This window comes from Paractinoplanes deccanensis (genome assembly GCF_016862115.1).
Taxonomy (GTDB): domain Bacteria; phylum Actinomycetota; class Actinomycetes; order Mycobacteriales; family Micromonosporaceae; genus Actinoplanes; species Actinoplanes deccanensis.
This window is the reverse complement of sequence record NZ_BOMI01000156.1, coordinates 56,285-107,272: the sequence shown is the minus strand read 5'-3', so window position 1 is coordinate 107,272 and position 50,988 is coordinate 56,285. Positions and strand designations below refer to the sequence as shown.

The 50,988-nt window shown below is 70.7% G+C and carries 53 protein-coding genes and 1 tRNA gene (1 of these 54 running past the window's edge); 34 read left to right on the top strand and 20 right to left on the bottom strand.

All coding sequences use genetic code 11. The features are described 5' to 3' along the window. Positions 1-644: ABC transporter permease (locus Ade02nite_RS38655; protein WP_203774759.1), on the top strand; the 644-nt coding region annotated here is incomplete at its 5' end. A 162-nt stretch (positions 645-806) separates the two neighbouring features. Continuing rightward, a complete protein-coding gene (locus tag Ade02nite_RS38650; protein WP_203774757.1) occupies positions 807-1,463 on the top strand; it encodes an Ltp family lipoprotein in 657 nt (218 codons plus the stop codon). A 22-nt stretch (positions 1,464-1,485) separates the two neighbouring features. Here Ade02nite_RS38650 and Ade02nite_RS38645 read toward each other — a convergent pair whose 3' ends face one another. Next, the gene (locus Ade02nite_RS38645; RefSeq protein ID WP_203774755.1) at positions 1,486-2,184 is read right to left on the bottom strand and encodes a hypothetical protein; all 699 of its coding nucleotides are present in this window, start codon (positions 2,182-2,184) and stop codon (positions 1,486-1,488) included. Positions 2,185-2,252: 68 nt separating this feature from the next. Continuing rightward, a tRNA-Ser gene (locus Ade02nite_RS38640) sits at positions 2,253-2,337 on the bottom strand. A 217-nt stretch (positions 2,338-2,554) separates the two neighbouring features. On the opposite strand from Ade02nite_RS38640, the gene Ade02nite_RS38635 reads away from it, so the two are divergent. The 5 genes from Ade02nite_RS38635 to Ade02nite_RS38615 all read left to right on the top strand — a co-directional run bounded on the left by Ade02nite_RS38635 (position 2,555) and on the right by Ade02nite_RS38615 (position 8,232). Then, positions 2,555-4,387 (top strand): RICIN domain-containing protein, encoded by a 1,833-nt coding sequence (locus Ade02nite_RS38635; RefSeq protein WP_203774754.1) that lies wholly within the window; start codon positions 2,555-2,557, stop codon positions 4,385-4,387. 46 nt (positions 4,388-4,433) lie between these two features. After that, on the top strand, positions 4,434-5,396 hold the full coding sequence (locus Ade02nite_RS38630) for an NAD(P)H-quinone oxidoreductase (protein WP_203774752.1): 963 nt from the start codon (positions 4,434-4,436) through the stop codon (positions 5,394-5,396). 180 nt (positions 5,397-5,576) lie between these two features. Continuing rightward, entirely contained in the window at positions 5,577-6,128 is a 552-nt protein-coding gene (locus tag Ade02nite_RS38625; RefSeq protein ID WP_239169355.1) for a DUF4352 domain-containing protein, read from the top strand. Between the two features lie 312 nt (positions 6,129-6,440). Then, on the top strand, positions 6,441-7,556 hold the full coding sequence (locus Ade02nite_RS50465; RefSeq protein ID WP_275409980.1) for a C40 family peptidase: 1,116 nt from the start codon (positions 6,441-6,443) through the stop codon (positions 7,554-7,556). A 28-nt stretch (positions 7,557-7,584) separates the two neighbouring features. Then, positions 7,585-8,232: a GNAT family N-acetyltransferase gene (locus Ade02nite_RS38615; protein WP_203774747.1), complete on the top strand. Its 648-nt coding sequence runs from the start codon at positions 7,585-7,587 to the stop codon at positions 8,230-8,232. Here Ade02nite_RS38615 and Ade02nite_RS38610 read toward each other — a convergent pair. Beyond that, entirely contained in the window at positions 8,218-9,414 is a 1,197-nt protein-coding gene (locus tag Ade02nite_RS38610; RefSeq protein ID WP_203774745.1) for a GAF domain-containing sensor histidine kinase, read from the bottom strand. The two genes, Ade02nite_RS38615 and Ade02nite_RS38610, sit on opposite strands and share 15 nt — an antisense overlap. 268 nt (positions 9,415-9,682) lie before the next feature. Between Ade02nite_RS38610 and Ade02nite_RS38605 the strand changes: the two genes are divergently transcribed. Next, complete coding sequence (locus Ade02nite_RS38605) at positions 9,683-10,207, top strand: YbhB/YbcL family Raf kinase inhibitor-like protein (RefSeq protein WP_203774737.1); 525 nt, start codon at positions 9,683-9,685, stop codon at positions 10,205-10,207. 34 nt (positions 10,208-10,241) lie between these two features. Here Ade02nite_RS38605 and Ade02nite_RS38600 read toward each other — a convergent pair whose 3' ends face one another. Continuing rightward, positions 10,242-10,958: a class I SAM-dependent methyltransferase gene (locus Ade02nite_RS38600; protein ID WP_203774729.1), complete on the bottom strand. Its 717-nt coding sequence runs from the start codon at positions 10,956-10,958 to the stop codon at positions 10,242-10,244. Between the two features lie 245 nt (positions 10,959-11,203). Between Ade02nite_RS38600 and Ade02nite_RS38595 the strand changes: the two genes are divergently transcribed. After that, positions 11,204-13,153: a DUF6311 domain-containing protein gene (locus Ade02nite_RS38595; protein WP_203774784.1), complete on the top strand. Its 1,950-nt coding sequence runs from the start codon at positions 11,204-11,206 to the stop codon at positions 13,151-13,153. Positions 13,154-14,403: 1,250 nt separating this feature from the next. On the opposite strand, the gene Ade02nite_RS38590 is transcribed toward Ade02nite_RS38595, so the two are convergent. From Ade02nite_RS38590 to Ade02nite_RS38580, 3 genes are read right to left on the bottom strand one after another with little or no spacing between them, the layout of a single operon-like run. Further along, a complete protein-coding gene (locus Ade02nite_RS38590; RefSeq protein WP_203774727.1) occupies positions 14,404-15,138 on the bottom strand; it encodes a CDP-alcohol phosphatidyltransferase family protein in 735 nt (244 codons plus the stop codon). Continuing rightward, entirely contained in the window at positions 15,113-16,174 is a 1,062-nt protein-coding gene (locus Ade02nite_RS38585; RefSeq protein ID WP_203774725.1) for an iron-containing alcohol dehydrogenase family protein, read from the bottom strand. Before Ade02nite_RS38585 ends, Ade02nite_RS38590 begins: the two co-directional genes overlap by 26 nt. Further along, entirely contained in the window at positions 16,162-16,893 is a 732-nt protein-coding gene (locus Ade02nite_RS38580) for a phosphocholine cytidylyltransferase family protein (protein WP_203774723.1), read from the bottom strand. The genes Ade02nite_RS38585 and Ade02nite_RS38580 overlap by 13 nt, the downstream gene beginning before the upstream one ends. Before the next feature lie 107 nt (positions 16,894-17,000). Between Ade02nite_RS38580 and Ade02nite_RS38575 the strand changes: the two genes are divergently transcribed. Genes Ade02nite_RS38575 through eccB form a run of 3 tightly spaced genes read left to right on the top strand, consistent with a single transcriptional unit; the run spans position 17,001 to position 20,697 of the window. After that, positions 17,001-18,095, top strand: coding sequence for an aminotransferase-like domain-containing protein (locus Ade02nite_RS38575; RefSeq protein WP_203774721.1), 1,095 nt, complete (start codon positions 17,001-17,003; stop codon positions 18,093-18,095). A 60-nt stretch (positions 18,096-18,155) separates the two neighbouring features. Further along, positions 18,156-19,283, top strand: coding sequence for a magnesium and cobalt transport protein CorA (locus Ade02nite_RS38570; RefSeq protein WP_379036911.1), 1,128 nt, complete (start codon positions 18,156-18,158; stop codon positions 19,281-19,283). Positions 19,284-19,314: 31 nt separating this feature from the next. After that, a complete protein-coding gene (eccB, locus tag Ade02nite_RS38565; protein ID WP_203774717.1) occupies positions 19,315-20,697 on the top strand; it encodes a type VII secretion protein EccB in 1,383 nt (460 codons plus the stop codon). A 1-nt stretch (position 20,698) separates the two neighbouring features. On the opposite strand, the gene Ade02nite_RS38560 is transcribed toward eccB, so the two are convergent. Next, positions 20,699-21,286 (bottom strand): hypothetical protein, encoded by a 588-nt coding sequence (locus tag Ade02nite_RS38560; protein ID WP_239169353.1) that lies wholly within the window; start codon positions 21,284-21,286, stop codon positions 20,699-20,701. Positions 21,287-21,450: 164 nt separating this feature from the next. On the opposite strand from Ade02nite_RS38560, the gene Ade02nite_RS38555 reads away from it, so the two are divergent. Both Ade02nite_RS38555 and Ade02nite_RS38550 read left to right on the top strand, forming a co-directional pair. Then, positions 21,451-21,981 carry a peptidylprolyl isomerase gene (locus tag Ade02nite_RS38555; RefSeq protein ID WP_203774709.1) on the top strand — a complete coding sequence of 177 codons (531 nt, stop codon included), beginning with the start codon at positions 21,451-21,453 and terminating at the stop codon, positions 21,979-21,981. 14 nt (positions 21,982-21,995) lie between these two features. Beyond that, positions 21,996-22,907, top strand: coding sequence for a rhomboid family intramembrane serine protease (locus tag Ade02nite_RS38550; RefSeq protein WP_203774707.1), 912 nt, complete (start codon positions 21,996-21,998; stop codon positions 22,905-22,907). Here the strand turns inward: Ade02nite_RS38550 and Ade02nite_RS38545 are convergent. Beyond that, positions 22,863-23,315, bottom strand: coding sequence for a PH domain-containing protein (locus Ade02nite_RS38545; RefSeq protein WP_203774705.1), 453 nt, complete (start codon positions 23,313-23,315; stop codon positions 22,863-22,865). The genes Ade02nite_RS38550 and Ade02nite_RS38545 overlap by 45 nt on opposite strands. 48 nt (positions 23,316-23,363) lie before the next feature. Here Ade02nite_RS38545 and Ade02nite_RS38540 point away from each other — a divergent pair, with 48 nt between their 5' ends. Beyond that, on the top strand, positions 23,364-23,798 hold the full coding sequence (locus tag Ade02nite_RS38540) for a hypothetical protein (protein ID WP_203774703.1): 435 nt from the start codon (positions 23,364-23,366) through the stop codon (positions 23,796-23,798). Positions 23,799-23,805: 7 nt separating this feature from the next. Here the strand turns inward: Ade02nite_RS38540 and Ade02nite_RS38535 are convergent, their stop codons facing one another. Both Ade02nite_RS38535 and Ade02nite_RS38530 read right to left on the bottom strand, forming a co-directional pair. After that, complete coding sequence (locus Ade02nite_RS38535; protein ID WP_203774701.1) at positions 23,806-24,672, bottom strand: transketolase family protein; 867 nt, start codon at positions 24,670-24,672, stop codon at positions 23,806-23,808. A gap of 5 nt (positions 24,673-24,677) precedes the next feature. Then, positions 24,678-25,358 (bottom strand): thiamine pyrophosphate-binding protein, encoded by a 681-nt coding sequence (locus Ade02nite_RS38530; protein WP_203774698.1) that lies wholly within the window; start codon positions 25,356-25,358, stop codon positions 24,678-24,680. A 45-nt stretch (positions 25,359-25,403) separates the two neighbouring features. Between Ade02nite_RS38530 and soxR the strand changes: the two genes are divergently transcribed. Continuing rightward, positions 25,404-25,859, top strand: a complete 456-nt coding sequence (soxR, locus tag Ade02nite_RS38525; protein ID WP_203774696.1) for a redox-sensitive transcriptional activator SoxR — start codon at positions 25,404-25,406, stop codon at positions 25,857-25,859. A gap of 67 nt (positions 25,860-25,926) precedes the next feature. Here soxR and Ade02nite_RS38520 read toward each other — a convergent pair whose 3' ends face one another. The 3 genes from Ade02nite_RS38520 to Ade02nite_RS38510 form a co-directional block, all read right to left on the bottom strand. After that, positions 25,927-26,748, bottom strand: a complete 822-nt coding sequence (locus Ade02nite_RS38520; RefSeq protein ID WP_203774694.1) for an alpha/beta fold hydrolase — start codon at positions 26,746-26,748, stop codon at positions 25,927-25,929. Between the two features lie 69 nt (positions 26,749-26,817). After that, positions 26,818-28,317 (bottom strand): arylsulfotransferase family protein, encoded by a 1,500-nt coding sequence (locus Ade02nite_RS38515; RefSeq protein ID WP_203774692.1) that lies wholly within the window; start codon positions 28,315-28,317, stop codon positions 26,818-26,820. A gap of 30 nt (positions 28,318-28,347) precedes the next feature. After that, a complete protein-coding gene (locus Ade02nite_RS38510; protein ID WP_203774690.1) occupies positions 28,348-29,520 on the bottom strand; it encodes a glycosyltransferase family 4 protein in 1,173 nt (390 codons plus the stop codon). Between the two features lie 25 nt (positions 29,521-29,545). On the opposite strand from Ade02nite_RS38510, the gene Ade02nite_RS38505 reads away from it, so the two are divergent. Next, positions 29,546-30,406 (top strand): Fpg/Nei family DNA glycosylase, encoded by an 861-nt coding sequence (locus Ade02nite_RS38505; RefSeq protein ID WP_203774688.1) that lies wholly within the window; start codon positions 29,546-29,548, stop codon positions 30,404-30,406. Between the two features lie 171 nt (positions 30,407-30,577). Beyond that, positions 30,578-32,167 (top strand): sugar transferase, encoded by a 1,590-nt coding sequence (locus Ade02nite_RS38500; protein WP_203774686.1) that lies wholly within the window; start codon positions 30,578-30,580, stop codon positions 32,165-32,167. Positions 32,168-32,170: 3 nt separating this feature from the next. Here Ade02nite_RS38500 and Ade02nite_RS38495 read toward each other — a convergent pair whose 3' ends face one another. Then, entirely contained in the window at positions 32,171-33,022 is an 852-nt protein-coding gene (locus Ade02nite_RS38495) for a poly(ethylene terephthalate) hydrolase family protein (protein WP_203774684.1), read from the bottom strand. Positions 33,023-33,172: 150 nt separating this feature from the next. On the opposite strand from Ade02nite_RS38495, the gene Ade02nite_RS38490 reads away from it, so the two are divergent. After that, positions 33,173-34,363, top strand: coding sequence for a sensor histidine kinase (locus tag Ade02nite_RS38490; protein ID WP_203774682.1), 1,191 nt, complete (start codon positions 33,173-33,175; stop codon positions 34,361-34,363). Beyond that, entirely contained in the window at positions 34,360-35,106 is a 747-nt protein-coding gene (locus Ade02nite_RS38485) for a LytR/AlgR family response regulator transcription factor (protein WP_239169352.1), read from the top strand. The genes Ade02nite_RS38490 and Ade02nite_RS38485 overlap by 4 nt, the downstream gene beginning before the upstream one ends. Before the next feature lie 749 nt (positions 35,107-35,855). Here the strand turns inward: Ade02nite_RS38485 and Ade02nite_RS38480 are convergent. Genes Ade02nite_RS38480 through Ade02nite_RS50460 form a run of 3 tightly spaced genes read right to left on the bottom strand, consistent with a single transcriptional unit; the run spans position 35,856 to position 37,448 of the window. Next, a complete protein-coding gene (locus tag Ade02nite_RS38480) occupies positions 35,856-36,845 on the bottom strand; it encodes a hypothetical protein (RefSeq protein WP_203774680.1) in 990 nt (329 codons plus the stop codon). After that, positions 36,835-37,326, bottom strand: a complete 492-nt coding sequence (locus Ade02nite_RS38475) for an RNA polymerase sigma factor (RefSeq protein ID WP_203774678.1) — start codon at positions 37,324-37,326, stop codon at positions 36,835-36,837. Before Ade02nite_RS38475 ends, Ade02nite_RS38480 begins: the two co-directional genes overlap by 11 nt. Next, positions 37,323-37,448 carry a hypothetical protein gene (locus tag Ade02nite_RS50460; RefSeq protein WP_275409979.1) on the bottom strand — a complete coding sequence of 42 codons (126 nt, stop codon included), beginning with the start codon at positions 37,446-37,448 and terminating at the stop codon, positions 37,323-37,325. Before Ade02nite_RS50460 ends, Ade02nite_RS38475 begins: the two co-directional genes overlap by 4 nt. Positions 37,449-37,662: 214 nt before the next feature. Between Ade02nite_RS50460 and Ade02nite_RS38470 the strand changes: the two genes are divergently transcribed. The 6 genes from Ade02nite_RS38470 to Ade02nite_RS38445 all read left to right on the top strand — a co-directional run bounded on the left by Ade02nite_RS38470 (position 37,663) and on the right by Ade02nite_RS38445 (position 43,912). Then, the gene (locus Ade02nite_RS38470) at positions 37,663-38,355 is read left to right on the top strand and encodes a response regulator transcription factor (protein WP_203774676.1); all 693 of its coding nucleotides are present in this window, start codon (positions 37,663-37,665) and stop codon (positions 38,353-38,355) included. Then, positions 38,352-39,353 carry a HAMP domain-containing sensor histidine kinase gene (locus tag Ade02nite_RS38465; RefSeq protein WP_203774674.1) on the top strand — a complete coding sequence of 334 codons (1,002 nt, stop codon included), beginning with the start codon at positions 38,352-38,354 and terminating at the stop codon, positions 39,351-39,353. Before Ade02nite_RS38470 ends, Ade02nite_RS38465 begins: the two co-directional genes overlap by 4 nt. 65 nt (positions 39,354-39,418) lie before the next feature. Continuing rightward, complete coding sequence (locus Ade02nite_RS38460; RefSeq protein ID WP_203774664.1) at positions 39,419-39,802, top strand: DUF485 domain-containing protein; 384 nt, start codon at positions 39,419-39,421, stop codon at positions 39,800-39,802. Then, positions 39,799-41,415, top strand: coding sequence for a sodium/solute symporter (locus tag Ade02nite_RS38455; protein ID WP_203774662.1), 1,617 nt, complete (start codon positions 39,799-39,801; stop codon positions 41,413-41,415). Before Ade02nite_RS38460 ends, Ade02nite_RS38455 begins: the two co-directional genes overlap by 4 nt. Before the next feature lie 17 nt (positions 41,416-41,432). Beyond that, the gene (locus Ade02nite_RS38450) at positions 41,433-42,215 is read left to right on the top strand and encodes an ABC transporter ATP-binding protein (RefSeq protein WP_203774660.1); all 783 of its coding nucleotides are present in this window, start codon (positions 41,433-41,435) and stop codon (positions 42,213-42,215) included. 110 nt (positions 42,216-42,325) lie between these two features. After that, positions 42,326-43,912 (top strand): ABC transporter permease, encoded by a 1,587-nt coding sequence (locus tag Ade02nite_RS38445; RefSeq protein WP_203774778.1) that lies wholly within the window; start codon positions 42,326-42,328, stop codon positions 43,910-43,912. 10 nt (positions 43,913-43,922) lie between these two features. Here Ade02nite_RS38445 and Ade02nite_RS38440 read toward each other — a convergent pair whose 3' ends face one another. Continuing rightward, on the bottom strand, positions 43,923-44,150 hold the full coding sequence (locus Ade02nite_RS38440; RefSeq protein WP_203774658.1) for a hypothetical protein: 228 nt from the start codon (positions 44,148-44,150) through the stop codon (positions 43,923-43,925). A gap of 51 nt (positions 44,151-44,201) precedes the next feature. Then, a complete protein-coding gene (locus tag Ade02nite_RS38435; RefSeq protein WP_239169351.1) occupies positions 44,202-44,432 on the bottom strand; it encodes a hypothetical protein in 231 nt (76 codons plus the stop codon). Between the two features lie 82 nt (positions 44,433-44,514). Here Ade02nite_RS38435 and Ade02nite_RS38430 point away from each other — a divergent pair, with 82 nt between their 5' ends. The 8 genes from Ade02nite_RS38430 to Ade02nite_RS38395 form a co-directional block, all read left to right on the top strand. Beyond that, entirely contained in the window at positions 44,515-45,024 is a 510-nt protein-coding gene (locus Ade02nite_RS38430) for a flavin reductase family protein (protein ID WP_203774654.1), read from the top strand. Positions 45,025-45,140: 116 nt separating this feature from the next. Then, a complete protein-coding gene (locus tag Ade02nite_RS38425; protein WP_203774652.1) occupies positions 45,141-45,491 on the top strand; it encodes a DUF485 domain-containing protein in 351 nt (116 codons plus the stop codon). Next, complete coding sequence (locus Ade02nite_RS38420) at positions 45,491-47,164, top strand: monocarboxylic acid transporter (protein ID WP_203774649.1); 1,674 nt, start codon at positions 45,491-45,493, stop codon at positions 47,162-47,164. Before Ade02nite_RS38425 ends, Ade02nite_RS38420 begins: the two co-directional genes overlap by 1 nt. Before the next feature lie 102 nt (positions 47,165-47,266). Continuing rightward, complete coding sequence (locus Ade02nite_RS38415; RefSeq protein ID WP_203774647.1) at positions 47,267-48,466, top strand: LCP family protein; 1,200 nt, start codon at positions 47,267-47,269, stop codon at positions 48,464-48,466. A gap of 19 nt (positions 48,467-48,485) precedes the next feature. Beyond that, positions 48,486-48,821, top strand: coding sequence for a rhodanese-like domain-containing protein (locus Ade02nite_RS38410; RefSeq protein ID WP_203774645.1), 336 nt, complete (start codon positions 48,486-48,488; stop codon positions 48,819-48,821). After that, positions 48,818-49,618 carry a glycerophosphodiester phosphodiesterase gene (locus Ade02nite_RS38405; protein WP_203774643.1) on the top strand — a complete coding sequence of 267 codons (801 nt, stop codon included), beginning with the start codon at positions 48,818-48,820 and terminating at the stop codon, positions 49,616-49,618. The genes Ade02nite_RS38410 and Ade02nite_RS38405 overlap by 4 nt, the downstream gene beginning before the upstream one ends. 56 nt (positions 49,619-49,674) lie before the next feature. Further along, positions 49,675-50,862, top strand: coding sequence for a sensor histidine kinase (locus tag Ade02nite_RS38400; RefSeq protein ID WP_203774641.1), 1,188 nt, complete (start codon positions 49,675-49,677; stop codon positions 50,860-50,862). Between the two features lie 38 nt (positions 50,863-50,900). Then, positions 50,901-50,988, top strand: the 5' end (the start) of a protein-coding gene (locus Ade02nite_RS38395) for a DUF5926 family protein (protein WP_203774639.1). It continues 791 nt past the right edge of the window; only the first 88 of its 879 coding nucleotides appear in the window; the start codon lies at positions 50,901-50,903; the stop codon falls past the right edge of the window.

The following is a 50,988-nucleotide window of genomic DNA, read 5'->3' as shown; positions in this document are numbered from 1 at the left end:
CGCTCAGCGCCGGCATAAACGGCGGCGAACCCGACCGAGCCCGATATATCGCCTACCTCGTGCCCGGCCTGCTGCTGATGACCATCGGCAGCACCGTGATCGGCACCGCGGTATCAGTGGCCAACGACATGACCGAAGGCATCATCGCCCGCTTCCGCACCATGGCCATCCACCGCGGCTCCGTCCTGATCGGCCACGTCATCGGCAGCGTCCTGCAATCAGTCCTCAGCGTCATCCTGGTCGGCGCCGTCGCCGTCGCCATCGGCTTCCGCTCCACCGACGCCACCCCGATCGAATGGCTCGCCGCGTTCGGACTGCTCGCCCTGTTCGCCCTCGCCCTGACCTGGATCGCCGTCGGCATGGGCCTGGTCTCCCCGAACGCCGAAGCCGCCAGCAACAACGCCATGCCGCTGATCCTGCTCCCGCTGCTGTCCAGCGCCTTCGTCCCGGTCGACTCCATGCCCGGCTGGTTCCAGCCCATCGCCGAGTACCAGCCGTTCACCCCCGCGATCGAAACCCTGCGCGGCCTGCTCCTCGGCACCGGCATCGGCCACAACGGCTGGCTCACCATCGCCTGGTGCCTCGGCCTCACCCTGCTCGGCTACTTCTGGGCCACCGCGAAGTTCAACAGCAACGCCAAGTAAAAACCCTCTCGGTGAGGCCCGGGCCGCAACGGCTCGGGCCTCACCGTCGTCTCGGAACGCCCTCCACCGTCAGACGGTGCCTGCTCCCACTTTCGGCGCCGAAGGGCTGGAACCGGACCAGCCCCTTTGGCCAGATCGGCGCTCCCGCGCAATCTGTCCTGGGTGCCGGTCCTCGGGCTGCTCCTCGGCCTGGTCGCCGTCGTCCTCAGCGCCATCACGCTCGCCAAGGCGATGAGCAGGACGGCGGCCGCGATCGGGCTCACGCTCGGTGTCATCGCGCTCATCATCAACGTCATCGTGCTCGCGGCCTTAGGGTCAGCGGTGTCGAACGCCGCGGACACCGCGTCCGCGACCACAGCGGCGACCGCTGACCCGACCGTGGCAACCACCGAGCCCACGCCGGACGCGACGACCGAGCCTCCAACGGTCACGCCCACCACAGAGGCAGCTGCCACGGCGGTCGCACCCACGACCAAGGCGCCCACGACAAAGGCTCCCGCCACCAGGCCGGTGTCGGCGGAAGAAGAGAACGCCATTCGGTCGGCGCAGAGCTACCTCGAGTTCGCCGCGTTCTCCCGCAAGGGCCTGATCAGGCAGCTGTCCTCGGAGGCGGGTGAGGGCTACTCGGTGAAGGCGGCGACCTACGCGGTCGACTCCCTGCACATCAACTTCAACGAGCAGGCGTACAAGTCGGCCAAGAATTACCTCGCCATGACGAGCTTCTCGCGCAAGGGCCTGATCCGGCAGCTGGAGTCGGACGCCGGTGAGGGTTTCACCCACTCGCAGGCCGTCTACGGGGTCACCAAGGCCGGGCTTTGACGGCCCAGCACGTCCGCCCGAATCAGGGGCAGAGCCGCTGGAACTCCTGGCGCTGGGTCTCGCGGTCGACGTCGCTGTGGCCCTGGTTTCGGATGTCGATGACCACCTGGTCGGCCGGCACGACAACGGTCGTGGTGCCGCAGGCCACGAACACGGCGACGTCGTCGCCCCGGCCCAGATAGGTGAGGTGCGGGGAGCGGAGTCGCGCGGGCATCTTCTCCGGCTCGCCCAGCCAGGCCACCTCCGCCCGGTAGGCGTGCACGTCGATGAAAGGCACGAACAGGCCGACACCGTTCACGGTCTCGCCGCGCACGACCCGGTCGGCTTCGCGCTCCATCTTCAGGGTGAGCAGCCAGTAGCCGGCGAGGACGACCAGCAGCGCGACGGCGAACCAGGTGAAGACGGGATGCTCGGGCCCGGCGCCGACCGTCCTGCCCGGCAGCCGGCCCAGCAGCCGGCGGCCCAGCAGGAACAGCACGGTGCCGATGAGGACGCCGAGCACCACCCACGCGGCCCGGCTCAGCATGGTCAGGCGGTCCCAGCCGACCTCTTCGGGACGCACGCCGAAGTCGTCGTAGAACTCGACGTACAGCACGTTGAGCAGCGCATAGATGGCCGCACCGAGCACGGCCGCGGCCCCCAGGAGCCGTTCCAGCCTGCCGAAGTAACCCTGCCGCCCCTCGGCGCCGCCGGTCTTGGCCGGCTCCGCTTGGCCCGTCATGCGCGAGAAGCTACGCGCGAGCCCACCGACCGGCAGTCAGATCATGGCCGGATCGGCCGGAAATCGAGCGGAGGGCGTGGGATTCGAACCCACGATGAGTTTCCCCATACCGGTTTTCAAGACCGGCGCCATCGGCCACTAGGCGAGCCCTCCCGATGTTGCGGTCCCAGTTTGCCAGACGTCCGCACGGTGGTCGGCAGCCACTCGCGAAGGACCTTGTATCAAGTCGGCAAAAATAGCCCTGGCCTGCAAGAACCGGCTTCCCTGACGCGGGCGTGACGGTTGACACCACATCGACGTGGATGTTTATTGTTCACCGCCTTTACCTTTTCCGGCCTAGGCCCCCACCTATGGCAAGGGAGTCCCCACCATGTCCAGGAAGATCGGTTGGGCCGTCGCGGCGGCCGCTGTCGTCTCGGTGAGCGTGCTGAGCGCGCCGCAGGCGCTCGCGGCCGGCGAGACGGTCAACGTCTATCTGACCACCACGAGCGACAGCGGCGGGCGCGCCGTCACGCGCGGGCTTCAGCAGCAGGCGCCCGTGGCGTTCGGCAGCGGCTCGGGCAGCGCCGGGCAGACCATCACCGTCAACGAGAACACCACCTACCAGCCGTTCGAGGGGGCGGGCGCGTCGTTCACCGACACCGCCGCCTTCACCATCCGCGGCAGCGGCGCGCTCTCGGCGGCCACCCAGAACGACGTGATGACGAAGCTCTTCAGCCCCACCTCCGGCATCGGGGTGAGCGCGCTGCGCAACGTCATCGGCTCGTCCGACCTCGCGCAGAACAGCTACTCGTACGACACCACCTGCTGCGACCTCAACGACTTCTCGCTGAGCCGGGACGCCGACGTGATGGCGCTGACCAAGCAGGCGCTGGCGCTCAACCCGTCCGCGTTCGTGATGGCCTCGCCCTGGTCGGCGCCGCCGTGGATGAAGGACAACAACGCGTACAGCCAGGGATGGCTCCAGTCGCAGTACTACGGCACGTACGCGCAGTACTTCGTCCGCTACATCCAGGGCTACCAGGCGCAGGGCGTGCCGATCCGGTACGTGACCGCGCAGAACGAGCCGACCTGCTGCCCCGGCTACCCGTCGATGCAGTGGAACACCGCCGGGCTCCAGTACTTCTCCAAGACCAACCTGCTGCCGGCCCTGCAGAGCGCGGGACTGGGCACGAAGCTGCTGGTCGGGGACTGGAACTTCGACACGTACGACACGTGGGTGGCGCCTCTGCTCGCGGACACGGCGATCCGCAACCATCCCAACTTCGGCGGCGTGGCGTGGCACGACTACGGCGGCAGCCCGTCGACGGCGACCGCCGTGCACAACCAGTATCCGCAGGTCAACGCCTACATGACCGAGCACTCCGGCGGTACGTGGGTGAGCAATCAGCACGCCGAGGACATGGGCGACCTGATCGACTACTTCCGGAACTGGGGCCGCAGCTGGACGAAGTGGTCGCTGGCCGTGGACGAGAGCATGGGCCCGCACAACGGCGGCTGCGGCACCTGCACCGGGCTGGTGACCGTGCACCGCAACGACGGGCGGCGCGGCCAGGTCGACTACACCATCGAGTACTACACGATGGGCCACCTGACCAAGTTCGTGCGGCCGGGCGCGGTGCGGATCGACTCGACCGCCAACGGCACGGTCCCGAACGTCGCGTTCCGCAACCCGGACGGCTCCAAGGCGCTGATCGCGTACAACACCAACGGCGGCGCACAGAGCGTCAAGGTGAACTGGGGCAGCCAGTCCTTTGTGTACTCCCTGCCGCCCCGGACGTCGGCGACCTTCACCTGGTCCGGATCGCAGGGCTCGTCGACCGGCGGAACGATCCGAGGGCTCGGCGGGAAGTGCCTCGACGTGACCGACGGCTCCACGGCGAACGGCAACCAGCCGCAGATGTGGGACTGCACCGCCGGCAACACCAACCAGCAGTGGGCGCGCAACGCCGACGGCACGATCACCGGGCTCGGCAAGTGTCTCGACGTGGCGAACAACTCGACCGCCGACGGCGCCGCGGTGCACCTCTGGGACTGCATCGGCACGGTCGCCAGTCAGAAGTGGACGGTCACCGCGGCCGGGGACATCGTCAACACCGCCTCGGGCAAGTGCCTGGACGTCAAGGACAACAGCACGGCCAACGGGGCAAAACTACAGATCTGGGCCTGTACGGGCGCCGCGCACCAAAAGTGGTCACTGTGAGTTGACCGAGTGGTTTTCTGTCATACCCCTCGGGCACAGTGAAGCCATGCACGCGATCGTGATCGAGGACAAGAAGCTCGCCTTCCGCGAGGTGCCCGACCCGGTGCCCGCGGAGGGCGAGGTCGTCGTGGATGTCACCGCCGCCGGGGTCAACCGCGCCGACGTGTCCCAGCGCCAGGGCTTCTATCCCCCGCCGCCCGGCGCTCCGGACTATCCGGGCCTCGAGTGTGCCGGCGTGATCAGCGCGGTCGGTCCCGGCGTGTCCGGCCGTCACGTCGGCGAGCGGGTCAGCGCCCTGCTCGCCGGCGGCGGCTACGCACAGCGGGTCGCCGTGCCGGCCGGTCAGCTGCTGCCCGTGCCGACCGGCCTCTCGCTGCACGAGGCGGCCGCGCTGCCCGAGGTCAGCTGCACGGTCTGGTCCAACGTCGTCGACCGCGACCGGCTGCGCAAGGGCGAGACCCTGCTGGTGCACGGCGGCGGCAGCGGCATCGGCACGTTCGCGATCCAGCTCGGCCACGCGCTCGGCGCCACGGTCGTCGCCACCGCCCGCGCGAGCAAGCACGACAAGCTCCGCGAGCTCGGCGCCGACCTGGTCGTCGACTACACGACCGACGACTTCGTCGCCGCCACAAAGGACTTCACCGGCGGCCGGGGCGCCGACGTCGTGCTCGACATCGTCGGCGCCAAATATCTTTCCCGCAACATCGACGTCCTCGCGCCCGGCGGCCGCATCACGGTCATCGGCTTCCAGGGCGGCCGCAAGGCCGAGGTCGACCTGGTTGAGCTGATGGCCAAGCGCGCGTCGCTCTCGTCCACGTCGCTGCGCGCCCGCCCGATCCCCGACAAGGCCCGCATCGTCGCGGCGGTGACCCGCGACGTCTGGCCCCTGGTCGAGGCCGGTGCCATCAAGCCCATCATCCACACGACGATGCCCCTCTCCGAGGCCGCCGAGGCACACGCCCTCATGGAGTCGAGCGACCACCTGGGCAAGATCCTGCTGCTGCCCTGACCGCCGGCCGGCGAGCGCCGGGCAGAGGGATCCCTGAGCCGGGCTCACCTCGATCAACGAGGGTGCCGGGGCCGAAGTTACCACCCATGGGCGACCTTTACGGGCGCTTTACGACAGGTTGGTCCGGATTTGCGGCGTGGCGGCGCCTCAGGTGTCGCCACGGAGTCGAGCATGGGTCCGGTGACCAACACGCCACTGCGCCCCGCACGATCAGCGCTCACCGAAGTGGAGCCGCCGCCGCGACGCCGCCGCCGCTGGCCGTGGATCGTGGGGGCGGTCGTCGCCGTGGTCGCGGCCGGCGGGGCGGCGTTCGCGCTGTCGCGTGACGAGCCGCCGCCGCCCGAGGCTCCGCGGGCCTTCGAGGGCGTCTTCCAGCTCACCGTCGACGGCAGCCGATGCGGGTTCGACTCGGTCGGGCCCCAGGAGCTTCCGCAGCACGCCCAGGGCCAGTTCTGCCTGGTCGACGTGACCGTCCGCAACACGGGTGCCGAATCCCAGCTGCTCGATCCGGGCGCTCAGCGCGCGATCGACAACGGCGGCGGCGAGCATCGCGTGGCCGAGCAGGCGCTGGTCTTCCTCAACGAGCGGCAGCCCACGCTGCTCGACGAGATCCCGCCCGGCGCCGCGGTGAAGGGCGTCCTGCCCTTCGACGTGCCCGCCGGATCGGGGCTGTCCGAGCTCGTCCTGCACAGTTCGATGGACAGTCCGGGCGCCCGTGTTCCGGTGACCTGAGTTCCCGGAAGCAGATCACGGGCATATTTCGGAAATCCATAACGGCCGATCGACACCTCAAAAGTCCTTTCTTTCCTCGATTGGGCGAGGGTGATTGTGGGAATTCGGCCCCGAAACATTCCTGATGTGTGTTGGCATGGTCGTCGGAATTAGCGAGTTGTCCGGGTTCCCATTGCTGTGCGTCTCACGCGCGGTGCCGGCGCGGCGCACGGTAATGCCACGCTGGACTGGGATACGCGCGAGTGCCCCGGGCCGATTTCGGAGGCAACACTGCATCGTCCGTCCCCGAGCCGGGCCTTGACCGCCGGCGCCATGGCGCTGGCCGTCATCTCACCGGCCCTCGACCCTGCCGATCATGCCGCCGAGGCCACACCGCCCGCCGAGCACACCGACCCCGAGCACACCGCCGCCCATCTCGCGGAGACGGAGGCCGCCCGCGCCGCCCTGGCCGAGCGCGCCTCCCGGGCCGACCCGCGCCGCCCGGCCGGCGACCGCCCGGCCCTCCCGCGCCGGGTGGCCGCGGCCCAGCTCGCCCTCAGCACCGTCGCCGGCGATGTCCCCCTGCCGGAGATGAGCCCGGAAACCTACGAGGAACTGCGCCGGGCGGCCGTCGTCGCCGCGACCGCCCTCGCCGTGGCCGACGACCGCGTGGCACTGCGCGGCCCGGCGGCGGAGGCGGCCGCGGAGGCCCGCGAGATCCTCCGTGACGCCGTCGCGGAACCAAGCGACGCCCCCGCGAACGAGGCCCGCGACGCCCAAGGAGCCGGCGCCCGACGACCCGGGGTCTTCAGCGCCCAGATGGCGCAGGCCCACGCCGCCCGGCTGGCCGGAGCCCTGAGCGCCACCACCGCCGAGCAGATCCGCGACCTGCGCGGCGGCCCGCCGCCCGAGCAGCCGGCCGGCACGCGGGCGGCCCCGGCGCGCCGCGCCATCGCCCGCGCCGTGGTCCACAGGGTGACGCCCCGGGCCGTCAAACGGCTGCACAAGCGCGTCCACCGCACCGTCCAGAAGCGGATCCACAACCGGATCCACCGCAGCGTGAAGCGGTCGCACGTCGTCACGTCGCGGCGCACGCACCACGTCATGCCCCTCGGCAACGGCATGACCGCCGTCATCGCGTACGCCCGCTCTCAGGTCGGCAAGCGCTACGTCCGGGGCGGCACCGGCCCGTTCGGCTTCGACTGCTCCGGCTTCACCAAGCGGGCGTACGCCCTCGCCGGCATCGAGCTGCCGCACTCCTCCGGCGCCCAGGCGGCACAGGCCCGCAGCATCTCGCGGGCCGAGGCGCGCCCCGGCGACCTGGTCGTCGGCCCCGGCCACGTCGGCATCTACATGGGCCGCGGCATGATGATCGACGCGGGCAACTCGCGCACCGGAGTCGTCTACCGCAGGCTCTATTCGGGGTTGCATGTCGAGCGCTTGAAATAGGGTCGCGAAGGCCCGCAGAATCGGCGTCATGCTGAGCGACCATTGGCCGCTGTACGGGCTCGTTCTGCGCACTCCGCGGCTGGAATTGCGGTTGCCCGATGAGCGCCGGCTCGACGAGCTCGCCACCCGTGCCACCGAGGGCATTCACGATCCGGCGACGCAGCCTTTCGTCGCCGGATGGACCGACGCGCCGCCCGATCAGGTCGCCCGCAGCGTCCTCCAGTGGCACTGGGGCCTGCGGGCCGGGTGGAGCCCGCGCAAGTGGGAGCTGGGCCTGGTGACGATCGCCGGCGGGCGGGTGATCGGCACGCAGGGCATCGGCGCGGAGGACTTCGCCCGGCTCCGCGAGGTCGGCACGGGCTCGTGGCTGGCGCGCGCCCATCACGGCCAGGGGTACGGCACCGAGATGCGCGCCGCCGTGCTCGAGCTGGCCTTCGCCGGGCTGGGCGCCGAGTTCGCGACCTCCGAGGCGTTCGGCGACAACCACGCCTCGTACGCGGTGTCCCGCAAGCTCGGCTACGCCGACGACGGCATCGCCCGGCACGTCGTCCGCGACCGGGTGACCGTCGGCCGGCGGTTGCGCCTCGACCGGGCCGCGTGGCAGGCGGCGCGCTCCGTACCCGTACGGATCGAGGGTCTGGATCCTTGCCGCGAGATGTTCCTAGGAGCGGGGTAGCGTCAGGCGCACTGTCGTCCCGACGCCGGGCTCGCTCTCCAGGTGGACGCTGCCGTGATGGGCGTCGATGATCGACTTGACGATGGCCAGGCCGAGGCCCGGGCCCTGCGCCGCCATCACCTCCGCCGCCTGGCAGCGGTAGAAGCGGTCGAAGACGTGCGGCAGCTCGTCCGCCGCGATGCCCACGCCGTTGTCCGTGATGGTCAGCTCCGGCTCGCCGTCCGAGGTCGAGTCCACCGTGATCTCGCCGCCGGGGTGGGTGAACTTGATGGCGTTGACCATGAGGTGGTTGAGCGCCTGGGCGAGCCTCCTGGCGTCGCCGCGCGCCGGCACCGGGGTCTCGGTGCGGTCGCGCAGCTTGACCTGGCGGTGCTCGGCGAGCGGACGGCACGCCGCGGCGGCCTGGTGGCCGAGCTCGGCCAGGTCGATCTCGGCGAGGTCGAGCTGCATGCGCTCGTCGGTGAGCCGGGCGACCAGCAGCAGCTCGTCGATGAGCCGCAGCAGCCGGTCGGAGTTGCGCGACATCACCGACAGGAACCGGCGCGAGGTGTCCGGGTCGAAGTCGTCCTCGAGCAGCATCTCCAGGTAACCGCGGATGGTCGACAGCGGTGTGCGCAGCTCGTGGCTGACCGTGGCGAGGAACGAGTCCTTCATGCGGTCGAGCTGGCGCATCCGGTCGGCGATCTCGCCGGCGTGCCGGGCGTAGCGGCGCAGCTCGAGTTGGACCGCGGCGTGCCGGGCGAGGCTGCGCAGGGCGCGCCGCTGCGGCGAGGTGAGCACCCGGGGCACGCGGTCGACGACGCAGACCGTGCCCACCGAATAGGTGCCGTCGAGCACCACCGGCGCGCCGGCGTAGAACCGGATCTCGTCCGGCACCGCCGGGTTGTCGGCGAAGCGCGGGTCGGCCGTCGCGTCGGACACCTCGAGCAGATCGTGCCCGTTGATCGTGTGGGCGCAGAACGACGTGTCCCGGTCGGTCTCCTCGACGTCCAGGCCGACCTTGGCCTTGAACCACTGCCGCTCCCGGTCGACGAGGCTGACCAGGCCCATCGGCGTGCCGCAGATCTCCGACGCCAGCAGGGCGATGTCGTCGAAGTCCTCCTCGGGCGGGGTGTCGAGCACCTGCGCGTCGTGCAGAGCGGCCAGCCGGGCGGGTTCGTTGGCGGGCAGCGGCGCTCTCATGTCCCGATGGTCTCATCTGCCGATGCGCAAATGGGGCTAAAGCAGTCGGCACCCGCTCGAGGAAGCGGGTGCCGACTTGCTTATCGCCACCGGGCACGGGGATCTCCGCCGCACGCACCCGATCGGATGTCGGACAGAAGCATCACCCGGCACAGGGGACACGCCGCGCACCCCATGTGCGTCCGCCCGATCGGGTGACAGCCCGGCTTTTCGGGCTACTCTGCGTACGGAGAGAGCTTTCCACCGTCTGGCCGGAGGACAAATCACCATGAGTCTCGACCGCGCCGTAGCCCCGGACCCGTACGATCTGTTGCCCCAGGTTCCGTCGTTCACGGTGACCAGCACGGACATGCAGGACGGCCGGCCGCTCGACGATCTGTTCGCGCACCCCAGCGCGGGCGGCAAGAACGTGTCACCCCAGCTCGCCTGGTCGGGCTTCCCCGACGAGACCCGCGGCTTCGTGGTGACGTGCTTCGATCCGGACGCGCCGACCGGCAGCGGCTTCTGGCACTGGGTCCTGGTCAACCTGCCCGCGACCGTGACGGAGCTGCCGCGCGGCGCCGACCCGCTGCCCGGCGACGCGTTCTGCGTGCGCAACGACTACGGCGAGCGCACCTACGGCGGTTCCGCCCCGCCGCCCGGCGACCGCCCGCACCGCTACGTCTTCGCGGTGCACGCGATCGACGTGGACAAGCTCGACGTCGGCCCGGACGCCACGCCCGCCTACGTCGGCTTCAACCTGGCGTTCCACACGCTGGCGCGGGCGACGATGCGCCCGACGTACCAGAGCTAGGGGTGTGAGAGGGCTGCACGGGCAGCCCTCTTTCCTACTGCGAGGGCGTGCGCGCCACCACGAAGACCGACTGGCCGAACGGCGGCTTCACGACCTGCTCGACGGCCTTGGTCACCGGAAGCACGAGCGAGTCGTACACCTTGACCATCGGGCCCTCCTTGGGGGCCAGCTTGAAGATGCTGGTGGCGCCGTAGTAGCCGATCAGCCCGAGCGCGTTCGCGTAGTGCAGCTTCTCGATCTGAAGCCCGGCCTCGGTCATCGCCGCGCGCATCGTCTTCTTCGTGTACCGCCGGATGTGGCCGGTCGCGATGTCGACCTGGCTCATCGCGAACATGAACGCCGGCACGATCAGGATGATCCGGCCGCCGGGGCGGACGAGCTCGGCCATGCTGCGCAGCGCACCGACGTGGTCCTCGATGTGCTCGAGCACGTTGTACGAGACGGCGGCGCTGTATTCGCCGGAGGCGTCAGCCGCCGGCAGCAGCATCTGCCGCACGTCGATGTTGGGGTGCTCGGCCATCCGCTCCTTGAGGAGCACGAGCCGGTCGGGGTCGGCTTCAGTCGCCGTGAACCGCGGAAGGTGCTCTGCCCACTCGATCGCGTAGTCGCCGAGACCGCTGCCGATCTCGATCGGGTTGTCCCCGAGGTACGGAAGAGCGAGCTCGACGAACCACCGGCGGTGGTTCACGGCCGTGGCGAGGCCTTCGAGCACTTCGGACTGGATCCGCTGGTCTCCAGTGATGTCTGCCATATGTAAGGTTCCCTCGTCTTGCCGATCGAAGCTGACACCGGGACCGGAAGAGTTAACCATCTTCGGTTCACAACCGAAAGTTGAGCCCGGGAAGCCCGCCCATTATTTGCCTGATTGAGACATAGGCAAGCTGGGTACTCCGTGTGGTTGCTTCGCGTCCGGATAGCCCAGTTCATATCGGCTCGGTCACGCATCGCCCGCTTGTCACTGCAACGTTACCGACCTCGGATAGGCTCGCCGACGCTATGACGATTACGGGTATTGACTCGACAGGCCAGTCGGCCGGCGGGAACGTTCGGCCGCCCCGTCAAGTGACCGGGACCGAGGATCTAGACGCCGAGTTGGCGGCACTCGAAACCGCCGTCGCCGCTCCTCCCGCCCAAGCGCCTGAACAGCCGAAAGTCAGACGGCGACGCCTTCCCAACTGGCGAGATGTGCTGGCCGGCGCGACCTTCGTCGTCATCGCGCTCTACGTCACCGCGCCGTTGTGGCTCAATCTTGATCACCAGTTGCGTGATGATCCACAGGATCAGGCTTTCTTTGAGTGGATGATGGCGCATGGTGCGCGGGTGCTCACCGATGGCGCATATCCGTTCTTCTCCGATCGCATGAATTACCCCGATGGGGTGAACATGATGGCCAACACCTCGGTGCTGGCCGTTTCGTTGCCGATGACGCCGGTGACTTTGTTGTTCGGCCCGCATGTGGCCTTCAACGTATTCCTCACTCTCGCTTTGGCGATCACCGGCGTGTCGTGGTACTTCGCTCTCTCGCGCCACTTCGTCAGCTCGCGGCTCGCGGCATGGGTCGGCGCCCTCTTCTGCACCTTCGCGCCGAGCATGATCTCGCATGCGGGCGGCCACCCGAACATCGTCTCGCAATTCCTGGTGCCCTGGATCATCGTGCGCACATTGCGCCTGCGTGAGCCCGGCCGGGCGATGCGCAACGGCCTGATCCTGGCCGGCCTGCTGATCTGGCAGGCCTTCATCAACCTCGAGATCCTCTTCATGACCGCCGTAGGCCTGGGCGTGTTCTGCCTGGTCATGGCGATCGTCCGGCGCAAGAGGCACCGCGGCGAGACCCGGCAGTTCGTCACCGGGCTGTCCGTCGCCGGCGCGGTGACGCTTGCCGTCCTGGCATATCCGCTGACCGTGCAGTTCTTCGGCCCGCAGAGCTACCACGGCCTGCCGCAGTTCGTCCGTAACTTCGGCGCCGACCTCGCGTCGTTCACCGCCTATTCGAGCCGTTCCGTGGCCGGCAATTCCGCTGTTGCCGCCCAGCTCGCGCAGAACCCGGCCGAAGAAAATGCGTTCTTCGGGTGGGGACTCGTCATTCTCTTCTTCGGCCTGATCGTCTGGATGCGCCGCACGGCCACGATCGTGACCCTCGGCGGCCTGGCCCTGCTGTTCGCCGCAATGTCGCTCGGACCGCGAATTTTCCTCAACGGGATCAACACCGGCATCCCCGGCATCTGGGCCGTTCTGCACAGCGTCCCGGTCCTCAACTCGGCGGTGCCGACCCGCTGGGCCATGGCCATCGCCCCGGTCGTCGGCATCATCCTGGCCCTCGGCTGCCAGCGCGCCGCCGACCTCGTCAAGGCCCAGCCCTCGGCCCGCGGCCCGGTCCGCGTCGCCATGATCACGGCGGTGGCGATGGCCCTGGTGCCGCTCGCCCCCATCCAGCTCCAGACCACGCCGATGGCGCCGACCCCCGAGTTCGTCACCTCGGGCGCCTGGCGGCAGTACGTCGACGACAACCACACCGTCGTCACCCTGCCGCTGCCCGACTCGACCTACCCCGACCCGCTGCGCTGGTCCGCCATGACCGGCCAGGACATGCGCATCGCCGGCGCGTACGCCCTGCTCCCCAACCAAAATCCGCTCAACCCGGCCGACCGCACCGCGATCTTCTCGCCCCCGTGGCGCCCCACCAGCGGCCTGATGGCCTCGATCCGCCAGGGCAACCCGGTCCCCGAGATCACCGACACCCGGCGCGAGATGACCCTGGCCGACCTGCGCTACTGGAAGGCCGCCGTCATCGTCCTGACACCGCAGCTCCGCGACACCGAGATGCTGCGCGCCATGACCAACCTCCTCGGCTTCTCCCCCACGTGGACGGACGGCGCCTGGGTCTGGGACGTCCGCCACCTGGTCGACGACCCGAACGCGGTCCTGACCGGCCCCGACATCAGCTGATTTTTCCGGCATAGGCGGCTTCCTCCTGGTGAGGGGGTCGCCTTTTGCTTACGCCGCCTTTTGCTTACGCCGCCTTCAGAGATACGGGCACCGAAGGCTCCCGCCGTAACAGCCGGCGCCGTCGCTGCTCACGCCCTCACGCCGCCGCCGGGCTGTGCTGCCTACTTACGCTCCGAACCCCAGCCCAGCCTCCGGCCGGGCAAACCCACACCAGCGTCGCCGCCCGCGGTGCCCTCCCCCAGCCAGGCACACCCAACACCAGCGTCGCCACTCACGCGGTGCTCTCCCCAGCCGGGCACACCCAACACCAGCGCCGCGACCGGCGAAGACCAGGCGGACACGAGCACCCTCAGCCGAGCACCCCGACCACCCGCACAGCGCGGCAGGCGAAGAGCGGGAAACCGCAAGCAGCACGCCGCAAACCCCCAGCCCACCCCTCAACCGCACACCCAACACACCATCGTGGCCAGCGGACAGCGGACGGACAAAAGGCTCCAAAGTTCCAGCCAACACCGTGGCACACCCAACACCGTCCGTCGCGACCGGCGAAGAGCGGGCAAGCGCGACGAGCGCGTCTCGAACTCGGCCCACCACTCAGCCGGGCACACCCAACACCACCGTTACGGTCGGCGAGGAGTGGCTGGACAAAAGCCTCAGAACGCGCCGCGAGCCCTCAGCTCAGGCCCCGGCCGGGCATACGCAACACCACCATCGCAGCAGCGAGGAGCAGGCAGCACGAGCGGCGCGGCCCACTTCCAGCCCAACACTCAACCAGACACACGGGACACCCACGCCACGGCCAGCGAAGAGGAAGCAAGCAAGAGCAGCGCGCCCCGAACCCTCAGCCCAGCCCTCTCAACCGGGCACACCCAACACCACCATCGCGGCCGGCCAGGAGCAGGCAAGCACGAGCAGCACGCCCAACCCAGCCCTCAGCCGGGGGAGCACCGACACCCCCCAACGATGTCGCGGCCGGCGGCGGGTGGCCAAGCAGGAGCAGGCGGGCAAACAAGGCGAGGCGCGCTGACGAGGTCAGCCGCACGGAAAAGGGCATACGCGAGGCAGGTTATGCCGGCAGGAAGGGCCAGCCCGCACAAGAAGAGCCAGCCTCCGGGCGAGGTCATGGCACAGCACCGGAATCATGCCGCGCAGGGCGAAGTCCAGCCGCCCAGGGTGTGAGCGCCGCACGGCGAAGCGGTAAGCAAGGCGTGGGCGCGCCGGGCCAGAGGGCCCGGCGCGCCAGGCCAAGGTCAGCCGCGCAGGGCCTCGCGGGCGGAGAAGACCACGCTGGCGGCCAGGAAGGCGGCGTTCACCAGGGTGAACAGGCCGACGAACCAGATCGTCCACTGTGGGGCGATGGTGAGGACCAGGCCGGCCAGGGCGATCACCGCGCCGTAGTCGCGGACCAGCTTGACGATGCGGACCGGCAGGGAGCGGCTGGTGACCATGCTGGCCGCCTGGGCTCCGGACTGCATGACCGACGTGACCAGGTTGACCATCCACGTGCCGGCGAAGGCGGCGAGCAGCCAGGCCGGGGTGTCGGGCACCTGCGCCTCGGCGGTCGCGGCCAGGGCGGCTACCAGCGAGATCTGCACGGCCACGTCGCAGAGCACGTCGAGGCGGCCGCCGGCGGGGCTGGTCTGGCCGGTCACCCGGGCCAGCTGACCGTCGGCGCAGTCGAAGGCGTACGCGAACTGCCAGCCGGCCAGGGCGAGCAGGCCGATCGGCCAGGCCCAGACGCGGCCCTCCGCGACCGGGCCGGCGGCCGCGACCACGACGAACGAGACCAGGCAGCCGAGGCCCAGGTTGAGCACGGTCAGCACCGACGGGGCGATGCGATGCTTGTACGCCCGCACGGCTATGCGGGCGCCGATGTGCTGGCTGAGGGCCTCGCTGAAGAGGCCGCCACCACGGTTGACCGCGTAGTAGTCGGCGGCCGTGGGAGCGGGGGCCGGAGGATCAGTGGGCGGCGACTGCTTCGACATAGCTGGCCAGCTTTCGGCTGATCTCGTCGGGGGACATGGCGAGGTGCTCGAGGATCGTGTAGCGGTCGGGGCGGGTGCGCGGCGCGAACGCGACCGCCTCGACGAACTGCTCGTCGGTGAGTCCGACGTCGGACGGCAACCGGGGCAGGCCGTGCCGGCTGAGGCAGGCGGAGATCTGGGCGAATCGCCGCTCGTCGCCGCGCAGGAACGTGCAGAACAGCGCGCCCAGCCCGGCCAGCTCGCCGTGCGAGGCGGTGCCCGGGTAGAGCGAGTCGATCGCGTGCATGATCTCGTGGTCGCCGCCGCTGGCCGGGCGGCTGCTGCCGCAGACGGCCATGGCCAGGCCGCTGGAGATCAGCGCTTCGGCCAGCACCGTGGCGAAGGCGTCGTCGCTGAGGTCGCCGGGCATGGTGAGCACGGCCTCGGCGCCCATCCGGGCCAGCGAGACCGCGAGGCCGTCGACGGGCTCCCCGCGCACCTCGCGGGCCAGCTCCCAGTCGGCCAGGGCACTGATCTTGCTGATCGCGTCGCCGATGCCGCCGCGGTTGACCCGGTCGGGGCCGGTCTCCACGAAGTCGAGATCGATGATCACGCCGAACGGGATGTGCACGCCGTACGAGCCCTTCAGCCCGTCGTTGATCAGGCTGGCCACCGGGGAGGCGATGCCGTCGTTGGCGAGGCTCGTGGCGACCGAGACCATCGGCAGGCCCCACCGGCTGGCCGCGTATTTGGCCACGTCGACGGTGGTGCCGCCGCCGATGCCGACGACCGCGTCGTAGTGCCGGGAGCGGAGCTTGTCGGCCAGCTCGAGGGCGGCGTCGAGGGTGCCGCCGGCCGTGGTGAAGATGTCGGCCGAGCCCAGCGACGGGCGGATCAGCTCGACGATGCGCTCGCCCAGCCCGGGCCCGACCACCACGGCCACGTCGCCGCCGGCCGAGATGCGGCCGTCGGCGAGGATCCGGCCGAGGTCGGCGACGGCGCCACGGCGCACGATGATGTGCAGGGGCGCCTGGACGCTGCGGGCTAGTAGCGGCATGCGATGTCCCGCGCCTTGGCCAGGTCGTCGTGGTTGTCGACCTCGACCCAGTCGACCTCGCCGATCGTCGCGGCCCGGACCTCGCCGCCGCGGTTCGCGTATTCCTGGAAGCCGTCCTCGTAGTAGAGGTCGGGGTTGCGCTTCCAGGTGGCCTCGAGCGCGTCGGCCAGCGCGGCAGCCGCGGAGGCCTCGATGATGGTGGCACCGATGTACTCGCCGAAGGCCTCGGCCGGCTCCATCAGCTTCGTAATCTTGGTGAGCTGTCCATCCGCGCTGAAGACGGTCTTCATCTCCTCTTCAGCGAGCTTCTTCAGATTGTCGATGGCGAGCAGGATGCTCGGGCCGCGCTGATCGAGGAGGGTCTGTTCGACGCTGACCGGGTGCACGGTGTCTCCGTTGACCATCAACGCGCCCTGCGCGAAGTGGTCACGGGCGAGCCAGAGCGAGTACGCGTTGTTCCACTCCTCGGCCTTGTCGTTGTGCACGAGCGAGATCTTGACGCCGTACCTGCTCTCGAAGGCGGGCACGCGCTCCTCGACCGCGTTCGCGCGGTAGCCGACCACGATCGTCACGTCCGTCAGGCCCGCGGCCGCGAGGTTGCGCAGCGAGATGTCCATGATCGTGGTCTCGCCGTCCACCGGGACGAGGGCCTTGGGCAGCGTGTCCGTGTACGGGCGGAGTCTGCGTCCGGCGCCGGCGGCGAGGATCAGGCCGATCATGAGGTCTCCCAGGTCGTAAAGGCAGCACGATACCGCTCCGTGTCCCAGAGCCCGGACCGCGCGAGGCAGACGAAAATTCTATAGAGGCGGCTCGTAAGCTTGTCGGCATGACCGCTGAGCAGCTGATCTCCTTCGCCCGTGGCGCTCCGTCGCTGGACATCATCGACGTCGAGGGCCTCAAGGCCGCCGCCGCGCGCGCGTTCGACGCCGACCCCGCCGGGGTGACCGCTTACGGCACGTCCGTCGGTTACGTCCCGCTGCGCAAGTGGATCGCCGAGAAGCACAGCGTCTCGCCCGATCAGGTCATCGTCACCAACGGCTCGCTCCAGGCCGACGCCTTCCTCTTCAACCACCTGGTGCAGCCCGGCGACGACGTCGTGGTCGAGAAGCCGACCTACGACCGCACGCTGCTCAGCCTGCAGAACCTCGGCGCCAAGGTGCACCAGGTGACGCTGCGGTCCGACGGCATCGACGTCGACGAGCTGCGCACGCTGCTCGAGTCGGGGGTGCGCCCCAAGCTCGCGCACATCATCCCCAACTACCAGAACCCGGCCGGCATCACCCTCTCGGTCGAAAAGCGCCGCGCGCTGCTTTCGCTCGCCGTCGAGTACGGCTTCACCATCTTCGAGGACGACCCGTACGTGGACATCCGGTTCCGCGGCGATGCCCTGCCCTCGATGCTGTCGATGGACTCCGAGAACGCGGTCGTGCACGCGTCCAGTTTCACCAAGACGGTCTGCCCCGGCGTGCGCGTCGGCTACCTGGTCGGCCCGGCCGCGCTGATCGACGCGATCGCCAAGAAGGCCACCAGCCTGTACATCTCGCCCGGTATGGTCTCCGAGGCGATCGTGCACCAGTTCTGCGTCTCGGGCGACATCGAGCGCTCGATCGCCAAGGTGAGCTCGGCGCTCAGCGAGCGCGCCCAGGTGCTGGCCGAGTCGCTGCGCAAGCACATCCCGGGCGCCACGTTCACCGAGCCCGACGGCGGTTACTTCCTCTGGGTCGACCTGCCCGGCGACGTCGACGTGGACAAGCTGTTCCCGGCCGCGATGAAGAAGGGCGTGGCGGTCGTCAAGGGCAGCGACTTCCTGCTCGAGGGCGGCCGGAGCTCGCTGCGCCTGGCCTACTCGGCGGTCACCGTCGACCAGATCGACGAGGGCGTGCGCCGGCTGGCCGAGGCCATCGAAGAGGTACGTGCCTGACGCGACAGTCTTGATCGTCGGCCGGGCGGGTACGTTGCACCCTGCCCGGTCGACGTTTGTGTGGGGGAGGTTCGAGTGAGCGATCGCGAACGGAACAGGCCGCTTTCGCGAGCCTTCGCCGCACCGCTGCGGGCGATGAACCGCGTGCTGGGCGCCGCCGACGGCAGCCCGAACGGCAACCGCCCCGGCCACGGCGAGGGCAGCGCGGTGGTCGACTGCGCGGTGTACGTGGCCGGCCGGCGTCTTCCCGGCGACCACGCGCCCGACGAGGCGCTGAAGATCGCCTGCTCGCAGGAGAACGCCTTCGTCTGGCTCGGCCTGCACGAGCCCGGCGAACAGGAGATGGCCGCCGTCGCCCGCACGTACGGCCTGCACGAACTGGCCGTCGAGGACGCGGTCAAGGCCGAGCAGCGTCCCAAGCTGGAGAACTTCGGCTCGGTGCACTTCCTGGTCATGCGCACCGCCCGCTACGTGCCGCACAGCCAGATCACCGAGACCTCGCAGGTGGTCGAGACCGGCCAGATGATGATCTTCGTGGGCGAGCAGTTCGTCATCACCGTGCGCCACGGTGACGCCTCCGAGATGGGCTCGGTCCGCGCTGACCTCGAGGCCACCCGGGCCGACCTGCTCGAGCAGGGCCCGTGGGCGGTGGCGTACGCGGTGACCGACCGCGTCGTCGACCACTACGTCGCGGTCGCCGACAAGGTGGAGGTCGACCTCGACCAGATCGAGGAGGGCGTCTTCGCCCGCGACCAGGCCAGCCCGATCCCGGCGATCTATCAGATGAAGCGCGAGCTGGTGGAGTTCCGCCGCGCGGTGGTGCCGCTCCAGCGTCCGCTCGCGATGGTCGTCGCGCTCGTGCCCAAGCGCATCGGCAAGTACTTCCGCGACGTGCAGGACCACCTCACGCGTACGGTCGAGCAGGTCTCGTCCTTCGACGACCTGCTCAACTCGATCCTCCAGGCCCGGCTCGCGCAGGTCACCGTCGACCAGAACAACGACATGCGCAAGATCGCGGCGTGGGCGGCCATCGCGACCGTCTGGACCGCGGGCGCCGGCATCTACGGCATGAACTTCAAGTTCATGCCCGAGCTCGACTGGCAGTACGGCTATCCGGCCTGGTGGACGGTCATCCTGATCATTTCGGTGCTGCTCTACCGTGCGCTGCGGCGAAGCGGCTGGTTGTGACGACATCGACAGCGGACCCTAAAGTGAGGGCGTGCCGTCGCGTCAGGACCAGCTCCACTCCTACCAGTACTCGCTGCAGCGAGTGGTGGCCGCGCTGGTCACGCACGACCCCGACCCGCAGCGCTCGCCGCTGCGCCGGGCCGGCACGACCGCGCTGGTCAGCCTGCTGATCGCCGCGCTCGCGGTGCTCGCGGCCACGATCTACGGCATCTTCACCGGCAACAGCAACATCAGCCCCGAGAACCCGAGCGTCGTCTTCCAGGAGAAGGGCACCGGCGCCCGCTTCGTCTACTCCGAGGCCGACGGCAGGCTGCACCCGGTGCTCAACTACACCTCCGGGCTGCTGCTGGCCAACGCCGAGGCGCCCGAGATGAAGGGCATCTCGGCCGAGAAGCTCGCCAGTGTGCCGCTCGGCGCCCCGCTCGGCATCCCGGACGCGCCCGACTCCCTGCCCGGCAAGAAGGCGCTGCTCACCGAGCGCTGGTCGGTCTGCACCGACAAGTCGGCCGGCTCGCCGACGAGCACGCTGCTGGCCGGGGTGAAGCTCACCGACGGCACGGTGATCGCGCGGGACGGCAAGGCGCTGCTCGTCCGCGATCCCGCCAACCGCACCTACCTGGTCTCCGGCAACCGGCGCTTCGCCATCCCGGCGAGCCGGGTCGACGTCACGCTCAACGCGCTGCGGCTCGGCGCTCAGGAGCCGTGGCCGGTGTCGACCGCGTGGATCAACGCGGTGCCCGCCGGCCCCGATCTGGTCGCCCCGGCGATCCCCGGCACCGGCGGCCGCTCGGACGGCAGCGACTTCCGGGTGGGTCAGCTCGTCACCGACTCGCGGCAGGTCGCGGTGATCCTGGCGGACGGCAAGGCCGTGCTGACCGAGATGCAGGCCGCGCTGATGCGCACGGTGCCGGGCGCCCAGCAGCCGGTGGCGGTCGGCAACGACTTCCTGACCATCCCGACATCGCGTACGAGGGTGAGCGACGCCGGCGACCCGGACGGCCTGCCGCCCACGGTGCCGGCGCTCGCCGACGGCACCCCGTCGCGGGCGTGCATCACCCTGCCGGTCGACAAGAACGGCGACGGCATCCGGATCGACCCGACCGTGCCTCAGGGCGTGGCGGTCGCCGGCGTCGCCGGGGCGCCGAACAGCGTGCAGGCCGACCGCGTCTTCGTCGAGCGTGGCCGGGGCGCGATCACCGTCCTGGCCCCGTCGCCGACCGCGCCGGCCGGGTCGGGCACGGTCAGCGTCGTCACCGACACCGGCCGGCAATATCCGCTGGCCGACCGCGCCCTGCTCACCAAGCTGGGCTACGGCGGGGTGCGGCCCCAGCAGATCCCGTCCGAGCTGTTCGCGCTCATGCCGACGGGCCCGGCGCTCGATCCGGCGCGGGCCCGTCAGACAGATCCTCAATAAGTCACCGAGGGGTGTTCGGCGTGGTGTTCGTCGGCACCGTGCCGTTCGGCGAGATCGGCTCGAAGGCGGCGTCGTCCGCGCCCGTGCTGGTCGTGGTCAGCGGGGCGGCCGGCTCGTACTCGTCCCACTGAGCGGCCCGGCGGCGCTTCGACACATAGGCCGCGCCGACGCCGACGGCCGTGCCGAGCAGCGCGAAGCCGAGAAGCTTGGAACCGCGGCCCTTCTTCTCCTTGCGGGAGACGGCCTTGTTCGCGCGCTTCTGAAGCTTCTTCGCGTCCTTCTTGTTCTGCTTCGCCGACTTCTTGGCCGACTTCTTGCTCACCTTGCCGGCCTGCTTGACGTTGTCGGTAGCGGCGGCGACCAGTGGGGTGATGGTCGCCACGGCGCTGCCCCAACCGGTCGTGGCCGCGTCCTTGGCCTTGACCGCGGCCGGCTGCACCCGGTCGACGGCCGCGCTGAGCGTCGGGCCCACCGTCGCGCTCGTCTCCTGCGCGGCCAGCGACGCGGCGCGCTTGAAGTGATCCACGCTCTGCCCGAGCTCGTTCCTCATCCGCCGGTTGCGGTTCTTACGGCGCATCGTTGCGAACACCAGTGCCCACCTCCTGTGGCTCTCTCCCACGTCAATCGTGCCCTGCTTCGGTACCCCCGCGCTGCCGCTTTCAGACACATGGGGGAGGATCCGAACTGCAAAGAACTGTCCAATCGCCCCTGAGAGGTACCTGTGGGGCGACCGTGACGCAGACAGGAGTACCCGTGGCCGAGAAGCTTTACGCCACCCTGCACACCAACCACGGCCCGATCCGACTCCAGCTGTTCCCGGATCACGCCCCGGCGACCGTGCGCAACTTCGTGGAGCTCGCGGAGGGCACGAAGGACTACATCGACCCGCGCACCGGCCAGAAGAGCAGCGGCCCGTACTACGACGGCACCATCTCGCACCGGGTCATCGCCGGCTTCATGATCCAGATGGGCGACCCGACCGGCACCGGCCGCGGCGGCCCGGGCTTCCAGTTCGGCGACGAGTTCCACCCGGAGCTCCGGTTCGACCGCCCGTACCTGCTCGCGATGGCGAACGCCGGCCCGGGCACCAACGGCTCGCAGTTCTTCATCACGGTGGCGCCGACCCCGCACCTCAACCGTCGGCACACCATCTTCGGCCAGGTCGCGGACGAGGAGTCGGCCAAGGTCGTCGACTCGATCGCGAACACCCAGACCGGCCCCGGCGACCGTCCCCGCGAGGACGTCGTCATCGAGCGTGTGGAAATCGAGCGAGTGCAGGCCTGAAGTACCGTTGACGCATGAGTGAGGCTCCCTCGACGGTTCCGGTCTGTTATCGCCATCCGTCGCGGGAGACCTACATCCGGTGCACCCGCTGTGACCGGCCGATCTGCCCCGATTGCATGAACGAGGCGGCCGTCGGGCACCAGTGCCCGGAGTGCGTCGCGGAGGGCCGGCGCAGCCAGCGGCCGGCGCGTACAGCCTTCGGAGGCAGCCGCGCCGGCACCGCCGGCTACGTGACCCGCACGCTGATCGGCATCAACGTGGCCGTCATGGCCCTGTCGGCGATCCTGGGCGGGGCCACGGCCCTCGCCGGCGCCGGCGGCTGGTTCGGCCTGATGGGGTCCGAGACGCCGCTCACCCGGTGGGGTGAGGTTCTGGGCTACGCGCCCTACACCCTCGGCGGCGATCCGCACGGCGTCGCCGCGGGCGAGTGGTGGCGGCTCGTCACCGCCATGTTCCTGCACTACGGCATCCTGCATCTGGCGCTGAACATGTGGCTGCTCTGGCAGCTGGGCCGCTACCTCGAGATCCAGCTGGGCCCGCTGCGCTTCGCCGGGCTCTATCTGCTCGCCGGTCTCGGCGGCAACGTCGCGGCCTACCTGTTCACGCCGCAAAATCAGCCCGCCGCGGGCGCCTCCACGGCGATCTTCGGCCTCTTCCTCGCGATGATCGTGGTGAACAGACGGCTGAAACGGGACATCAGCCAGCTCATCCCGCTGCTGGTGGTCAACCTGCTGTTCACCTTCGCGGTGCCGAACGTGTCGATCGCCGGGCACCTCGGCGGCCTGATCGCCGGCGGCGCCGTCGCCTACGTCCTCGCCTACGCCCCGCGGGGCAACCGCAACCGGATCCAGATCGTCGGCTGCGCCGCGATCCTGCTGCTGCTATTGATCGGCGCGGTCGTGCGGACGCAGATGTTGCTCGCCTGAGGACGGCGTGAGCCGCAGGTCGGCCAGCGCGGTGGCGACCTCCTCGGGCTCGGTGCCCAGGTCGTGCATGCTGAACAGGTAGATCGCGTCGCCCGCGTCCAGCTCGAGCATCTCGCTGCGCAGGCCGCGGTGGGTGCGGCGGTCGACGCGCACCCTCTCGATCTGATCCCAGCGCAGGCGGCGACGGCGCGCGTAGCCCGCGACCACCGTGACCCCCTGCGGATCCGCCGCCAGGCGGACCGGCGCGATCAGGTCGCGCAACGCCCAGAGCGTCAGCGCGAGGCAGGCGACGGCGGCGAGCACCCATCGGACCGGGTCGTTGCCGGCGAAGGCCACCGCCAGGACCACGACCGCTACCGCACCCATCAGCTTCGAGACCGGCAGGACCGGCTTGACGCGCCATCGCATGCCCCAACTATGCAGTGACTTCCTCGCGCCGGCACCGTTGAACGCCGTATGGACGTGTTCTCCCGTACGTTCCTTCCCGCCGCGGCCGAGGCCGGCGTGGCCATCCCGACCGTGAGCCGGCACATGCCGATCTTCCGCCGCTGCATCGAGCCGGACGAGAAGACGGTGCTGGTCGGCCGATGCCTGCGACCGGACGCGCCGCTGGCCGGCGAGTTCATGCTGGTGCTGACGTACCGCCGGTTGGTGGTGACGCAGGAGACCAAGGTGCTGCACCGGCTGCGGCTGCACCTGAACGCCAATTTGCGCCATCTGAGCAACGTGTCGTGGCGGCCGGACCCCGCACGGTCCACCGTGGACGTCACGGCGACGGCGGTGGACGGCGTGCGGGAGCGGTTCCGGATGCGGCTGGCCACCCCCAAGGCGGTCGCGCACTCCGACAAGCTGCTTCAGAACGTCTTCGGGTCGCGCGCGCTCGCCGCCTAGGAGCCGGTCACAGGAAGGCGCTGATCGACGCGCGGAGGCCCGCGGCGTCCAGGCCGTGCTGCCGCGCGTGGTCGCGCCAGGTGCCGTACCGGCGCACCTCCGCCCGGCCGACGCCCAGATGCAGCGCGCGATGCGGCAGGCCCGCCAGGGCCGCGCTGACCGCTGCCGCCGACGTCCCGGCCAGGTACGGCTCGACCATGACCACCGCGTGCTCGGTCATGGCGCGCAGCCCCTCGGCGTCGAGCGGGCGTGGCGTGTGCGTGTACGCCACGGTGACGTCCAGGCCGCGGGTCGCCTCCAGCACCGGGTCGAGCATCGGGCCGACCGCGACCACCAGCGGGCCACCGGACCTGATGACGGTCAGCCGATCGCTGTCCGGATGCGCCCGGGCGTTCTCCTGCACGCCGAGCCGGACGTAGACGCGGTCGTCGTGCCGCGCCGCCGCACGCAGCAACGCGGGCACCTCGTCGCGGTGGCCGGGCACATGCACGGTCCAGCCGTCGAGCGTGTCCAGCAGCGCCACATCGCCGGGCGACTGGTGGGTGTAGCCCTCGGCCGCGGCGTCGTAGGAGCCGCCGATGCTGACCAGCACGGCGCCCACGTCCTGATGGCCGAGATCCAATTTCACCTGCTCGTACGCCCGATCGATCAGGAACGGGGCGTACGTGTGCACGTACGGCCGCATCCCGGTGAGCGCCAGCCCACCCGCGACGCCGGTCATGAGCTGCTCCCGGATGCCCACGTTGAGCACCCGGTCGGGGTGCCGCCGCCGCGCCGGCTCGAACGGCTCGGCGGAGATGTCGGCGAGGACCAGCGCGGTGCGCGGATCGTCGGCGAGCAGCTGGGTGGTGGTGTCGATGAACGTCTGCCGCATCGGTCTCAGCTCCCCTTCTTCTCGACGGTGGCGATCACCAGGTTCGGCCCCGCGTGCGGCCTGGTGAGCGCGAACTCCAGCTCGTCGTGGTCGTGGCCGTCGGCGAACGTGACGTCCCAGCCGACGAACCGGGCGGCTATCCCACCCGGCCATCCGTGCGTCGAGGACTGGTTGTCGATCACGATGGCGGTCAGCGGCAGCCGCGTCGCTCCGGCGTACGCGATGGCCTCGTGGTTGGAGCCCTCGTCGAGCTCGGCGTCACCGACCAATACAAAGGTCCGCGCGGTTGTGAAGCCTTGCGCCCGCAGGCCCAGCGCGGTGCCGACCGCCAGCCCGAGGCCGTGCCCGAGGGAGCCGGTGCCGATCTCGACGCCCGGGATGCGTACGCGGTCGGGATGGTGACCCAGCGGGCTGTCCCACCCGCCCAGATCGTCGAGCGCGGACTCCGGGATGAAGCCCTTGGCGGCCAGAACGGCGTAGTAGGCGGCCGGGCCGTGCCCCTTGGAGAGCAGGAACCGGTCACGGCCGGGATCGTCGACGGTCTCCGGGGTGATCCGCAGAACGCGGTCGTAGAGCACCCAGATCACGTCCAGCGTCGAGTGTGCGCTCGGCGCGTGCTTCTCGTCGCCGGTCAGCCGCCGCAACAGCGGACGGAGCCGGTCGGTGTGCGTCGCGGTCACTGTCATACGGATAGGCTGCAAGTTGAAGTTCACTTCAACTCAAGGACCCGCATGGAGACCCTCACCATCGGCGACTTCGCGGCCCGCAGCGGCGTGGCGCCGTCGGCCCTGCGCTTCTACGAGCGCGAGGGCCTGATCCGCTCCACCCGCACCGGCGGCAACCAGCGCCGCTACGACCGCGCCGAGCTGCGGCGCGTCGCCTTCATCCGGATAGCCCAGCAGGTCGGCGTCTCGCTCGACGAGATCAGGACGGCCCTGGCCGACCTCCCGGAGAACCGCACACCGACCAAAGCGGACTGGGCCCGCCTGTCGGCACACTGGCGCCACCGCCTGGACGAGAAGATCGCCCTGATGGAACGCCTCCGCGACCAGCTGACGGGCTGCATCGGCTGCGGGTGCCTCTCGCTGCACCGCTGCAAGCTCATCAACCCGGACGACCGCCTCGCCTCGGACGGCACCGGCCCCCAGGTCCTGCTCAACCCGGACGCCGCCGGCACGTCCGGGTGACGGCCCCGCACGGTTCGCCCTCCGAGACCCGAGTTGTGGACGCGGTGGCGGGGCTGCGGCGGCGGTTCTAGGCGTGCGCGTGCTCGCGGAGGAACGACAGCAGGAGCGCGACCGTCTCGTCGGGGTACTGGGTGTGCGGGTAGTGGCCCGCGCCCTCGATCATCGCGAGGCGGGCGTTCGGCATGGCGGCGACGATGGCCTCGCCCTCGGCGCGGGGGTCGGCCCAGTCGGGGTCGAGCGTGCCTTCGATGATCAGGGCCGGCTGGTGCACGTTCGCCAGCTGCGCGCCGGCGTCGGCCGGGGTTGTCCGGCCCATCTTCTGCAGGGCCTTCATGCGGCCGGGCTCGGCGAGCATCGCGGCGTTGCGGTCGAGCTGCCGGGCCCAGTCGGCGGGCTTGCGGCCCGGGAAGGCGACGTCGAGGTAGCGGTGCCACCATTTCGCGCTGCCCAGGATGCCGGCGGCGAGCAGCCGCAGCATGCCGGTCCGGTAGCGCTTCACCCGCAGGTCGCCCAGGCTGATCGCCTGCTTGCGGGTGAACGGGCCGATCTCGACGACCCCGGCGACGAGCTCGGGGGCCCGCGCCGCGGCGATGGTGGCCGCCCCGCCGGAGATCGAGTGGCCGACCAGCACCGCCGGGCCGCCCAGGTGGCGGATCACCGCGATCAGGTCACCGGCGATGTCCGTACGCGAATAGGACGGCCACGTGGCACTCGACTCGCCGGCGCCGCGGATGTCGACCGCGGCGACCCGGTAGCCGGCCGCCACGAGGCGCGGAACCACGAACCGGTACGCGTCGCGGCTGTTGCCCATCCCGTGCGCGAGCACCACGAGCGGGCCTTCGCCGGTCACCTCGTAGGCGATGGTGCCGCCGTCGACGTCGAGCTGCATGACAACCTCCTGGCTATCTTCGTTAGCTAAAAGCTAATGGAGTTAGCCATGCTCGTCAAGTGGCTCCGGTCACACGCGCACCGGGATGGCCGACGAGACGCCGAGGAGCTTGCCGTTGCGGTCCAGCGCCTCGGCCACCACGTATTCGGGAGTGCCGGGCACCGTCAGCCGGGTCTCGAAGCCCGTGCGGGCCGCCTCCAGGGTGCCGCCGTTCAGCACGTCCGGCTGGGCGCCCCAGCGAGCGCGCCACTTCGCGACCTCCGTGGCGCCGTTCCAGCTCGCCGAGACGATCACGTTGCCGCCCTCGACGTGCAGGCCGAGCGCGGGACGGTCGAGCGGCTGCGCCGTCCACTCGGCCTTGTACGCCCGGTACGACTGGTTGTCGAGCGGGATGTGCCCGGCCAGCCGCACCGACCCGTCCGCGTTGTGCTCGGTGAAGTGCGGCATCTGGCCCCAGCCGATGAACGACCCGCCGTCGGACAGCTCGCGGAAGTTGCCCTGCGTCGGCGCCGAGATCTTGTCGGGGTGCACGTACTCGGCGACGAACGCGGTCTTCCGAGCGTCCTCGTCCACTGTGAACACGACGCCGCGCGAGTAGTCGCGTTCCTTGGTCACCCCGGCGCCGTTGTCGAAGACGCTCCACGAGCCGTCGCGCCGCTGCCGGAAGTCGTGCTGCCAGGAGAACGTGGTCCGCTCGTCCACGACGAAATCCGACTTCTTGCCGCCCAGCCGCCAGCGGACCGCGCCCGTCCTCCGGTCGATCTTGTAGACGGCCCAGGTGTGCCGCGCCGAGATGATCAGGTCGCCGTCCGCGGCGAGGCCCACCGAGTTGGCGTGGAAGTAGTCGTACGGCAGGTGGGCCGAGTCGCCCTGCGGCAGCGGCGCGTACGACTCGTCCACCCCGACGTGGTCGCTGGACCGCCACTCGAAGAGCCTCTTGCCGGTGGCGATGTCGATCTCCTGAAGCACGCCGTCGTGCAGCACCCCGTCCTTCGGGCCGCCCATCGACGTCAGGTCGTAGGCCACCGGGTCGTACACCCAGAAGAGCGCCGTGTCCTGCGGCGTGATGATCAGGTCGTGCTGGTCGGCCTGCTCGCTGCCGGCCGCGCGGATGCGGGTGATCTCCCGGTACGACCGGTCGGCGATCACGAACTCGCCCTGGCCGACGCCCTGCCCGCCGGTACCCCCGATGGTCCCCTCCCACCAGGTCAGGACCGGCTGCTTGCGGTACGTCTGCGCCTTGAAGTCGATCGACACGGTGGCCGGCGGCGGCGTCTGCCGGAACCAGATCGGCGAGCCGGCCTCGTCGACCATCAGCGGACCCCACAGGCTCGTGCCGGAGGCGGGGCTGAAGAAGATGTGGCCGGGCACGGTCCCGGCGGCCGGCGTCGTGATCGTGACGTCGGCGATGCCCTGGAAGTCGGGGCGTGATCGGTATTTCGGGGCGGCGGCGGTTTCCTCCTGCTCAGCGGCGGCGGGCGTGCCGATCGCGTAGCCGAAGCCGCCACCGGCGGCCCCGGTCAGCACGGCCGCACCGGCACCGAGCAGGAGGTTTCTGCGGGTCGTCACCGACCGAGCGTTCCCCGTCGGTGTCTTCTTCTACCTTGATTGACGATCAGAGTTCGCTGTGAGTCCGCCGTAGATCTCCAGAAGCCGGGCGGTGAGCACATCGGGGTGGAAGTGGTGCAGGTAGCGCTCCCGAGCCGCCTTCGCCAAACCGGCCGCCTGGTCCCGGGCAAGGAGCAGGGCGGCGGCGATCGCCTCCGGTTCCGGCGGTACGACCCAGCCGGCGTCCCCGATGATGTACGGGATGCCGCCCACCGCCGTGCCGAGCGCCGGCCGGCCCGCCGACAGCGCCTCGAGGAGCACCGTGGGCAGGGTGTCGTTCCACGTCGGGGTGTGCACCACCACGGCCGACCGGCGGCGCATCTCGCTCATCGCTTCGCGGTCGATGATGCCCAGGTATCGCACGTCGTTCCGCTCGGCCGCGACGCGCTCGGCCAGCGGCCGCAGCTCACCGTCGCCGGCGATGCGCAGCGTGCCGAGCGAGCCGTCCGGGTGCCGCTGCCACGCGTCGAGCAGCAGGCCCAGGCCCTTCTCGGGGGAGAGCCGGGCGCCGTAGAGGAAGCCGTCGCCGAGCGGCTCGGGCTCGCCCGGGTCGGGCAGGCCGTTCGGCTTCACCACGATGCGCTCCTCCGCGATGCCGTAGTCGCGAAGGTGCGCGGCGATCCGGTCGGTGAGGGCGATGTACCGGTCGACCGAGCGCCAGGTCGGCCGGTGCACGGCCAGGGTCGTCGCCATCAGCGCGCTCTGCGCCGCCGAGCCGCGGTAGCACTTGTGCTGCACCGCGGGCCAGCCGACGATCTTGCCGCGGCAGTCCTGGCAGTTGTGCCCGTCGCGGAAGTAGAGGCCCGAGGAGCAGACCTGCCGGTAGTTGTGCACGGTTTGCACCACGGGCACGCCGTGCTTGTGCGCCGTGCGCACGACCCAGGGCGAGAGCAAGGGGTACGGGTTGTGCAGATGAAGCACATCCGGCCGTTCCGCCTCGAGCAGCCGGGCGAGGTCGCGCTGGGCGGCCCGGCCGTAGATCGGCGAGAGCGGCAGCAGCGCCTTCTCGGCGAGCGGCAGGTCACCGATCGCGTCGGAGCTGCGCTGGAACGGGATCACCTCTACCCCGGCCGCCCGGAGCTGGCCGATCTCGGTGTCCACGATGACGTTCTCACCCGACGGCATCGCTTCCCGATACCGGTTGTGCGCAACGACGACCTTCACGGTGGGAAACGCTACCGTTGAGGTCGTGCCCGAACTTCCCGAGGTCGAGGCGCTCGCGGCCTACCTGCGTGAGCGCGCGGTCGGCCACACCGTGCAGCGCTTCGAGGTGTCCTCGTTCAGCGCCCTCAAGACGTACGACCCGCCCGCGACCGCCGTCAACGGCCTGGAGATCACCTCCGCCGGCCGGCACGGCAAGTTCCTCGACATCGGGATGGGGCCTGATCTTCATCTTGTGATCCATCTGGCCCGGGCCGGGTGGCTGCACTACCGCGACTCCTTCAAGTCGCCGGCGCCGCTCAAGCCCGGCAGCGGCCCGATCGCCATCCGGGTGCGCCTCGACGACGGCTCCGGCTTCGACCTCACCGAGGCCGGCACCCAGAAGTCGCTCGCCGCCTACCTGGTGCGCGACCCGGCCGAGGTGCCCGGCGTGTCGCGGCTCGGCCCGGACGCGCTGGCCGTCTCCCGCGACGAGTTCGCCGAGCGCATCCGCTCGCGCAACGGCCAGATCAAGGGCGTGATCACGGATCAGGAGGTGCTCGCCGGCATCGGCAACGCCTACTCCGACGAGATCCTGCACGTGGCGCGGATGTCCCCCTTCGCCCTGACCGGCAAGCTGACCGACGAGCAGATCACCACGCTGTACGAGGCCATGCGCGAGGTGGAGACCGACGCGGTCGAGCGCTCCGTGGGGCAAAAGGCGGCGGAGCTCAAGGGTGAGAAGCGCGCCGGCATGCGGGTGCACGCGCGCACCGGGCTGCCGTGCCCGGTCTGCGGCGACACGGTCAGGGAGGTGTCGTTCGCCGACAAGAGCCTCCAGTACTGTGCGACCTGCCAGACCGGGGGAAAGCCGCTGGCCGACCGACGCCTGTCCAAGTTGATCCGTTAGCGTCGCAACGGTCACCCTGCGTACAGGAGTGGGAAAGCGGCCTGAACGTCCGCTTCTTTCCGCCCGATCCATCGGTATAGTGGCCCGGTCCAACGTAACCGTCACGCGTTCGAGCGGGCCCCGGTGTCGCGGCTGTCCTCAGACTTCGTGGCGGTGCGTAATCTTTTCCGGATGCGGGAGGACGTAGGCGAGGTGACCGCTAGCCTGCATCGCCCAGTGACCGACAGCAGCCGGAGCAAACCCGTGCCGTACGACAGCTTCGAGTGGCGGCAGGAGCCGCCGCCGAGCAACGGCGTACCCCGATCAGCGTGGAACCGGCAGCACAAGCGCCTGTCCCGCTGGCATCGCCCGTACACCGCGGTTCTGGTTCTCCTCGACCTGGTGTCGGTGGTGCTGGCGAGCTACCTCGCCGCGACCTACCTCGAAAAGGCGAAGTCCGGCTTCCAGGAGCGCACCCTCGGGTTCCTGCACGGCGCCGAGCTCTTCTACTTCTTCGCATACGTGGTGCTGCCGCTCGGCTGGCTCGTCCTGCTCTGGGCGAACGGCACGTACGACCGCCGCTACCTCGGGCTGGGCAGCGAGGAGTTCAAGCGCATCGTCCGCACCTCGGTCACCGTGGTGGCGTGCGTGTCGCTGCTCGCGTTCGCCACCAAGACCCAGCTCTCGCGTGGCACGGTCGCCCTGGTCTCGATCAGCGCCGTGCTGTTCCTGCTGCTCGACCGGGTGATCGCCCGCCAGGTGCTGCACTTCGCGCGGCGCCGCACGGGCCACGGTGCCCACCGGATGATCCTGGTCGGCACGCTGCCCGAGGCGCTCGAGGTCTACACCGCTGTCACCCGCAGCCCCGCCGCCGGCCTCATCCCGGTCGCGATCCACATCACCGACGGTTACGCCGCCGCCCGCGGCATCGAGACGCCGGTGCCCGTCTACGCCGCCCGCGACGTGCTCTCGCTGGTGCGCGAGGTCGGCGCCGACACGATCGCGGTCTGCGGCTCGGCCAGCGCCGAGCCGGGTGAGCTGCGCCGCCTGGCCTGGCAGCTCGAGGGCACGGGCGTCGACCTGGTGGTCGCGCCCCAGCTCACCGACATCGCCGGCCCGCGCGTGCACATCCGGCCGATCGAGGGCCTGCCGCTACTGCACGTCGAGGAGCCGACCCTCTCCGGCCCGGGCTGGCTGATCAAGAACCTGCTCGACCGGGTCGCCGCCGGCATCGGCCTGCTGCTGCTCAGCCCGATCCTGCTGATCATCGCGATCGGCATCAAGCTCTCCGACCCGGGCCCGGTCTTCTTCCGCCAGCCCCGCGTCGGCCACGAGGGGCGCACGTTCCGGGTGTGGAAGTTCCGCACCATGTACGTGGACGCCGAGGAGCGCAAGCGCACGCTCGAGGAGCTCAACGAGTCCGACGGCATGCTCTTCAAGATGAAGAACGACCCTCGGGTGTTCACCTTCGGCGCCAAGCTGCGGGCCACCTCGATGGACGAGCTGCCCCAGCTGATAAACGTGCTCAAGGGCGAGATGTCGCTGGTCGGTCCTCGCCCGCTGCCCGCCGACGACGGCGACTACCTGGGCGACGTCCGGCGCCGCCTGCTGGTGCGGCCGGGGATAACGGGCCTGTGGCAGGTGTCGGGCCGCTCCGACCTGTCGTGGGACGAGGCCGTACGCCTGGACCTCTACTACGTGGACAACTGGTCCTTGACGTACGACCTCAGCATCCTGTGGCGCACGATCTGGGTCGTGCTCAAGCGCAAGGGCGCTTACTAGTCCTCAGCTGTGCGGGCAGGTGGCCCGGTACTCCTGGATCGCCGATCCGGAGGGTGCCGGGCAGAGGAACTGGTCGTAGCGGGTGTCGTTGTCGATGAAGCGCTTGAGCCACGAGATCGAGTACTTCGCGACGGTCACGTTCGTGGCGGTCGGCGCCGAGTGGCCGGCGTTGTTCAGTTCCAGGTACGCCTTCTCCGGCGCCACCGTCAGGCTGGTGTAGAACGGCTCGGAGTGTGAGCTGACCGGCGCGACGGTGTCGTTCTCGGCGCCGATGATCATCGTCGGCACCCGGTCGGTGGTCCAGCTCTTCGTCGTGTGCCACGGGGTCAGCGGGATGGCCGCCTGCAGGGCCGGCCGGGTGCGCGACGCCGACAGGCTGCCGCCTCCGCCCATCGAGTGACCCATGACGCCCAGACGGGTGGCGTCGATACGGGTGCGGACCGAACTCTGCCCGGTCAGGTAGTCGAGCGCGGCGAGCAGCTGCGTGCCGCGGCTGTCCGGCTGGTCGAGCGTGTTGTTCGTGTCGATGGTGATCACCACGAAGCCCTGCGAGGCGAGCCGCGGCCCCAGCCACGCGACGCTCGACTGCGAGGCGGTGAAGCCGGGCGAGATGGCGACGGCGCCGAAGGTGCCCTCCGCCGTGCTCGTCGGGTAGTAGATCGTGCCGCCGCCGAAGCGGCCGCTGACCGCCGAGCGCGCGACGGTCACCTGGGCGATCGCGAAGGATCCGCGCGACGCCTCGATGCTGGCGTTGGTGGGGGCGGGGCCACGCTCGTAGGGGTTCGCCGCCTGGGCCGGGGCTGCCGGGGCGGTGACGGCGAGGGTGACCGCGGTGAACAGAGCGAGGACTTTCATGGGGCACTCCCTGGGGGTGTGGGTGTACCTGATGTATCGATGTTGTTCGATTGTTGATCGCTCTGTTACTCGCCGGTAATCCCAATTGGCACCCTGCCAACACGGTATGACGAGTGGACGTTCCCGCGGGGAGCCGTCAATATCTGCTGCGTGGATCAGGTCGGAAGCGTGCTCGCGGTCGTCGCGGTGCTCGCCGGCCTGGCCGCCGCCGTGGTCGCCGTGGTGCGGCTGCGTGCCCGCCGCGGCATCGCCACCGCCATGCAGCGGGCCACCTACGACGTCCTGCACACCGCCGCGCTCGCCGCCGAGCCGCTGCGCGGCGGCCTGAGCCCCGCCGGCGCCGGCAAGGCCGCCCGCCACCTGCGCGCCCTCGTCGGCGCGGCCGGCCTGACGATCGCCGACCGCGACCGCTGCCTCGCCTTCGACGGCCGCGGCAGCCACCACGGCGACCAGTTCACCGCCGCGGCCACCCGCGCGCTCGACACCCACCGCTCGGTGGTGCTCGCCGCCGCCGACCTGCCCTGCGACCGGGTCGACTGCGTTGTGCGCGGCGCCGTGGTGGCCCCGCTCTCCGGGCCGGACGGCCGGGCCTCCGCCGCTCTGGTGGCGGTCGCCGACGACCAGCCCGCGCCTGGCCTCGTACAGGCGACTCTGGAAACCGCCCGATGGGCCGCGACGCAGATCGCCCTCGCCGAGCTCGAATCGTCCCGGGAACGCCTGGCGCGCGCCGAGGTGCGCGCGCTGCGGGCGCAGATCAGCCCGCACTTCATCTACAACGCGCTCACCGCGATCGCCTCGTTCGTGCGCACCGACCCGGAACGCGCCCGCGAGCTGATCCTCGAGTTCGCCGAGTTCACCCGCTACTCGTTCCGGGCGCACGGCGACTTCACCACGCTCGCCGAGGAGCTTCGCTCGATCGACCGCTATCTGACCATCGAGCGGGCCCGGTTCGGCGACCGCCTCCAGGTACGCCTGCAGATCGCGCCCGAGGTGCTGCCGGTCGGCCTGCCGTTCCTGTGCCTGCAACCGCTCGTCGAGAACGCGGTCCGCCACGGTCTGTCCCGCAAGCCGGGCGTCGGTATGGTGAGCATCGAGGCACAGGACGCCGGCGCCGAATGCCACATCACCGTGGAGGACGACGGCGTCGGGATGGATCCGGAGGTCTTCGCGGCGGGCGGGCCCGAGACCGACGACGGGCAGCACGTGGGCCTGGCAAATGTGGACGAGCGCCTCCGCTCGGTCTTCGGCGACCACTTCGGCCTGGTGGTCGAGACCGCGCCCGGCGCCGGAACGAAGGTGAGCATGCGAGTGCCGAAATTCCACCCGGGGGTACGGGCGTGAGCCTTGTCGTACTGGCCGTGGACGACGAGCCACCGGCCCTGGACGAGCTGGCCTACCTGCTCAACGCCGACGGCCGGGTGGCACACGTCCACCGCGCCGGCGACGCGACGGAAGCCCTGCGCGTCCTGCGCGACACCGAAGTCGACGCGGTCTTCCTCGACATCCGCATGCCCGGCCTCGACGGCATGGAGCTGGCCCGCATCCTGCGCCGCTTCGCCCGCCCACCCGCCATCGTCTTCGTCACGGCCTACGACGACGGCGCCGTGGACGCCTTCGACCTGGGCGTGACCGACTACGTCCGCAAACCCGTCCGAGCCGAACGCCTGGGCGAGTCCCTGCGCCGAGTGGCCGGCCTGCGCACCATGGTCCCCGCGGCCACACCCACCCAGCCCGCCGACGAGCCGGCCATCCCCGTCGAGCTGGCGGGCACGACGCGCATGCTCCCCCGCTCCTCGGTCCGCTGGGTCGAGGCACAGGGCGACTACGCCCGCCTGCACACATCCGACGCCTCCCACCTGGTGCGAGTCTCCCTGGCCACCCTCGCCGAACGCTGGGCCGACGCCGGCTTCGTCCGCATCCACAGGTCGTACCTGGTCCAGATCCGCCTGATCGCCGAGCTGCGCCTCACCCCATCGGGCTACGTGGTGACGGTCGACGGCGTGGAGCTGCCGGTGAGCCGCCGCCACACCCGAGAGCTGAAGGACCGCCTGATCAGAGCCGCCAAGCACGATTGGCAGCGCTGACGCCGCCCGGGTCCCATCGCACGTCGACGGCCGCCCTCCAGCTGCCGTTCCGCCCTCCACCGGCTCCAGCCACCGCCCGAGCCGGCATTGCCCGGTCCAGCATCGCCCGATCCAGCAACCGTCCGGGTCGGCCACCGCTGGGCCCAGCCATCGCCCCGGCCCAGCCGTCGCCCCGGCCCAGCGACCGCCCAGGTCGGCCACCGCCTGGCAGCCACCGCCCCTGCCCGGCCAGCCACCGCCCCGGTCCAGCCATCGCCCCGGCACGCTTCCAGCACCAGCCTGCCTCTCGGCCCGCCGCCGCTCTCGCCCGAAAGGCGCAACTGGCCCGAAGCCCACACCGTCGCCAGCCTGCCCGAACCTGCCGATGCCTGTGAGCTGGGACGTCAGAAGCCCGATCCGCTGCTTGCCCTCACGCAATCCACACGGTTATCCACAACCCCACAGGCTTGTCCACAGAGTTATCCACAGGCCCGCGGTGGATAACTTGCTCCGGGCGTAGGCTCTGCCCTCGTTCCCCGGGTGGGTGGGGGCTCGGGATGGACTCGGGTACGTGCTGCTCTCGACCTCCGACTGCTTTCGGGCCTTCGACGTGCTGCCTTTCGGCTTTCGACGCGCAGCGTCCGGGCCTTCGAGCGCAGCGTCCGACCCTTCGAAGCGCAATGCCCGTGCCTTCGACCCGCAGCGACCGTGCCGTCGACGTCGGCTCACCCCATCGGGAGTGCCGTCGTCCTGCCGGAAGACCAAGGCGGTCACGGCATCGCATCCCAAGCCTTCAAGCGGAGCGTGATCTCGCCAGGCTGCTGTGGCTCCTCGACGTTGAGGCGGACGAGGGTCTGCGGCTCGGCGGGGCTCGCCGTCATAAGGCAATAGGTGCGGTCCGTGCGCAGCGGCAGCGGTGACCCGGGGCCGGGCGTGGCGCGCAAGGCGTCGGCGCAGTCGTCGGGGGTCACGTCGGCGGCCGGGATCATGGCGGCCCGGACGTTGTCGTCGTTGGCAAGCAGCGAGTCGCCGGTGGCGGGGGATGCGCTGATCTGGACGGGGCCGTCATCGACGATCTTCGGCTGGGCCAGGTCGAGGCTCTGTGGGCCGGTGTCGTCGATCGGCACGGTGACGAGGGTGGCCGGGTAGCGGACCCGAAAAGTCGCGGGGGCGGCGTGAGACGGCGGCAGCAAAGGCGACGGCCGGGCCGGCGAAGAAGAAGGCAAAGAAGGCGGCAAAGAAGAAGGCGAAGAAGAAGGCAAGGAAGAGGGCGAGGAAGACGGCGAGCGGGCAGGCGAAGCCGACGACGGAATCCCGGACGAAGAGGCGGACGACCGCGAGCCAGGCGACAAAGAGGGCGCATCGGAAGATGCCGACCCGAACGGCCGCGCGGTCACCGACGGCAAGGGCGCAACAGGATCGCGCGCCGGCCGAGACCGGCCAGGTGCGATGACCGACGGCGAGGGAACGGCGAGCGTCGGCGGCTCGACCAGTTCCTCGCGCGCGCCGATCATCACCTGCTGGATCCCGGCGGTCGTCCCGAAAGCAGCCAGCGCAACCAGCGCGACGACACCGACCCGCACCCGCACGAAGGAGCGAGGAACAGAAGCCCGCAATGACAACCGCGGCGGCGCCTCGGAGGCGCGGGCCAGCAGATCCGCCAGCCCGGCCTCGCAGTCGAAGCGGAGGCCGGCGAGGGCCTCCGCCTCGGCGGCCTCGAACAGGCGCCGCTCGGCGACCGTAAGCTCCTCATCGGCCATGCTTCGTCTCCTTTCCAAGGGCCAACAAGGGCCGCAGAATTTCCCGGGCTTTCTGGAGCTGCGACCGCACGGTCGACGGGTTCCGGCCGAGCTTCTCCGCGATCTCGCAGATCCGCAGGCCGTCGTAGAGCAGGGACATGACCTCGCGGGACGGCTCGTCCAGGACGCGGAGGATGTCGAGCGCCTCGGTGCTGCCGTACGCGTCGTCCTCGGCGGTTCGCACGAGGGGTGCCATCGCCGCGTAGCCGGTGCGCTGCCGGACGGCCTGGCGGGCGCGGTCGATGCGGATCCGCTTGGCCGTGGTGAAGGCGTACACCTTGAGCGCCTTCTCGGAGTGGCGGTCCAGTTCGGACCATTGCCGGTAGAGCCGCAGCATGGCCTCCTGGGCGACGTCGCCGGCGTCCTGTTCGCCGAGCCCTTCGGCCCGCATCCGCACGAAGAGCCACCGGTAGTGGCTCTCGTAGAACGCGGCGAAGGTCACCACGGCGCCCGGCGCCAGGTGACGCGGATGTCGAGGTGGAGCCGCGGCGCGGGCAGCTCCGCCACCATCCAGTTGATGATCTGTGCAACCAGCGCGCCAATGAGAGGGTCAATGATGTCCAACTTTTCCCCTTGGCCGGTTTGATGTGTTTTGTCAGTTGAAACGTCCCGGCTAGGGAAAATGTCCGCGGATACCCTCAACGGGTGACGGCCCGATCTCCACAGGTCGTTCACAAACTCGCCGCCTCGTCCGCACGGGTGATCAATAGGCTGACCGCCGACGGCCGGTGAGCCACGGGGGCGCACCGGCCGGAGGGAAACAGAGGAGGCTCGGGTCGTGGAGACGCAGCGACGGGTGCTGGTCGTCGAGGACGAGCGGACGATCGCCGACGCGGTCGCGGCCAGGCTGCGGGCCGAGGGCTTCACGGTCGAGGTGGCCGGCGACGGGCCCGCCGCGGTGGAGGCCGCGCGGCGTACGCCACCCGACGCGATCGTCCTCGACGTGATGCTCCCCGGCTTCGACGGCCTCGAGGTGTGCCGCCGCATCCAGGCCGAGCGCCCGGTGCCGATCCTCATGCTGACCGCCCGCGACGACGAGACCGACCTGCTGGTGGGCCTCGCGGTCGGCGCCGACGACTACATGGTCAAGCCGTTCTCGATGCGCGAGCTCTCCGCCCGGGTGCACGCGCTGCTGCGCCGCGCCGCCAAGGCCGACATGTCGACGACGGCGAAGAAGCCGTCCGCGATCAAGCTCGGCGACCTCGAGATCAATCAGGCCGAGCGGCGGGTGACGCGGGCCGGGGTCGAGGCCCATCTGACCCCGACGGAGTTCGACCTGCTCGCTCACCTCGCCGCGCACCCGCGCACGGTCCTGCCCCGCGAGCGCCTGCTCGCCGACGTGTGGGGCTGGGCCGACGCCTCCGGCACCCGCACGGTCGACAGCCACATCAAGGGCCTGCGCCGCAAGCTGGGTTCCGACCTCATCCGTACGGTGCACGGGGTCGGCTATGCGCTGGAGGTCGAGCGATGAGGCTGCCCCGGCCGCTCGATCCGGTGCGGTCGATCAAGATGAAGATCATCATGGTGCTGCTGGCCGGCGGCGGCAGCGGGCTCATCTGGTTCTACCTGTGGCTGGGCTGGTTCCCGATCTGGACCGGCGTCACGGCCACGGTCATCGGCGTGACGATCGTGCAGTTCCTGGCGCGCGGCATGACGTCGCCGCTGCGCGAGATGACCGCAGCGGTCCGGGCCATGGCGCAGGGCGACTACGACCGGCGGGTACGCGCGACCTCCGCCGACGAGGTGGGCGAGCTCGCGGTCGCGTTCAACCAGATGGCCGCCGACCTGGGCGCCGCCGACCGGCAGCGGCGCGAGCTGATCGCCAACGTCTCGCACGAGTTGCGTACGCCGATCACGGCCCTCCAGGGCCTGCTGGAGAACATCGTCGACGGGGTCGCCGAGGCCGATCCCGCGATGATGCAGACCGCCCTGGCACAGACCGAGCGCCTCGGCCGCCTGGTCACCGAGCTGCTCGACCTGTCCCGGGTGGACGCCGGCGTGGCTCCGCTGGCTCGTCAGCCGATCGAGGTCCCGTCGTTCCTCGACGATGTCGTACGCGAGGCAGAGGTCAACGCCGCGGGAGCCGGCCGCGACGTGCTCTTCAAGGTCGCCTCGTCCCCGATCGTCGTGCCCGGCGACCCGCAGCGGCTGCATCAGGTCTTCGCCAACCTGCTCGACAACGCGGCCCGGCACAGCCCGCCCGGCGGCACCGTGCAGGTGCGCGCCGAGCGCCGCGGCGAACACCTGCTGATCTCGGTGGCCGACGAGGGCGAGGGCATCCCGGCGGCCGAGCGCGACCGGGTCTTCGAACGGTTCACCCGAGGCGAGCGCGCCGCGGGCGGCGGCACCGGCCTGGGGCTCGCGATCGCCCGCTGGGTGGTGCAGATGCACCGCGGAACGATTGCCGTGGTCGACCCCGATCGGGGCCGGCCCGGCTGCCACATCCAGGTCACCCTGCCCCTCATCTGAGCCACGAAAGGCAGCAAGGGCCCGCGGGTCTTGACATCCCGTCGGCGGCGGACAGACTCCGGGGCATGGCCGACGACAAGACCCCGACGCGTACGAGGGTCGTGCTGGGAGAAGTCGCGGCCCGCGGCCGCCCTGCCGACCGGACACGCACCGACCTCGCGGAGCAGACACCCGTGGGCGAGGCTCTGGTCAAGGGCCTGATGCGTGCGCAACTCGCGCTCGCGCTGCGGCTCGCCCTGGTGGTGGTGACCGGCCTGGGCGCGCTGCCGCTGCTGTTCGTGGCCGCGCCCGGCGTCGCGGAGTTCAAGGTCTTCGGCGTCCACCTGCCGTGGCTGCTGCTCGGCGTGCTGTCGTTCCCGTTCCTGCTCGCCGTCGGCTGGGCCTACGTGCGCTGGGCCGAGCGCAACGAGCAGGACTTCGTGGCGGTCATCCGCAGGCCCGAGCGGTGAACCCGTACGTCGTTCCCGGCCTGGTGGTCGTGGTGCTGGTGACCGTGGGCATCGGCGTGTACGGTCTGCGCTTCGCCCGCACCACCTCGGACTTCCTGGTCGCCTCCCGCTCGGTGAGCCCGGCCTGGAACGCGGCGGCGATCAGCGGCGAATACCTGTCGGCGGCCTCCTTCCTGGGCGTCGCCGGCCTGGTGCTGCGCTACGGCGTCGACGTGCTGTGGTACCCGGTCGGTTTCGCCGCGGGCTATCTGGCGCTGCTGCTCTTCGTGGCGGCGCCGCTGCGGCGGTCGGGCGCGTTCACCCTGCCCGACTTCTGCGAGGTGCGGCTCGGCTCGCCGATGTTGCGCCGGCTGGCCAGCGTCTTCGTCGTCTTCATCGGCTGCCTCTACCTGGTGCCCCAGCTTCAGGGCGCCGGGCTGACGTTCACCACGGTCACCGGCGGCTCGTACGTCTGGGGTGCCCTGCTGGTCGGGGTGGTGGTGACCGCGAACGTGGCGCTCGGCGGCATGCGGGCGATCACCTTTGTGCAGGCCTTCCAGTACTGGCTCAAGCTGACCGCGCTCGCCGTCCCGGCCATCTTTCTCATCCTCCAGTGGCAGTCCGACGGGCGCCCGCAGGTCACGCCGACCGTCTTCCCGGCCGCGACGACGGTGGTGATGGAGCAGGACGCGACGGTCAACGGCGTCGAGGTGCAAAAAGGACAAACGCTGACCTTCGAGGAGGGCGAACGCGTCCCGGATGTCAGCACCGTCGACAGCCGGTTCGACGCCGACTGGCTGCTGCCCGGCGGCGACGGCACCCTCTGGGCCACGTACTCGCTGATCCTGGCGACGTTCCTCGGCACGATGGGGCTACCCCACGTGCTGGTGCGTTTCTATACGAATCCCGACGGCGCCTCGGCGAGACGGACGACCCTGGTCGTGCTCGGCCTGGTGGGGCTCTTCTATCTGCTGCCCACCCTCTACGGCGTGCTCGGGCGCATCTACACCCCGCAGCTGCTCATGACCGGCCGCACCGACGCGGTGGTGCTCCTGCTGCCCGAGGCGGCGCTCGGCGGCGGTCATCTCGGCCGGCTGCTCGCCGCGCTCGTGACCGCCGGCGCGCTCGCCGCCTTCCTCTCCACGTCGTCGGGCCTGCTGACCAGCGTCGCCGGGGTGGTCTTCACCGACGTGCTGCGGGCCGGCCGGGGCGGCTCGGTGCGCGACTTCCGCCTCGCCACGGTGCTGGCCGCCGTCGTACCCGTGCTGCTGTCCCTCTATGTCTCCAACATGGACGTGTCGCGGGTCGTCGGGCTCGCCTTCGCGGTCGCCGCGTCCAGCTTCTGCCCGCTGCTCGTGCTCGGCATCTGGTGGCGCCGGCTCACCGACGTGGGCGCGATCGCCGGCATCCTGATCGGTGGCGGCGCCTCGATGGCCGCCGTGCTGATCACCGTGCTCGGCCCGCCGCTGCACGGATGGCTCGCCGAGTTCATCGGCGAGCCGGCCGCCTGGACCGTGCCGCTGGCCTTTCTCGTCATGGTCACCGGCTCCCTGCTGACCGGCCGGCGGGTGCCCTCCGACGTGGGCGCGACGATGCTCCGGCTGCACGCACCGGAGTCGTTGCGGGTGTCATGACCTGCTACTTTCGGACCATGACCGTGCCGGCGCAACGACATCGGGAAGAACCGCCGGCCGCGATGTCGCTGCGCGGTCTGGTGAAGCACTTCGACACCAAGCTCGCCGTCTCCGGCGTCAGCCTCGACGTGCCGGCCGGCTCCTTCTACGGCCTGCTCGGCCCCAACGGCGCCGGCAAGACCACGACCCTGTCCATGGCCGTCGGCCTGCTGCGGCCCGACGCGGGTCAGGCTTTCCTTCAGGGGTACGACGTGTGGGCCGACCCGGCGGCGGCCAAGGCCCGCCTCGGTGTGCTCCCCGACGGCGTGCGCCTCTTCGACCGGCTCACCGGCCCCGAGCTGCTCGCCTATCACGGCCTGCTGCGCGGGATGGACGCCGCCACCGTCGACCAGCGCGCCCGCGAGCTGCTCGACGTGCTCGAGCTCAGCTCGGCGGGCCGCACGATGGTGGTCGACTACTCCGCCGGCATGCGCAAGAAGATCGGCCTCGCCTGCGCGCTGCTGCACGCGCCGCGGCTGCTCGTGCTCGACGAGCCGTTCGAGGCCGTCGACCCGGTGTCGGCCGCCCGCATCCGCGACATCCTCCAGCGCTACGTGGCCGGCGGCGGCACGGTGATCTTCTCGAGCCACGTCATGGAGGTCGTCGAGCGGCTCTGCTCGCACGTCGCGATCCTCTCCGACGGCGTCCTGCGCCTGCACGGCACGCTCGGCGCGGTGCGCGGCGACCGCTCGCTCGAGGAGGTCTTCGTCCAGGTGGTCGGCGGCCGCGTGGGCACCGGCTCGGAGCTGGCGTGGCTCTGAGCCCGGCCGCGAACAGCGAAGGGCCGGCCGCGAACAGCGAAGGGCCGGCCGCGAACAGCGAAGGGCCGGCCGCGAACAGCGAAGGGCCGGCCACGAAGAACGGGAGCCCGATGCCGTTCGTCCGGCTCAAACTACGGCTCATCGCGAACGGCCTGCGCGGCCGCCCCGGGCGCATCGCCCTCTTCGTCACCGGGGTGCTGGTCTCCGGCATCTTCGCGGTCGCCGGCTACGCGATCTTCGCGGTCCCCGGGGTGCTCGACGACGGGCGGGCGGCCGCCACGCTGCTGCCGCTCGGCGGCTCCGCGCTGGTGCTCGGCTGGGTCGTGCTGCCGCTGGTCTTCTTCGGCGTCGACGAGTCGCTCGACCCGGCCCGCTTCGCGCTCTTCCCGCTGCGCCGGCGCACCCTGATCGCCGGGCTCTTCACCGCCGCGCTGGTCGGCCTGCCGGCCCTGGCCACGCTGGTGGCGACGGCCGGCACCGTGAGCACGGCGGCGCAGCTCGGTGGTGGCGGCGCGGCCCTGGTGCAGTTCGCCGGCATCGTCGCCGGGCTGCTGCTCTGTGTCGCGGTGAGCCGGTCGGTGACCAGCGCGTTCGCGACGGGGCTGCGGTCGAGGCGGTCGCGCGACCTGGCCGTGGTGCTGCTCGCCGTGGTGGCCGCGCTGCTCGGGCCGTTGCAGCTGGCCGTGCTGGCCGGGCTGGAGCGGGCCGACTGGGAGGCGTTCGGCACCGTCGCGCGGATCGCCGGGTGGACGCCGCTCGGCGCGCCGTACTCGATCGGCCTCGACGTCGCCGCGGGGCGCGCGTGGGCCGTACCGGTGAAGCTCCTGATCGTCGGCGCGGCCATCGCCGGGCTGCTGTGGTGGTGGAGCGCGACGCTGGAACGGGCGATGCTCGGCGCGGCGGCGAGCGGGCGCGGCGGCGAGGCGGCCGAGACCGGGTCACCGGTCGACCGGCTGGTGGGGCGGCTGCTGTTCGGGCGGCGGCTGCCGGCGACGCGGTTCGGCGCGCTGGTGGGCCGCGAGGTGCGCTACTGGCTGCGCGAGACGCGGCGGCGGGCGGCCCTGATCACGTTCACCGTGGTCGGCCTCTTCCTGCCGGTGTCGGTCTCGATGAGCGGCGGGTCGCCGGGGCTGATGGGCGGCTTCGTGGGCGCGCTGGCCGCTGTCGCGCTGGCCAACCAGTTCGGGTACGAGGGAAGCGCGTACGCGGCGAACATGACCGCCGGCGTGCCCGGCCGCACCGAGATCCACTCGCGGGCCGCGGCACACGCGTTGTTCACGGTGCCGCTGCTGATGGTCGTCGCGATCGTGGTGGCCCTGGTGAGCGGGCGCCCCGAGGGCCTGGCCGCGCAGTTCGGCGGGCTCGTCGCGGCGTACGGCGTGGGGCTCGGTGTCGTGCTGCCGGTGTCGGTGATCGCCGCCTACGCGCTGCCCGAGACGACCAGCCCGTTCGCGCTCTCGTCCGGCGGCGGCGCGGCGAAGGGGCTGCTCACCCTCGGCGCGATGCTGGCGACGGTCGTGGTGTCGGTGCCGCTGCAGGTGGTGGCGTTCTTCCTGGGCGACGTCTGGCTGTGGCTCGGCTTGCCGGCGGGCATCGCGTACGGCTGCGCGGCCTACCTGATCGGCTCCGGCGTGGCCGGCGACCTGCTGGACAGGCGCATGCCCGAGCTGCTGGCCGCCGTCACGCCCGGCCGGTGAGGCAGCGCGCTCAGCGCCGTTTGATCAGGCCGTCGCGGCGCACGAAGATCACACGGCGCTCGACGGCGTCGCCGGTCGGGCCCAGCACGTAGCCGTCGATCCACAACCATCCGTCGTAGGTGAGCCGCGGGTCGACCCGGATGACCCGGAGCGTGAGCGCCCGCTCGCCCTGGAACTGGACGCTGGCTGCCCCTCCCACGAAAAGGACGTCGCCGGGCCGCGGCAACGCCTCGTCCATCCGCGCCTCCCCAGGAATGGGGACACGGTACTCCCAGCAACTTCCCAGGCTTCAGCGAGCGGGGCGGAGACCGTCGCGGCGCACGAAGATGCGGCGGCGTTGCAGCGCCGCCCCGGTCGGGCCGAGCACGTAGCCCTCGAGCCACAGCCAGCCGTCGTAGGTGCGGCGCGGGTCGACCCGGATCAGCCGGAAGGTGAGCGCCCGCGAGCCCTCGAACTGCACACTCGCGTCCGCGCCCACGTGCAGCACCACTCCCGGGTGCAGCTGCACCTGCTGATGCACGGGCGGCCTCCCTCCCATCCGAACATAGTTCTTGATCAATGTTGGCGGATAGAGGCGTGCACCTTCTGCAATCAAAGCCAGAATGGTGCGCGTGACGATTCACTCGACCGATCCCTTCGCCACCCCCGACGAGGAGAAGTCGCCGGTCCGCCGGCTGCGCGGCCGGCTGGCCTCGCCGGTCACGCTCTGGACGACGGCCGGCCCGGCCGGGCTGACCGTCTCGTCGACCCTGGTGGCCGACGGCGAGCCGGGCCGCATCCTCGGCCTGATCGACGACGAGAGCGACTTCTGGGACGCGGTCGAGACCGCCCGCCGGTTCGCGGTGATCCCGCTGACGCCCGCCGACCGCCAGCTCGCCGACCGCTTCGCCGGGCTGATGCCGGCCGCCGGCGGGCTGTTCGCCTCCGGCGAGTGGACCGAGACCGAGTACGGCCCGGTGCCCGCCGGCCACGGCACGTGGGCCGGCTGCCGGCTCGAATCGGAGCGCCCCTGCGGATGGGCGCTGCTGGTCGAGGCCGTGATCGAAGTGATCACCGTCGACGCGCAGGCCGCGCCGCTGATCCACTATCGAGGCCGATACCGCGAGCTGTGACCCGCTCGGCGCAGTCAGACGGCCACTCGGCGCAACAGCCGACCGGGCGCCGGTGACGGGCCTCATATCTCCGTACGTTGCCGGAAAGTCCGCCCCACCGAAGGTGGTGAAACCCGGTGACTACCGAAGTGCCCTCGACCTCAGCCGAGCGGTACGTGGCCGTGCAGCAGTCCGAGGAATTCGGCCGGCTGCGCCATATCGTCCGCAGCTTCGTCTTTCCGATGACGGCCGCGTTCTTCCTCTGGTACGCCCTGTACGTCCTGCTCTCCGCGTATGCCCGCGGTTTCATGAGCACCAAGCTCGTCGGGAACATCAACGTGGCGCTGGTCTTCGGCCTGCTCCAGTTCGTCTCGACGTTCCTGATCGCCTGGTACTACTCGCGCTACGCGGCCCGCAAGATCGACCCGCTGGCCGAGCAGATCTACAACGAGATCGAGAGCGGCGACAAGAAGGGGACCGACGCCTGATGGAACCCCACCTCCTCGCCGCCGAGGTCTCCACCTCCACGTCCCGCGGGCTGACCATCACGCTCTTCCTGGTCTTCGTGGCCATCACCCTAGGCATCACGATCTGGGCGAGCCGCCAGACCAAGACCGCCACCGACTTCTACGCCGGTGGCCGGCAGTTCTCCGGCTTCCAGAACGGCATGGCGATCGGCGGCGACTACATGTCGGCCGCGTCCTTCCTGGGCATCGCCGGCCTGATCGCGCTCTACGGCTACGACGGCTTCCTCTACTCGATCGGCTTCCTGGTCGCCTGGCTCGTCGCGCTGCTGCTGGTCGCCGAGTACCTGCGCAACTCCGGCCGCTACACGATGGCCGACGTGCTGGCGTTCCGCATGCGCCAGCGCCCGGTCCGCACGGCGGCGAGCGTCTCCACGATCGTGGTGTCCATCTTCTACCTGATCGCCCAGATGGTCGGCGCCGGCGCGCTCGTCTCGCTGCTGCTGGGCATCAAGGCCGACACGACCTTCCTCGGCATGGACGCGGACACCGCCAAGGTGGCCACGATCATCCTGGTCGGCGCGCTGATGATCGTCTACGTGGTGGTCGGCGGCATGAAGGGCACCACGTACGTCCAGATCGTCAAGGCGTTCATGCTGATGACCGGCGCGCTGATCATGACGCTGCTGGTGCTCGCGCACTACAAGTTCAACCTGTCCGAGCTGCTCGGCGACGCCGCCCAGCAGTCCGGCAAGGGTGACGCCTTCCTCGAGCCGGGCCTGCGCTACGGCGTGGAGTCGGCCAGCGCGTCGGCCACCTTCTACAGCAAGATGGACCTGCTCTCGCTGGGCATCGCGCTGGTGCTCGGCACGGCCGGCCTGCCGCACATCCTCACCCGGTTCTACACCGTGCCGACCAGCCGGATCGCCCGCAAGAGCGTGCTCTGGGCGATCGGCATCATCGGCACCTTCTACCTGTTCACCCTGGCCCTCGGCTTCGGCGCGGCGGCCCTGGTGGGCGGGCAGGCGATCACCGCACAGGACAAGGCGGGCAACACGGCCGCCCCACAGCTCGCCCAGGCGCTCGGCATCGACTACCTGGGCGGCGAGACCGGCGGCGCGATCCTGCTGGCGGTGATCGCGGCGGTCGCCTTCGCCACGATCCTCGCCGTGGTCGCCGGGCTCACGCTGGCGTCGTCGTCGAGCGTCGCGCACGACTTCTACGCCAACGTGATCCGGCGCGGCAACGCCTCCGAGCGGGACGAGGTGCGCGTCGCCCGCATCTCCGCCCTGGTCATCGGCGCGGTCGCGATCGCGCTGTCGATCTTCGCGCAGAGCCTGAACGTGGCGTTCCTGGTGGCGCTGGCGTTCGCGGTGGCCGCCTCGGCGAACCTGCCGGCGATCCTCTACAGCCTGTTCTGGAAGCGGTTCAACACCGCCGGCGCGATGTGGTCGATCTACGGCGGCCTGATCGTGGCGGTGGGCCTGGTCTTCTTCTCGCCGGTCGTCTCCGGCTCGCCGACGGCCATGTTCCCCGACAACGACTGGCACTTCTTCCCGCTCTCCAACCCGGGCCTCATCTCGATCCCGGCGGGCTTCCTGGCCGGCTGGATCGGCACGGTCATCTCGAAGGAGTCGGACGCCGACAAGTACGCCGAGCTCGAGGTCCGGTCGCTGACCGGGCACGGCGCTCACTGACCTGCGCAAAGATCAAGGGGGGAGGGGCCTTCTCTCCCCCCTTCGTGCCGCGTCACCCGCTAAGAGCGGGCGTACGGGCGCGGTGTCCGTAACCTAGGTTTCATGTCTGCTCCCACCTCTCCGTACGGCAATCAGTCGGGAAGAGCCTCAGTTCCGCCCGCGGGCCGGGCATCGGCACGTCCGTCGCGTCCGTCCGGACCGGGAGAGGACTGGCCCCCGCGCGGCAGCACCGGTGGCAGCGGCGGCCGCCCGCCCACCGGCGGCGGCACCTCCTACCGCGGGCGCCGGCCGCGTCCCCGCTGGGGCCGCATCGCGCTGCTTGCCGGCCTCGCCGTCTTGATCATCGCGGTCATCGCCGGCATCTCGCTCTACGGGTACGCCCGCGGCCTCGACAACGACCTCAAGCGCACCGACGCCTTCTCCGGCCTCTCCGCGGACCGCCCGGCCAAGGCGATCGAGGGCGCGCAGAACATCCTGCTGGTGGGCTCCGACTCCCGTGACCCGGACGCCAAGGACGACGGCGCCGGCAAGTGGCGGGCGGACACGCTGATCCTCATGCACGTCCCGGAGGACCACAAGAGCGCCCAGCTCATCTCGATCCCCCGCGACCTGTGGGTGACCATCCCCAAGAGCAACGACGCCGAGTGCTCCGACGGCAGTCGCGCCAAGATCAACGCGGCGTTCGCCTTCGGTGGCCTGCCCCGCGCCGTGCACACCGTCGAGTGCATGACCGACGTGAAGATCGATCACGTCATGGCGATCGACTTCGGCGGCTTCAAGGAGGTCACCGACGCGCTCGGCGGCGTCGACCTCTACGTGGAGCAGACGATCACGTCGATCCACAAGCCGCATCGGGTCTTCAAAAAGGGCATGATGCACATGAACGGCGAGCAGGCCCTCGACTGGGTGCGCCAGCGCAAGCAGTTCGCCCGCGGCGACTTCGCCCGCATGCAGCACCAGCAGGAGTTCCTCAAGGCGCTGATGGCCAAGGCGACCAGCTCGGGCACGATCACCAACCCCGGCAAGCTCAACGACTTCCTCAAGTCGGTCACGGCCGCGGTCACCGTCGACAACGACTTCTCGCTCACCGACATGGCCTCCGAGCTGCGCGGCGTCCGTGGCGACAACCTCACCTTCATCACCAGTCCCAACAAGGGCAGCGACACCATCAACGGGCAGTCCGTGGTGGTCTCCGACCGGGAGAAGGCGCTGGCGCTCTACAAGGCGGTGGCGGCCGACGAGCTGGGGCCGTGGATGTCGGCGAACCTCAAGAAGGGGTCGAGCAACACCTCCGGCGGCTGACCCCCGTACGCTTGATGCCGTGTTCGGACCACAAGTGCCCAGTGTGACCGCCGCCGAGGTCGAGGACGGCGCCTACCTGCTCGATGTTCGCGAGCCCGACGAGTGGGCGGCGGGCCACGCGCCCGGCGCCCACCACGTCCCGATGATGGAGATCCCCGCCCGGGTCGCCGACGTGCCCACCGATGTCGAGGTCGTGGTGGTGTGCCGGTCCGGCGGCCGCTCCGGCCAGGTCGTGTCCTACCTGATGGGCAACGGCTGGGACAACGTACGCAATCTCGACGGCGGCATGAAGTCCTGGGAGGCCTCGGGCCGCCAGGTCGTCAGCGAGAACGGGGAGCCGGCCCGAGTCCTGTGAGCGAGCACCGTCCACTCGTCTTCGCGCACCGAGGGGGTGGCGGGGACGAGCTTCCCGAGCACACCCTCGGCGCCTACCTCCAGGCGCTCGAGGACGGCGTGGACGGCCTCGAATGCGACGTGCGGCTGACCCGCGACGGCCACCTCGTCTGCGTGCACGACCGCCGGCTCGACCGCACCAGCAACGGGCGCGGCCGGGTCAGCACCAAGACCCTGGCCGAGCTCGACTCCCTCGACTTCGGGTCGTGGCATCCCGGCTACCCGGTCGACGAGGAGCCGCTGCCCGACCTCACCCGGCTGCTCACCCTCGACCGGCTGCTCGAGGCCGTGCGCGGCTCGGGCCGGCAGGTCCGGCTGCTCATCGAGACCAAACACCCATCGCGGTACGGCGCGGAGGTCGAGCGCCGCGTCGTGCGGGCGCTGCGCCGGCACGGGCTCGCCGAGCCACGGCCGGACGACCCCGTACGGGTGACCGTCATGTCGTTCGCCGCCCTCGCGCTGCGCCGGATCCGCGCGCAGGCGCCGGCGATCCCCACGGTCTATCTGGTCGAGATCCTGCCGCCGGGCGTCGGCGTGTCGCGGGGCCGGCTGCCCTTCGGTGCCCGCATCGCCGGCCCCGGGGTGGCGCTGGTGCGCTCGCGACCAGGTCTGATCCCCGCGATCCGGGCCGCCGGGCACGAGGCGTACGTCTGGACCGTCAACGACGAGGCGGACCTCGATCTCGTGCTGAAGCACGAGGTGGACGGGGTCATCACCGACCGGCCGCGCTTCGTTCTCGACCGGCTCGCCAAAATGTGACGCACGACACTCTCCGGGCCTGCCCAAAAACGGGGAAGCGAGGCAAACTCGCAAGCATGCCGGACCGTCCCGACTACAGCGCGCTGACCCGCGGTCAGATCGCCATCCTCGACCGGATCAACGCCGGTGAGACGGGGCTCCCCGTGCTGCAACAGGTCGTCCGGCTGGCACAGGAGGCGCTCGGCGGCCGCGGCGCCGGCTTCGCCGAATACGCCCCCGACCACGGCCGGATCATCGCCGCCACCGGCGCCTGCACCCCCGCGATCGGCCGCCGGGTCGACCGCGCCGACTCGCGGCTGCGCGGCCGCCGCAGCCTGCTCATCCCGCTCGACTCGCTCAACGACGAGTTCGCCAAGCACGTCGAGGGCGGCGACCTGCGCCGCATGCTCGGCGCCCGCTGCGAGGGCACCGACGACGCGATCGTCGGCTCGCTGCACGTCTACTTCGGCGACGGCGACGGCGAGCCCGGCCCCGAGCACCACGCGGTGCTCGAGCTGCTCGCGGCGCACGTGGGACGGCTCTACGCGGCCCGCGCCGGCCTGCCGGTGCACAGCACCTCCCGGCAGGACGACCGCGACCTCTGGGTCGCCGTCACGAGCCACGAGCTGCGCACCCCGGTCACGGTCATCAAGGGCTACGCGGACACGCTCACCAACCACTGGGACTCGCTCGGCGAGGACGGGCGCCAGGAGGCCGTCCGGGTCATCGGCACGCGCGCCGGCGAGCTGGCCCGCCTGGTCGACCGCCTGCTCTCGGCGGCCAGCGCCGACGGCGAGATCGGCGGCGCGCCCGCCGGCCCGTTCGACCTGCCCGAGACGCTGCGCCACGCGGTCGACGAGCTGCCGGCCGACCTGCGCCGGCGCATGCTGCTCGGCAACCTCCCGGCCGAGCTGCCCAAGGCGTACGGCGAGCGCGACTCGATCGCCACCATCCTCACCGAGCTGACCACGAACGCGGGCAAGTACTCGCCGCCCGACTCGCTGATCGAGCTCTGCGCCGGGGCCGACGAGGAGACGCTGCGCTTCCGCGTCTCCGACCGGGGCGTGGGCATCCGGCCCGAGCACGTCGAGCGGGCCTTCGAGCGCTACTGGCAGGGCGACACCGGCGACCGGCAGCACCACCCCGGCGCCGGCCTCGGCCTCTACCTGGTGCGCAGGCTCGTGGAGCGCCAGCACGGGTGGGTCTCGCTGCGCCCGCGCGAGGGCGGCGGCACCACCGCCGAGGTAAGGCTCCCGCGAGCCTGAAAAGACACGGAGCGCTTCAGCGCCTAGGCTGTGTCGCCGTGAGCAAGCGTCGCAACCAACGCCAGTCCGCACCGAAACGCGAGAAGGTGCGGGACATCTTCGTCGCCCGGCCGTTCGAGGGCATGG

Bases quoted from the DNA above. Each gene is read 5' to 3' on its own strand.
- Ade02nite_RS38500 (WP_203774686.1), top strand. From the start codon at position 30,578: ATGCGGGAGGACGTAGGCGAGGTGACCGCTAGCCTGCATCGCCCAGTG.
- Ade02nite_RS38605 (WP_203774737.1), top strand. From the start codon at position 9,683: ATGAGTCTCGACCGCGCCGTAGCCCCGGACCCGTACGATCTGTTGCCC.
- Ade02nite_RS50465 (WP_275409980.1), top strand. From the start codon at position 6,441: ATGGCGCTGGCCGTCATCTCACCGGCCCTCGACCCTGCCGATCATGCC.
- Ade02nite_RS38580 (WP_203774723.1), bottom strand. From the start codon at position 16,893: ATGATCGGCCTGATCCTCGCCGCCGGCGCCGGACGCAGACTCCGCCCG.
- Ade02nite_RS38585 (WP_203774725.1), bottom strand. From the start codon at position 16,174: ATGCCGCTACTAGCCCGCAGCGTCCAGGCGCCCCTGCACATCATCGTG.
- Ade02nite_RS38645 (WP_203774755.1), bottom strand. From the start codon at position 2,184: ATGACGGGCCAAGCGGAGCCGGCCAAGACCGGCGGCGCCGAGGGGCGG.
- Ade02nite_RS38430 (WP_203774654.1), top strand. From the start codon at position 44,515: ATGGTGCGCGTGACGATTCACTCGACCGATCCCTTCGCCACCCCCGAC.
- Ade02nite_RS38445 (WP_203774778.1), top strand. From the start codon at position 42,326: ATGCCGTTCGTCCGGCTCAAACTACGGCTCATCGCGAACGGCCTGCGC.
- Ade02nite_RS38550 (WP_203774707.1), top strand. From the start codon at position 21,996: ATGAGTGAGGCTCCCTCGACGGTTCCGGTCTGTTATCGCCATCCGTCG.
- Ade02nite_RS38460 (WP_203774664.1), top strand. From the start codon at position 39,419: ATGGCCGACGACAAGACCCCGACGCGTACGAGGGTCGTGCTGGGAGAA.
- Ade02nite_RS38545 (WP_203774705.1), bottom strand. From the start codon at position 23,315: ATGCGATGGCGCGTCAAGCCGGTCCTGCCGGTCTCGAAGCTGATGGGT.
- Ade02nite_RS38630 (WP_203774752.1), top strand. From the start codon at position 4,434: ATGCACGCGATCGTGATCGAGGACAAGAAGCTCGCCTTCCGCGAGGTG.
- Ade02nite_RS38520 (WP_203774694.1), bottom strand. From the start codon at position 26,748: ATGCAGCTCGACGTCGACGGCGGCACCATCGCCTACGAGGTGACCGGC.
- Ade02nite_RS38530 (WP_203774698.1), bottom strand. From the start codon at position 25,358: ATGACAGTGACCGCGACGCACACCGACCGGCTCCGTCCGCTGTTGCGG.
- Ade02nite_RS38575 (WP_203774721.1), top strand. From the start codon at position 17,001: ATGACCGCTGAGCAGCTGATCTCCTTCGCCCGTGGCGCTCCGTCGCTG.
- Ade02nite_RS38440 (WP_203774658.1), bottom strand. From the start codon at position 44,150: ATGGACGAGGCGTTGCCGCGGCCCGGCGACGTCCTTTTCGTGGGAGGG.
- soxR (WP_203774696.1), top strand. From the start codon at position 25,404: ATGGAGACCCTCACCATCGGCGACTTCGCGGCCCGCAGCGGCGTGGCG.
- Ade02nite_RS38595 (WP_203774784.1), top strand. From the start codon at position 11,204: ATGACGATTACGGGTATTGACTCGACAGGCCAGTCGGCCGGCGGGAAC.
- Ade02nite_RS38400 (WP_203774641.1), top strand. From the start codon at position 49,675: ATGCCGGACCGTCCCGACTACAGCGCGCTGACCCGCGGTCAGATCGCC.
- Ade02nite_RS38635 (WP_203774754.1), top strand. From the start codon at position 2,555: ATGTCCAGGAAGATCGGTTGGGCCGTCGCGGCGGCCGCTGTCGTCTCG.
- Ade02nite_RS38480 (WP_203774680.1), bottom strand. From the start codon at position 36,845: ATGGCCGATGAGGAGCTTACGGTCGCCGAGCGGCGCCTGTTCGAGGCC.
- Ade02nite_RS38495 (WP_203774684.1), bottom strand. From the start codon at position 33,022: ATGAAAGTCCTCGCTCTGTTCACCGCGGTCACCCTCGCCGTCACCGCC.
- Ade02nite_RS38615 (WP_203774747.1), top strand. From the start codon at position 7,585: ATGCTGAGCGACCATTGGCCGCTGTACGGGCTCGTTCTGCGCACTCCG.
- Ade02nite_RS38600 (WP_203774729.1), bottom strand. From the start codon at position 10,958: ATGGCAGACATCACTGGAGACCAGCGGATCCAGTCCGAAGTGCTCGAA.
- Ade02nite_RS38415 (WP_203774647.1), top strand. From the start codon at position 47,267: ATGTCTGCTCCCACCTCTCCGTACGGCAATCAGTCGGGAAGAGCCTCA.
- Ade02nite_RS38540 (WP_203774703.1), top strand. From the start codon at position 23,364: ATGGACGTGTTCTCCCGTACGTTCCTTCCCGCCGCGGCCGAGGCCGGC.
- Ade02nite_RS38465 (WP_203774674.1), top strand. From the start codon at position 38,352: ATGAGGCTGCCCCGGCCGCTCGATCCGGTGCGGTCGATCAAGATGAAG.
- Ade02nite_RS38420 (WP_203774649.1), top strand. From the start codon at position 45,491: ATGGAACCCCACCTCCTCGCCGCCGAGGTCTCCACCTCCACGTCCCGC.
- Ade02nite_RS38590 (WP_203774727.1), bottom strand. From the start codon at position 15,138: ATGTCGAAGCAGTCGCCGCCCACTGATCCTCCGGCCCCCGCTCCCACG.
- Ade02nite_RS38610 (WP_203774745.1), bottom strand. From the start codon at position 9,414: ATGAGAGCGCCGCTGCCCGCCAACGAACCCGCCCGGCTGGCCGCTCTG.
- Ade02nite_RS38450 (WP_203774660.1), top strand. From the start codon at position 41,433: ATGACCGTGCCGGCGCAACGACATCGGGAAGAACCGCCGGCCGCGATG.
- Ade02nite_RS38535 (WP_203774701.1), bottom strand. From the start codon at position 24,672: ATGCGGCAGACGTTCATCGACACCACCACCCAGCTGCTCGCCGACGAT.